Here is a 57,671-nt window from a genome sequence, read left to right on the forward strand (position 1 = left end):
CATCTGAATGCGTAGCGTAAGTTGGTTTTGCTGGCTCTGCTACTTTCATTGTGAAATTTAATGACTCTTCGATTGGCTCTTCCAACTTTGCCACTGGTTTAGAACTCAACAAATCGTTTTCAATTTCCATATATTCTTCAAGAGAATATTTGATTACTCCGTTTTGATTTACTTCAGTTACTGGAACAAATTCAACGTGCTCGTTAACTTTAATATCTTTAGTTTCTGCTGATAAATCGAATATAATTCTGTCTTCTTCAACTTTATTTTCAACAGGAGTTGCAATTGGCAAATCGAAAGAGAATGTAATTTGCTCTTCTTCTTTAGCTACAACTTGTGGCTCAACAACTTTAATTTGCTTCGCCAGTTCGCTAACGCTCGTGTCGTTTACAGCAGGTGTTGTAAAAGTAAAATCAATATCTTTTATAGGCGAAACGATTTCGAAAGTTACATCTAAATTACGGATGAAATCGTTCATCGCAATTAGTTCATTTTCGTTAACTTTTGCTACAACAGGTTCTGGTTTTACTTCGTCTTCAATTAATTCGAAGACAATTTTTTCTTCTTTAACTTCGGTAGTAACTTCAATTGGAGTTTCTACCTTCGGTTGAAAAAAATCAACTGGTTTTTGAGTTAAGTCATGAACTAACTTTTGCTCATCTTCTAGTGAGTGAATTATTTTTTTAACTTCTGTATTTACGATTTCGTTTTGTTGTTCTACGTTGAAACCTGTTGCAATAATCGTTACTGCAATAGCATCTCCATGAGATTCATCTTCACCAACTCCCATAATGATGTTAGCGTTGAAACCAGCTTCTGCTTGAATGTGGTCGTTGATTTCTCCGATTTCGTCAATAGTAATTTCATTAGTACCTGAAACGATAAGCAACAATACGTTTTTAGCACCTGAAATTTTATTGTCATTCAATAATGGAGAATCTAAAGCTGAAATGATTGCATCTTTAGCTCTGTTTTCACCACTTGCAATGGCAGAACCCATGATAGCTGTTCCGCTGTTTGCCAATACCGTTTTAGCATCTTTTAAATCGATATTTTGTGTGTAATGGTGTGTAATTACTTCAGCAATTCCGCGTGATGCAGTTGCTAAAACTTCGTCAGCTTTAGAGAAACCTGCTTTGAAACCAAGATTTCCGTAAACTTCTCTTAATTTATTATTATTGATAACAATTAATGAATCTACTTGTTTTCTTAATCTTTCAACACCTGCTAATGCTTGGTCTTGACGTACTTTTCCTTCAAATTGAAACGGAATTGTAACAATACCAACGGTTAGTATATCTCTTTCTTTAGCTAATTGAGCAATTACTGGAGCTGCACCAGTTCCTGTTCCTCCACCCATTCCTGCAGTGATGAAAACCATCTTGGTGTTACTGTCCAACATTTTTTCAATATCGTCAATACTTTCTATTGCTGATTGTTGACCAACATCTGGATTTGCTCCTGCTCCTAAACCTTCTGTTAAGTTTACACCTAACTGAATTTTATTTGGCACAGGACTGTTTTGTAATGCCTGAGAATCAGTATTACAAACGATGAAATCTACACCTTTGATTCCTTGTTTGAACATGTGGTTGATTGCGTTGCTTCCACCGCCACCAACTCCGATAACTTTAATAACATTTGATTGATTTTTAGGTAAATCAAATGAGATGCTTCCAAATTCTGAGTTGCTTATCATACTATTTTGGTTTTGTTTGATTTTATTCTGTATTCTTGTTTTGTTCTTAATGACTTGAATCTACTTGATTCATTTTTTTACACAAATTTCACTAATTAGCACAAATTCAAAACTGATATTTGATTTCACTAATTTTAAAATTTTAATTTTTTTGCTTCATCACTGCAAACTGAGCACTGAAAACTGCAAACTATTATTCAGCGTTGTCTAAGAAATCTTTGATTTTATCTACATACTTATCGAAAAATGATTTTCTGATTTTTCCTTCTGTAGTTTCCACTTCTTTTTCAACTTTATTTTCAATTGGCTCTTCCTGTTGTTGTACAACTTCTTGTACTTCTTCAATAACAGGTTTAACGATTGGTCTTGGTTGCGGAATAGCTTGACTAACTTCTAATTTATAAGCGCTTTGCGTATTGTTCGCTACACTATTCATAACTAATCCAACTGCTGTTGCAAATAATGGACTTGAAATATCTTCGCTAGAATTTCCTGCCAAATGTTCGTTTGGATAACCAATTCTAGTATCCATTCCTGTGATGTATTCCACCAATTGTTTGATGTGTTGCAATTGCGCTCCACCACCAGTAAGAACGATTCCTGCAATCAATTTTTTTCTTGGATCTTCGTGACCGTAGACTTTAATTTCTGTAAAAACTTGTTCTATAATTTCAACCACACGTGCATGAATAATTTTAGATAAGTTTTTCAAAGAAATTTCTTTTGGTTCTCTACCACGTAATCCAGGAATAGAAACAATTTCGTTGTCTTTATTTTCCCCTGGCCAAGCCGAACCGAATTTTACTTTCAGTAACTCTGCTTGTTTTTCGATAATAGAACAACCTTCTTTAATATCTTCTGTAATCACATTTCCTCCGAAAGGAATTACAGCAGTGTGGCGAATGATTCCGTCTTTAAAAATGGCTAAATCTGTTGTTCCACCACCAATATCGATTAAAGCAACACCTGCTTCTTTTTCTTCTTGACTTAAAACCGCATCTGCTGAAGCTAAAGGTTCCAATGTTAATCCTGACAATTCAATTCCGGAACTTTGTATACATCTTCCCACATTTCTGATAGAAGCTGCTTGTCCAACAACTACGTGAAAACTTGCTTCCAATCGTCCACCATACATTCCAATTGGTTCTTTGATTTCAGATTGTCCGTCGATTTTAAATTCTTGTGGCAACACGTGAATAATTTCTTCACCTGGCAACATCGCTAATTTGTTAACTTGATCAATCAGCAACTGAATATCTTTTCCGCTGATAACTTCTTCAGGATTACTTCTACTGATATAATCTGTGTGTTGAATACTGCGAATGTGTTGTCCTGCAATACCAACTACCACATCATTAATTTTGTATCCAGAGTTTTCTTCGGCTTCTAAAACTGCTTGTTGGATGGATTGAATGGTTTGTGTAATATTATTTACAACACCACGAGCCACACCTAAACTTTTGGCTTTTCCAAGACCTAAAATTTCAAGTTTGCCGTATTCATTTTTCTTACCAATCATCGCTACGATTTTCGTAGTTCCGATGTCTAAACCAACTGCAATGTTTTCTCTGTTCTCCATGTTGTCAACTAATTTGCCCCACACAATATTAATTTTATCTCCGTTTTTTGAAATTTTACTATTGTTATTTCGTACAAACAACTTGCTGCGTAAATCTCAAATTTATTTTCTTGTAATTATTTAGCATCGTATCTGAAACTGCTTTCTGAAAAAATGCTTTATAATTTTTAAATTTTTTTTCTTCATTCATCATTTTGCCAAACTCGATTTTAAAATCATAGTTCCTGTTGGTCATCATTAAGCTCGCATCAGGCAAAACTTGCACACCAATGATATTTTTTTTCAAAAATTCATCGTTGTAAATCATCTTCAAAACTTCGGATAATTTCTTCTTGTTTTTGTTGTCAATAACCCCCGAAATTAGCGGTACTCTAGCTGTACTTATATCAGAAAGCGGCATTCTATTTCCCTCATAATCAATATAGAACGAACCCTCATCACTAAACACTCTTGCTATGGGTGTTTTTTGTTTCACCACCGCTTTTAGAACACCATCAACACTCACAAAAACTTCTGATTTTTCAACCATAGGATGTTTGTTGATAGAATTTTCCAATTTGTTCAAATTTAAGTCCGATTTTTCAATGGTTTTTACATCTGAATTATTTTCTATTAACAATTTATTAACCGATTCTTGTTTAACAAAATTGTTGTTATCTCCAACAAAAATCACTTCTGATTTCTTTAATTTTCGATGTGAATTTCTATTTGACGTAAACGAATACAGAAAAACAACCAATGCAAACATTAGTATTAATCGGATATTGTTCCATTTTAGAAATTTCATCTTCTTTAATTTATTATTATCAAAATTTATTGAGCTAAAGCTTTTTTAATTGACGGTACTAATTCACCAATATCGCCTGCTCCAATCGTTACAATTATCTTCGCATCACTTTCTAAAATTGTGCCAATTAATGCCTCTTTTGAAACTAATTTTTTATTATCGTTTGTCATTTTAGACATTAACCAAGAAGTTTTAATTCCTTCCATTGGTAATTCTCTTGCTGGATAAATATCTAATAAAAGAACTTCGTCAAATTGCGATAGACTTTTAGCAAAATCGTCTGCAAAATCTTTTGTTCTACTAAACAAATGTGGTTGAAAAATTGCCAATACTTTTTGATTTGGATATAATTCTCTCACTGCTTGATGTACCGCATTAATTTCTGTTGGATGATGTGCGTAATCATCTATATAAACGCGATTTTCTGATTTTATTTGATACGAAAATCTGCGTTGTACTCCTTTAAATGTAGCTAAAGCATTAGCAATGGACTCGGTTGGGGTTCCATAAGTTTTGGCCATTGCTAAAGCCATTAGCGCATTCATTAAATTATGATGTCCAGGTAAACCAAAAGCAATATCTTTTATTATTTCTGTTGGTGTTTGAACATCAAAAACATACGCACTATTTTCTATTCGAATATTAAACGCTTTGAACGTTGCTTCTTCATTAATTGCTATGGTCAAACCTTCTAAATCCAATCCTTTTGGGACAAATATTTTGGATTTATCTTGAACTTTATTTGCAAATTCTCTAAAAGATTCTTCTATTGCAGAAGCATCACCATAAATATCTAAATGATCCGCATCCATTGAGGTTACGCAAGCAATATTGGGATGCAAATGCAAAAACGATCGGTCGAATTCATCGGCTTCAACCACGGTTATTGTTTTTCCGCTTCCGATTAAATTAGAATGATAATTTTCTACAATTCCGCCAAGGAACGCTGTAACATCGGCTCCACTTTCATACATGATATGACCAAGAATACTTGAAGTAGTTGTTTTTCCGTGTGTTCCTGCAACTGCAAAACAGAACGTATCCTTTGTAATCAAACCAAGAACTTCGGCTCTTTTTTTAATTACATAATCTCTTTCGATAAAATAATTCCATTCTGAATGTGATACTGGAACCGCTGGCGTAACAATTACCAAAGTATTTTCTACATAATAATCCGAAGGAATTGCAGCAATTGAATCATCAAAATGAATGTTCATTCCGCCAGCAATCAATTCGTCAGTTAACATCGTTGGTGTTTTATCATAACCCGAAACATTTTTTCCAATGTTCTGGAAATAGCGAGCCAAAGCACTCATTCCGATGCCTCCAATTCCGATGAAATAGACGTTATGTATTTGATTTAGATTCATTTTTCTTTTTTTTGACACGAATTTCACGAATTTTCACGAATGGTTTAGATTGCGAAAATTGCACGAATTTATTTTATCAATTTTACTATTTGTTCAACTATATCTTTTGTTGCGTTTGGCTTGGCTAATTTCTTCATGTTTTCGCTTAGACTTTTTTGCAAATTCTCATCGTGAATTAGTTTATTGAAAACTGATTCGAATTTTTCATCCAACTCACTTTCCTTTATTAGTAAAGCACCATTTTTATCTACAATTGCTTTCGCATTTTTGGTTTGATGATCTTCGGCTACATTTGGTGATGGAATAAAAATCGTTGGTTTTCCAACCAAACATAGTTCTGAAACTGATGAAGCTCCGGCGCGAGAAATCACGAAATCTGCAGCAGCATAAATCAAATCCATTCTATCAATAAACGAAACAACTTGCACATTCTCCGTCTCTGAAAAATGCTTGTAATCTGTCATATATAAATTACCACATTGCCAAAATATTTGCAAATTATTATTACGTAAAAAATCAATTTCTTTGGCAATTAATTGATTGATTCTTCTTGCACCTAAACTTCCGCCAATGATTAATAGTGTCTTTTTATTTTCATCCAAATTAAAATAAGACAACGCTTCACTTCTTTTAGAATCAATATCTAAAATATCTTGACGAACTGGATTTCCTGTAAATACAATTTTATCTTTTGGAAAAAATCGATCTAAATTTTCATAAGCAACACAAATGGCATTGGCCTTTTTACTCAATAATTTATTGGTAATTCCCGGATAGGAATTTTGCTCTTGTATTACTGTTGGAATATTCAAACTATTGGCAACTTGCAATAATGGACCGCTTGCAAAGCCGCCCGTTCCGATGACAACATCTGGTTTGAACTTCTTAATTATTTTTCGAGATTTCCATAAACTATTAACTAATTTTAATGGAAACATGGCATTCTGTAATGTCAACTTTCTTTGCAAACCAGCAATCCAAAGTCCTTCAATAGCATAACCTGATTGAGGTACTTTTTGCATTTCCATTTTATCTTGCGCGCCTACAAAAAGGAACTCAGCATCTGGAAAACGCGATTTTAATTCGTTGGCAATAGCAATTGCAGGATAGATATGTCCACCTGTTCCGCCACCACTTAAAATAAACTTTAATTTTTTCATATTTTAAACACGAATTGCACGAATTACACGAATTCTTCAAACTTACTATTTCACTAATCTATAAACTTAAAACTCCTCTGAAGTTCTTAACATTATTTTTTTCGCATTCCTTTTATGGCAAGCATTGGGTTTTCTTCAATTGAAAAATCTTCCTCCATTATTTTACCTTTAATGGATACTTTCATTTGGTTAACCTTTTCTTGATTTTCATCAACTTCATCTTCTACTCCATTCAATTCTCTATCGATGATTTTTTGTAAAACTTCGTCTCTTTTTTTCTTTTCTTCAAGTTCTCTTTCGGCTTCTTCAAGTTCTTTTGCGATTTCTTCTTCTTTTTTAGTAACGCTTAGAATAATTCCGAGAGCTATACATGTCATCCAAACAGAACTTCCTCCTGAACTAATTAATGGCAAAGTTTGTCCTGTAACTGGTAACAACTCGACTGCGACTGCCATATTAATTAATGCTTGAAATATTATTGGAAAACCGAGTCCGACGACGACTAATTTTCCGAAAAGTGAATTAGCTTTGTGTGATGCTACAACAAATCGAAACAACAATAACAGATAAATTGAGATTATTGTAAATGCTCCAAAAAGTCCAAACTCTTCAACAATTATGGCGAAAATAAAATCGGAAGATGATTGCGGTAAGAAATTCTTTTGAACACTTTTTCCTGGTCCTAATCCGTATATTTCACCTGATGCAATTGCGATTTTCGCTTTCTCAATTTGATAATCATCTTCATCTGGTTTGTCGCTTGTAAAATTATCTATACGACTAATCCAAGTATCCACACGATTAGGAAAAGCATCTGGGAATTTTTTAGCAATTAATATAAAAAACAATCCACAAAGCAATCCTGTTCCAAGAATAATTCCGATGTATTTTAATGGGTATTTCCCAATAAATGTGAGCATAATAACCATTGAAAAAATCAATGCTGCTGTAGAAAAGTTAGCAGGAAAAATCAATCCAACAGTAACAAATACTGGCAACCAAAGTTCAAGAAGCGATTGTTTAAAATCGGGTGCAACTTCTCTTTTTTTGGATAAATACCTTGCTACAAAAATATACAACACAATTGCTGCAAATGTTGATGTTTGAAAGGATATCCCAATAAACGGAATTTGAATCCAACGACTTGCATTTGCGCCATCAATTACGGTTCCTTTTACCAAAGTATAAACTAATAAAACCCAAACAATTGGTAGTGCAATTCGGGAAATTCCTCTAAAATAATGATAAGGAATTTTATGAACTTGATAAATTATAACGAAACCAATAGTAATGTGAATAGCATGTTTTAGCAAATACGTTAAGGCATTTCCTGAGCCATGTCGCATATAAGCCAAATTACTACTCGCACTAAAAACAGGCATAAAAGAGAACAGCGCCAAAAGAGCAACAAATGCCCATATGACTTTATCTCCGTGTAGTCTGCTTATTAGTTGTTTCATTTTTATTCTTGTGTTACTTTTGTTTCAAGTTTCAAGTTACTCAACCTGAAACTTGAAACCTCAAACTATATATTACAAATTCCTTACTTCTCTTTTGAATTGATTTCCTCTGTCTTCGTAGTTTTGAAATAAGTCAAAACTTGCACAAGCTGGAGATAGTAAAACGGTGTCGCCTTTTTCTGCAATGTGTTTTGCTGTATTTACTGCATCTCTCATATTATCAACTTCAACCATCATATCTACAACATTTCCAAAAGCATCAATTATTTTCTTGTTATCAACACCAAGACAGATAATTGCTTTTACTTTCTCGTGAACTAACGGCATTAATTCGGCATAATCGTTTCCTTTATCAACACCACCAACAATCCAAACCGTAGGTGTTGTCATACTATCTAAAGCGAAGAACGTTGCGTTAACATTTGTTGCTTTACTATCATTAATGTATTGCACATTGTGAATTTTCAACACTTTTTCTAAACGATGTTCAACACCTTGAAAATTTGACAAACTCTCACGAATGGTTTGTTTTCTGATGCGTAAAATATTAGCTACAGAAGTTGCTGCCATTGCATTTTTCATATTGTGCTTTCCTTCAAGTGCAATGTTTGCCGTTTCCATTAAAAACTCTTCTTGGTTGATGTTGATTTCCATAGTGTTGTTATTTAAAAATGCTCCGTTTTCAATTGATTTTGATATCGAAAATGGAATTAATTGTGCGTTTACTTTGTTATTTTTTAACCAATTTCCGATGGCTTCATCATCTGCATCATATATGAGATAATCATCTTCGGTTTGATTCATCGTTATTCTAAACTTCGATGCGATGTAATTTTCATATTTATAATCGTATCGATCTAAATGATCTGGACTTATGTTTGTAATTATGGCAATGTGTGGCTTATAATTTATGATTCCGTCTAACTGAAAACTGCTTAATTCTAACACATAAGAATCATAATGTTCTTCGGCTACTTGCCATGCAAAACTTTTTCCAATATTTCCACCTAATCCTACATTTAATCCTCCTTCTTTTAGTAAATGATACGTCAACATTGTTGTCGTTGTTTTACCATTACTTCCTGTGATTCCAATGGTCATTGCTTTTGTAAAATCATTGGCAAATTCAATTTCAGAAATCACTGGAACTCCTTTTTCGATGAGCCTTTTTACAATTGGAGCTTTTTCTGGAATTCCCGGACTTTTCATTACGACATCAGCATTTAGAATTTTATCTTCTGTATGCTGTTCGTCTTCCCATTGTATTTCATATTGATTAAGAACGTCTCTATAATTGTCTTTTATTTTTCCGAAATCGGATACAAAAACATCATATCCTTCTTTTTTTCCTAGAATTGCTGTTCCAACTCCACTTTCGCCTCCTCCAAGAATTACTAATCGTTTCATCTCATTAATTTTATTATTCATTTGTATTCGATGCAATTCGCTTTTTTTAAAGGAAAAAATTTTATGGTGCTCATTTCATTATCTCAGTTTCAAGGTTACAATTGCTACAATCGCCAATAAAATGGTTACAATCCAAAAACGCGTTACAATTTTACTTTCATGATATCCTTTTTTCTGATAATGATGGTGTAATGGCGACATTAAGAAAATTCTTCTTCCTTCGCCAAAACGTTTTTTCGTATATTTAAAATAGGTTACTTGAATAATTACTGAAGCGCTTTCAGCAAAGAAAATAGCACATAAAACCGGAAGCAACATTTCTTTTCTTACCGAAATTGCTAAAACCGCTATAATTCCACCAATCGTTAAACTTCCTGTATCACCCATAAATACTGACGCCGGATAAGAGTTATACCAAAGAAACCCGATTAAAGCTCCAACGAAGGAAGCAATAAAAATGGTCATCTCACCAGAATTCGGAATGTACATCACATTCAAATAATTGGACAAAATGATATTACCTGAAATAAAAGTGAAAATACCGAGCGCGAGAACAGATATAGCCGATGTTCCTGCGGCTAAACCATCAATTCCATCGGTTAAATTAGCACCATTTGAAACTGCTGTAATAATGAAGATTACAATTGGAATGAATACCAACCAAGCCCAATTTTGATAATCATCTGTAAATGGTTTTAGAATTTGAGCATAATCTAATTCGTTATTTTTTGTAAACGGAATGGTTGTCGTTGTTGCTTTAATTTCCTTTGCAGGTTGCGAAATTGTATTTCCAGTTTGGTTGAACGTAATTGGAGTAGATGACTTTTCACGAACTGTAACTGCTGGACTAAAATACAACACCGAACCCACAATAATTCCTAAACCAACTTGACCAATAACTTTAAAAATTCCTTTTAAACCTTGTTTGTCTTTTTTGAAAATTTTAATATAATCATCTATAAATCCAATAGTTCCCATCCAAAGTGTGGTAACAATTAAAAGTATGATATAAATATTATTTAATTTAGTCAGTAGCAAAACCGGAATCAACGTTGCAAAAATGATGATTAATCCACCCATTGTTGGCGTACCTGCTTTTTGCGTTTGCCCTTCTAAACCTAATTCACGAACTGTTTCACCTACTTGTTGATTTCTCAAAAAAGTGATGATTTTTTTTCCGTAAATGGTCGATAGAGTTAATGATAAAATTAACGCTATAGCAGAACGAAAGGTGATATATTGAAACACTCCTGTTCCAGGAATGTCAAGTGTTTTGTCTAAATATTCAAATAAGTAGTATAACATATTGGTTAGGTATATTGGGTTATTTGTTCATTTGTTCTAAAAATTCTTTAACTATTTTCATATCATCAAAATCATGGCGAACACCTTGGATTTCTTGATAGGCCTCGTGTCCTTTACCAGCAATTAGAATAATATCATTTGCATTTGCTAATTGGCAAGCGGTTTTTATTGCTTGTTTTCTATCTTCAATAGAAAGTGATTTTTTAAAATTTTGTGGTTCAACACCTGCTTCCATTTCGGCGATAATCGTTGACGGATTCTCTGTTCGTGGATTGTCAGAAGTGATGATTACCTTATCACTCATTTGTGTTGCGATGTTGGCCATTATTGGTCTTTTCGTTTTATCTCTATCACCGCCACAACCAACAACTGTTATTAATTGTTCGTTTTTTGTTCGGATATCGTTGATGGTTTTCAGGACATTTTCTAAAGCATCTGGCGTATGAGCATAATCTACAATAGCTGTAATTTTATCGTTTGAAACAATAAACTGAAAACGACCTGAAACACTTTCTAATTCGGATAGTAATCTCAAAACTTCAAGCGATTCTAATCCTAGTTCAACAGCTGTTCCATAAATTGCAAGTAAATTATAAGCATTAAAAGTTCCAATAAGTTTTACCCAAACCTCATTTTCATTAATCTTAAGCAGCAATCCTGAAAGTTGATTTTCAAGAATTTGTGCTTTATAATTGGCATATGATTTTAAGGCATATGTTAATTTTCTTGCATTGGTATTTTGAAGCATCACAGCTCCATTTTTATCATCAACATTGGTTAAAGCAAAAGATTGCTTTGGCAAATGATCAAAAAACGATTTTTTAACATCACGATATTCTGCAAATGTTGGATGATAATCTAAATGATCGTGCGACAAATTGGTAAAAACGCCACCTTCAAAGTGCAATCCTTCTGTACGTTTTTGATGAACACCATGTGAACTCACTTCCATAAAACAATAATCACAACCGATTTCAATCATTTCATTTAAAAAATAATTGATGGTTAAAGAATCTGGAGTTGTATGTGTTGCTTTATGTTCCACATCATTGACCATAATTTTTACCGTAGAAAGCAAACCAACTTTGTATCCTGCTTTTTCGAATAATTGGTATAAAAGAGACGCAATTGTTGTCTTACCATTAGTTCCTGTGATTCCAACTAAACGTAATTTAGACGATGGATTATCATAATAATTAGAAGCCATAAAAGCCAAAGCCGAATTAGTATCTTTAACTTGAATGTAAGTAATTCCAGAAATGATTACTTCTGGTAATGTATCACAAACAATTACAACGGCACCAAGATTAATCGCTTTTTCGATAAAGTCGTGACCGTCAGAAACTGTTCCGCGAATGGCTACAAAAACGTCATTCTCTTGAATTTTTCTCGAATCGAATTCGATTTTATTCACAGCGATTTCTGTTGAACCTTTTACAGCTTCAATAGCAACTTTATATAATATGTCTTTTAAAACGATCACGATAATTCTAGTGTTATAATTGTGTTTTTGATAATAGGTTGTCCGGCTTGAATCGATTGATTTTTAACCTTTCCAATTCCTTTTACTTTTACTTTAATTCCTAAATTTTCCAAAAGTGCTACTGCATCCATTCCTGGCATTCCTTTTAGATTAGGAATTTTACTTTTTACATTTTGTGCTTTTGTAAAATATTCTTGATATTTAGATTCTTGTTTGGCTACTTTTTTATCAAGATTTTTTATTTCGTTAGTTGACGGTGCATCTGTGAAAATCTTTTGAGCAATTCTCTTGAAAACTGGTCCGGCAACATCTGCACCATAATAGTTATTCATTGAAGTATTTGGCTTATGAACCACAACAATGCAAGAATATTTTGGATGCTCTGCAGGAAAATAACCCACAAATGATGAAATATAATATTTATCACTTCCGCCATTTGTTCCATAACCAGCCGCAGCAGTTCCTGTTTTTCCTGCCATTGAAAAATCTTTAGAATACAATTTTTCAGCTGTACCTCTTTTTACCACATTGGCTAAAAGAGCTTTTAATTTTTTTATTGTGACATCTGAACAAATCTTCGGATTGATAATTTGTTTATCATATTTCTTAATGGTTTTATTCCATTCTTTAATTTCAGAAACGAATTGTGGCTTTACCATTACTCCGTTATTTGCAACAGCATTATATAATGTCAAAGTCTGTAAAGGCGTCACTGCAACGTTGTATCCAAAAGCCATCCAAGGCAATGTATTAGGATTCCAACTATCATCTGATGGCTGATGAACTATTGGTTTACCTTCACCTTGAAATGGTAATCCAAGCGGTTTGTTTAATCCTAAATTATTGATTCTGTTTACAAATTGCTCTGGATTATTTTTATAATTCTCTACAACTGCTTGAACCAAAATGGTATTAGATGAAACTTCAAAACCTTTTCCAAGAGAAATTTTTCCATAACCACCTTCGTGAGAATCACGCACTTTTTTTCCTCTATAGGTAATGATTCCGCCGTTACTATCATAAACCTTAGATGTATCTACTTTATTATCGTCTAAAAGCGCAATCATATCAACCAATTTGAAAGTAGAACCAGGTTCGTGCGATTCTGCTACAGCATAATTTATAGTTTCATAATAATTGCCAGACTTCTCGTCTCTTCCTAAATTAGAAATCGCTTTTACTTGACCAGTTTTAGTTTCCATTACAACAACACAACCATGTTCTGCGCCATATTCTTCAAGTTGTTTTAACAAGGCATGATGCGCAATATCTTGAATGTATACATCAATAGTGGAAATTACATCGTATCCATCTTGTGGATCAACTTCGTTTTGGTCACGAATAGGTTTCCATTGTCCTTTTGCAATCTTTTGTTTTAAAACTTTTCCGTCTTTTCCGTTTAGATATTTACCAAAAGCACCTTCAATTCCAACTCTTTTTAGTTGACCATTTTCATCGATTCTTTCGTAACCAATGGTTCTTTCTGCGATTTTACCGATTGGATGTTCTCGTACTGTTTTTTGCTCCACAATAATTCCACCTTTGTAAGCACCTTTGTTGAAAAGTGGAAATTTTTTAATTTTTGAATATTCTGTGTAACTTAAATCCTCAGCAATTAGAGTGTATCTACTTTTATTAGCACGTGCTTTTCTCAATAATGATTGATAATGAGAAGTTGGTTTTCCTAATAATTTAGACAAACTCATTGCTAACGAATCGGCTTTGCTTTCGAAATCCTCAGATTTTGGCGCAACAGCATCAAAACGAATAGTATAATTAGGAATTGATGTTGCTAACAAACTACCATCTGATGAATAAATATTTCCTTTATTTGCTGGAATTACGAAAGTTTTAACCGTTCTATCTTTGGCTAATTTTCTATAATAGTCGCCTTCTACCCACTGTATGTTAGTAAGTTTTATGGTTATCGCTAACGCCATCAAAAAAATGATGAACGCCATCAGATAAATTCTGTAAGAGATATTTTTATCTTCTACTGCCATATTTTTTTAAAGAAACTTTTTTCTTCTGGTTGTTTAACTTTTATTTTTTGTGGCGGAACCTGAGATGGAAATATATTTCTGGCTTCCATCTTTTTTGAAACGGTAGATTCCATTTTTAACTTCATTAACTCCGAACGTCTGTCAACAAATTCAGAACGCAATTCTTTAACTTCGTTTGTTAAATCAGCGATTTTGAATATTTTTTGTTCAAATCGGTGTGTATTTGCAATCATGATTATGGCAAGTACAATTAAAAACACTATGAAACGCCAATTTTTAGTAGCGTCTTCATTGACAAGAAATCTTGCTTTTAGTATGTTGTAAATTCCAATTTTCATATTAGTTAGTGTTCAGTGCTCAGTATTCAGTGTTCAGTTATTTTCAATTTGAAAACTGCTAACTATTTCTTCTCTGCTATTCTTAACTTTGCGCTTCTTGCTCGATTGTTTATTTTTATTTCTCCTTCCGTTGGAACAATTAGTTTTCCTATTAATTTGAATGGAACTGAAAAATTTCCGAAGAAATCGCGTTCCGGTTCGCCCTCAAACATTCCGTTTTTCATGAATCTTTTTACTAATCTATCTTCTAGAGAATGATATGAAATCACACTTAATCTTCCTTCAGGTTTTAAAACATCTAAAGATTGTTCTAAGAATTCTTTCAAAACATCCATTTCTTGATTCACCTCAATTCTAATTGCTTGATAGATTTGAGCCAAAATTTTATTTTTAAATTGTTCTGGCAAAAAACGTTGCAAAACTAATTTCAATTCATCGGTTGTATCTATAGCTTTTATTGCTCGTGCATCAATAATTGTTCTTGCTAAAGCTGGAGCAATTTTCAACTCACCATAGTCTAAAAAAATTCTTTTCAAGTTAACATCATCATACTCATTGATTACTTTGTAAGCATCTAAATCGTTTTTCTTACTCATTCTCATATCCAAATCGGCATCAAATCGCGTTGAAAAACCTCTTTCTGGAACATCAAATTGATGTGATGAAACTCCTAAATCAGCTAAAATTCCATCTACTTGCTTGATTCCATGAAATCTTAAAAAACGTTTGATGTATCTAAAATTTTCTTGAATCAAAGTAAATCGTTCATCTGGTAACGCATTTCCCCAAGCATCTTCATCTTGATCAAAAGCAAATAATTTTCCGTTTGGACCAAGGCGACTCAAAATTTCTCTTGAATGTCCTCCACCACCAAAAGTGACATCTACATAAACACCATCTGGATTACAATTTAAACCGTCAACTGTTTCTTTTAATAATACTGGATTATGATATTCCATTGTCGTCATCATTTACATTTCCCATTACATCTTCTGCCAAATCAGCAAAATCTCCAACAGTATCATCTATAGCTTTTTCGTATAAATCTTTATCCCAAATCTCAACAATATTTACTGTTGAAGACAAGACAATATCTTTAGTAATTTGAGCAAAATTGGTCAAATCTTTAGGAACAAGAAGACGTCCTAACGCATCAATTTCAACCACTTTTACACCAGCTTGAAAACGACGAATGAAGTCGTTATTTTTCTTTACAAATCGGTTGAGCTTGTTCACTTTTTGCATCATTAAATTCCACTCTGCCATTGGATAAAGTTCCAAACATGGCTGAAAAACAGAACGTTTCAAAACAAATCCGTCTTGTAGCGAAGTAGCAAGTTGTTTCTTCAAAGGCGCAGGCAAAAGCAGCCTTCCTTTGATATCAACTTTACATTCGTATGTTCCGATTAATGAGTTCAACTAATTAGTTTTTAATGATAATGAGCAAAAATATAAAATAATTCTCCACATTCTACCACTTAACTCCACTTTGTTAATAAGTTTTACCACTTTTAGAATTTTGTTAATTACTTTAAAACTCGACCAACTTTAAATAATAATTAACAAAACATTTAGAATCGTTGATTTAACGCAATAAATTGACAGTCAAACACATTTAGTTACGAAATATTTAATAAAAAAATGATTCTATAAATTTTTAAAAAAGAAAAAAAAGTAATTATTGAGATGTTGATAAATGGATAAATATTAAACTGTATTGGAAATAAGTTTGTGTAAAATTTGAATTCATATTGGTTTGATATTGGTAAAATTTGTGTAGGTTTGTAACAATTGAAAAAATGAGCCAAAGAATATGGATTTGACTACAGTAAAAGACAAAAAATACAATTATATTGAGGTTGGAGAAGGAACTCCAATAGTTATTTTGCATGGCTTAATGGGTGGATTGAGTAACTTTGAAGGAGTTGCTAAACATTTCTCACAAAAAGGATATAAAATTGTTATTCCTGAGTTGCCACTTTATACACAAAATATTTTAAAAACAAATGTAAAAGCTTTCGCCAAATACGTGAAAGACTTCATTACTTATAAAGGTTTCGACCGCGTAATTCTTTTAGGAAATTCACTTGGCGGACATATTGCATTGTATCATACAAAAATGTATCCTGAGAAAGTTGCGGGATTAGTAATTACAGGAAGTTCAGGACTTTATGAAAGTGCCATGGGCGATAGTTATCCAAAAAGAGGTGATTATGAATACATTAAAAACAAAGCAGAAGCCGTTTTTTATAATCCAAAAATAGCTACAAAAGAAATTGTAGATGAAGTTTTTGCGGTTGTAAATGATCGAATTAAAGTTATAAAAACACTTACCATTGCTAAAAGTGCCATCCGTCATAATATGGCTAAAGATTTACCAAAAATGCATGTAAAAACGTGTTTGATTTGGGGTAAAAATGATGCAGTAACTCCACCAGAAGTTGCAGAAGAATTCCATAAGTTAATGCCAAATTCAGATTTATACTGGATTGATAAATGTGGTCATGCCGCTATGATGGAACATCCAGATGAATTCAATCGTTTACTTGAAATATGGTTAACAAAAGAGCATTTGTAAGATTAAAATGATTCTGAGTGAATCAAAAAAATATCATGAAAATTAATACTGCCGAATTTATTATTAGCAATTCTGATGTAAGTAAATGTCCTTTAGAACGTTTGCCTGAATATGCTTTTATAGGTCGTTCCAATGTTGGAAAATCATCCTTGATTAACATGTTGACCAATCATAAAAATTTGGCAAAAACATCAGGAAAACCAGGAAAAACTCAATTGATAAATCACTTTAAAATTAATTCCAATTGGTTTTTAGTCGATTTACCAGGTTATGGTTATGCACGAGTTTCTAAAAAAACCAAAGATGTTTTTCAAGAATTCATTACTGATTATTTCGAAAAAAGGGAACAACTTGTTTGTGCTTTTGTATTAATAGATATTCGATTAGAAGCACAAAAAATTGATTTAGAATTTATAGAATATTTAGGCGAAAGTGAAATACCCTTTTGTATCATTTTTACCAAAGCCGACAAGATTAGTAAAACTAAAATTGATTCTCACATTGCCGCTTACAAGAAACAACTTTTAGCTAATAACTGGGAAGAAATGCCACAATATTTTGTTACCTCATCAACAGAAGGAACAGGCAAAGACAAGCTTTTAGAATTTATTGATGGCGTAAATCAAGATGTTTTTAAAGAAATGAATGAGTTTTAGATATTCTCATATTACATACAACAATACAAAAATGAGAAACATATTACTGTTTATATTTTTTTTATCACTTTGCTCTTGTAATACAACTCAATATTTTACAGAAAATTTAAGTCAAACATCTGGAATTGATTTTTCGAAAGGAAAATGGTTGTTAGGAAACGTTGAAGCAGATGCTGAAATCAAAGATGAGATCACCAAGACATCTTTAAATGATTTTTCTGAACATCTCAAAAACCGCATTACATATTATTTGGATAATAAATCATTATTGATACCACAAAAAATAAATTTAAAACCAAACAGAACAACAATTTTAGATTTAAAAAAAGGAACTAATTATGATTTTTATATTAATGTAAAATGTGAAGATGAAAGGAATGATTTGACAAATTTTAATGTAATAGATCATGCATACTATAAAAAACAAATGACTTTTGCTAGAGTTACAATTGAGATTTATGATTTAAATAAAGGTGAAATAGTTTATAATCAAAGTATTATTGGTTCAATTGATGAAAACTCAGGTTTAACTTATAATCCAAAACATAAAGTAATTATGGGATGTTATAAAAAACTAATGAATCAAATCAATAAAAAATCAATAAAGTTTACTAATTAAAAAAGTGGTTCGCAATTGCGAACCACTTTTTTATCCTTTCAATTCTAATTTCTCAGCAAAATAATCGGTGAAATCTCTCATGGTTGAAGCCATTTTTTCATCTTGTGTAGCTCTTTCAAAAGTATCGGCCATGGCAACTAGTGTTTGGTGAAAAAAGATTTTCATTTCGTCAACTGGCATGTCTTTTGTCCATAAATCTATACGCAACGTTTCTTTAGCTTTGCTATCCCAAATGGATAATAACATCGCTTTAGCTTCTTCAAGTTCAACGCCACCATCTTGTGCCGTCCATGTCAATTTTTCTGGAACACGATTCTCATCAAGTTCTACTACAAATTTTATTTCGGAAGTTATATTTTTACTCATTTTTACTTGGTTTATATTTTGATGCTTCAAAAATTACTTTTGCATCCATTTTTAATAATTGTTGTACGGTTGTTTTTGGATTATTCTCCATGTAGGAACGAACAATTTGCCATCCAATCCATTGTCCAATTCTACCTGGTGATTCGTTATCAATTTCTAAATAGAATTTAGAAAAAGGCGCTAAATTTATAAACTGACTCAGCAACTTAGGACTTGTATTGAATAAATATTGATTTTCTATGAAATTCATCCAAATAAAATATTCATTTTCTTTACTCCAAGTGATTTGCTGTGGTGTGTAGCCAATTTTTTCAGCATCAGTATAATCTTCAGACAATAAAATATCTTTTAAATACAATTCCTTTCCATAATAAATCATCTGAGCTAACAATGTTTTATCATTTACAAGCGGTGCTGGAACTACTCCATTAGCAAAACTTGTAACAACATCGGGCAACATTTGTCTTTCTTCAAAATTTTGAGAAATATATTCAGGAAAGTCGGAATAGAATTTATGTTTTCCGCCAAGATACAATTCGAGAGCAATTAACAATTTGTCATTTGCATAAATTACTTTACTATTATAATCCATTTCTCCAATAACTGTATAAATTTTTGGCACTTTAATTGTTGGAAAATAATATTTAATATGTTTGAAAAGCTCCTCAATTTCTGTTTGTTTTCCTGAAAAGTTTTTATATTTTCTTTCAACCTCAGCATAAAGTTCACGCCATTGAGGATGTTGTAGTTTCTCTAACCAAACTTCATCTGGTGTTCCTTCGGGGAAAAATTCAGGATATTCTGCCTTTACAGTAGCTAAATCTTCTGGCTTTGATTCAAAAAAAGCTTGTTCAAAACGAACAACTTTCATTTCAACTGGAATTTCCTCAACAGCTTTTTCAACTTTTGATTTTTTATCACACGAAAAAACTACAAAAGCGATTATCAGTAAAAAATATTTTCTCATATCATTTTTATTATTCTATAAAATACGTATTTCGTCGTATTTATTAATTAACGATTAATTGTGTACTTAGCACTACAAACTTTTAATCTTTATTTTATTACTTTTGCAAATATACATTACGGATTTTTAAATCTTAAAATAAAATGTCAAAAGCGAGTACAATTCAAGTAGAAAAAGTTAATGAACATATTGTAAGCTGGTTGAAAACTTATGCTAATAACGCAAAAGTAAATGGTTTTGTTGTAGGAATTTCTGGAGGCGTTGATTCAGCAGTAACTTCTACACTGTGTGCCCAAACAGGTTTACAAACTTTATGTGTCGAAATGCCAATTCATCAATCTCAAAATCAAGTTAATAGAGGAAAAGAACACATTGAACAATTAATGAAGCGATTTCCTAATGTTAGTTGTGCAGAAGCAAATTTAACTCCAGTTTATGATAATTTTAAAGCTGAAATGCCTGTGAGTGATAGTGAAGCAAAATACAATTTATCATTAGCCAACACACGAGCGCGATTGCGAATGACAACTTTGTACTATTTTGCAGGAATTCATGGACTGTTAGTTGCTGGAACAGGAAATAAAGTTGAAGATTTTGGCGTAGGATTTTACACTAAATATGGTGATGGCGGTGTTGATTTGAGTCCGATTGCTGATTTAATGAAAAGTGATGTTTATGCTCTTGGTAAATTTTTAGAAATTCCTCAATCCATACAAAGCGCAGCCCCAACTGATGGTTTATTTGGAGATAACAGAACTGATGAAGATCAACTTGGCGCAAGTTATGACGAATTAGAATGGGCAATGCTTGAAGATGAGAAAGGCAGTATAGTAAATGATTTTTCAGATAGAAAAAAAGAGGTTTTTGAAATCTACAAACGATTAAATTTCGTTAATCAACATAAGATGCAACCTATTCCAGTTTGTGAAATACCAAAAAGTTACAAATAATTAATTAACATTGATTTTCAATTATTTGCATTTTTTTATTAACTTTGTAAATAATTCTGAATTATAGATTCTAAAAAATTAAAATTATGATAAATGTATGTCTTGCCGATAATTATCCTGTTGTACATTATGGCGTAAAATCATATTTTAAAGACCATCCTGAAATTAGCGTGGTTTCAAATGTAGGTAGCTTTTACATGGTTCCAGATGCTTTGCGCAACAAAGAAATCAATGTTTTAGTAATTGATTTAGAACTTGACGGATTGAAAAGTATCTATGAATTAAAAGCTGTTATAAAGAATTTCCCAAATACAAAAGTTCTTGTTTTTACAAGTTTGAACGAGCAAATTTATGCTCCAAATGCTATCAAAGCTGGAGTTTCGGGTTATGTTCATAAATCTGCTAAGTTAGAAACCCTTGGAACTACTATAATTCGTGTTCATCAAGGAATTATTATGCTTAGTGATAGTATGAAAAAGAGTTTAGCTTTGATTGCTAAACAAAATAAAAACGAACGTCTTTATAGAAAATTATCTAACAGAGAAATTGAAGTGCTTCGTTATTTATGTGATGGAAAGAAAAACAAAGAAATTTCATCAACTCTTGGATTGAACGAGAAAACAATTTCGACCTACAAACTTAGACTTTTACAAAAACTGAATGTTACTAATTTAGTTGATTTAGTAAATAAAGCGAAGACATTGGATATTGTTTAAATATTAGAATAAAGCTCAAATTTCGTGATGAAATTTGAGCTTTTTAGTTGTATATTTGAACAACAGTTCCTAGCTTTTTTGAAAAAATCTTTGCTAGCTCATCATAATCCATAATTTCTGACAAAATTGAATTATTATCTACTTGAAAATCATTAGAAACTGAATTTTGTAAATTTTTAATTATTTTACTTACCAACAACCACCTTAATCTAATAATAGTATCAAAAACATCTTGACTAACTGAATCTTCTTTTTTCTTAACAAATATATTTTTTCTATCCCAATTTGCTAAAGTATATTTTTCAGAATCCATTACAATAGATGTAACTACTTGAGAAATTTCAGGAGTTAAATTCATTAAAAACTTTTCAACATCAAATGACTCAAAAAGATTGAAATAATCTATTAAATAATTATAAATACTCTTTAATGTTGGATTACTAAATTCAGTTTCATCTTCTTGCATACTCAAAAAAATGAATTCATAAACTTTACGTTTTTTTATTTCCGGTTTATTTTCTACATCTCCTTTTTCATTAACATCTTGGACTAAATCTTCATACTCCATTTCTAACATTCCGTAATTCAAAAGATTATCAATAATCTTTAATTCAAGTACATATTGAACATCAACATTAGCAGCAACAACAGGATTTTCATTTTTTACAACTTCAAAAGCGGTTTGCTCTTCTTTTAGTTTTTTACCTAAATCAGAAATGTCTTTTTTGACTAATTGCGCTAATGTATTGAATAAAACATCTTCGGAAATATCCATAATTCTGGAGGTTTCTTTGATGTAAACTTCTCTTTTAATTCTATCCGGAATTTTAGAAATACTAGCCACCATATCGCGAATTAAATCGGCTTTCTTGATTGGATCATTCTTAGCATCTTTCATTAAAAGTGACGCTTTGAATTGAATAAAATCCATAGAATTATCTTCAAAATATTGAATCAAATCTTGCAAAGGCGTTTTTTTTGCAAAACTATCTGGATCTTCTCCATCAGGAAAAGTACAAACTCTTACGTTCATTCCTTCTTCCAAAATTAAATCGATACCTCGAATAGAAGCGCGCAAACCTGCAGCATCACCATCAAAAAGAACGGTTACGTTTTTGGTTAATCGATTTATTAAACGGATTTGGTCAGGTGTTAAAGCTGTTCCAGAAGAGGAAACTACATTCTCAATTCCGGCTTGATGCATTTGAATTACATCGGTATAACCTTCAACCAAATAGCAATTATCTTGCTTTGCAATAGCTTGTTTTGCATGAAAAATTCCGTACAAAACTTTACTCTTGTGGTACAAATCACTTTCTGGTGAATTGAGATATTTTGCTGCTTTTTTATCGTTAGTTAAAATTCGACCTCCAAAACCCAAAACTCTTCCACTCATGGACTGAATTGGAAACATCACACGACCTTTAAATCGGTCAAACTGTTTGTCTTCTCCAACAATTGTTAATCCTGTTTTTTCCAGAAATTCTAATTTGTATCCTTTACCGAGAGCTTCTTTTGTAAGCGCATCCCATTGATTTGGAGAATATCCAAGACTGAATTTTTTTATAGTATCATTAGTAAATCCTCGTTCTTTGAAATAAGAAAGCGCAATTGCTTTTCCTTCTTCGGAATTGAGTAACATGTCTTGAAAATATTTGGAAGCAAATTCTGAAACTAAGAACAAGCTTTCTTTTTCATTTGCCACAACTTTATCTTCTTCAGAAAGTTCGGTTTCTTCTACTTCAATATTGTATTTTTTTGCTAAAAACCGAATTGCTTCAGGATAAGTAAACTGCGAATGTTCCATCAAAAAAGCAATGGCATTTCCTCCTTTTCCAGATGAAAAATCTTTCCAAATTCCTTTGGCAGGCGAAACCATGAACGAAGGCGAACGCTCATCAGAAAAAGGACTCAATCCTTTAAAGTTACTTCCAGCGCGCTTTAATTGTACAAAATCGCCAATAACTTCCTCTACTCGAGCCGCTTCGTAAACTTTATCTATGGTTTCTTTGGTTATCAATTTTAGATTTTTAGATTTTTAGATTTTTAGAAAATCATAAAAATTGTATTGTGTAAAAATACATATTTTTTTAAACAAAAGAGACGCGATAAATCGCGCCTCTACAAATAATAAATAACCCAACAAATTTTTAATTGAAATCGAAACGCAATCCTAATGAAACGTTATTTTGTTTGATGGCATTATTTTGAAACAAAGGATTCAAATCGTATTTTAAATACAAACTTGTTTCTCCATAACCTAAATATGTACTCAATCCGTAGATGAAATTACTTGCGTTGAAATCGCCTTTTGCTTTTACATCATAGTCAATATCGTCGATTTTGTATTCTGTTTTTTGTTTTGATTTAATTCTAACACCAGCGTAACCTCCAATTCCGAAACGAAGACTTTCATGAGTTCTAAAAATATTTTTTCCGTCTTTTACTTTTTTCTCTGTTAAATCAAATTCTAAATGCAATGGAGCAACAAGATATACATTTCTGAATCTAGAGCTTTTTAAGTTTATTGGACTATATTCTAAATTAGTTTGATCACCATTTACTACAAAAACTCTATTATCTGTTGGGCGTAAATCGTTATACATTAATGATGCACCATATTTTAAATGCAATAAATTATCATTTTTAAAAATTCTAGTATTATAACTCAATCCCCATTCGTAGAAACGAGAACCTGCAAATTTGAAATCAGAATTTTCTACAGAACCATCAGTAACAACATTATTTAAACCAAGTGCAAAAACAAATTGTGAAGTTGTTCTTCTTTCTCTATATTCATAATGCTTTTTTCTTCTAGTAGAATCATTTTCAAAGGTTAGAACCAATCTTTTTCCAATTCTAACCGTTGACGAATCATTTGTTTTTGATTCTGCGATTTTCCCATTAACTTTTTGTTGCACTAAATCTTTTAATTCTTCTTGAACAACAGCAACACGATTTTCAATAATTGTTGCTCTAGCTTGCGCTAAATCTTTCTTTTTTGTATCGGCTTCTTCTTTTGTAATTGAGCCATTTTCTAGTTGAACATTTACAGCTTCGACTTCAGTTTTTAAAGTCGCTTTTTCTTCTTTTGTAATGTTTTCTATTTTGTCAGCAATAGCTTTAGCTTTGCTTTCAAAAGTTGTTTGTGCTGTCATTTTGCTTGCAAAAAGACATAGTAATAGCGCTAAGTAAATTGTAAAATTTCTCATAATGATTTGATTTAATTGATGATTGAACTTAATTTTTTGAACCTTAGATTTAAGAAATGTGAAAATCTTAAAAATTGACTTTTGAAATTGATATTGAATTTTATTCTTGATTTCTGTTGGCAAGAGCCACTTTTACTTCTTGGTAATTTTTACCTATTTTATTAATTACTTTTTGTCTGAATGTTTGTTCTAATTCTCCGTCGACTTGAGATAACAAACTATTTGCGTTTACTTTAACTTTTACATTAGCTTCTTTTTTTGTAGTTTTTTCTACTGACGCTAATAACTCATCTACATTGACAACAACTTTTTTAGGTTGTACAATTTTTTCTTGAGAACTAATTTTTGGCATATCTTTCTGAGCGATGACTTCAGTAACTTGATATTCAATTTGTTTGTCTTTGTTGATGATTGAATTTTGATTTGTTCTTTGATTGATTGAATTGAAACTCTCTTTTGATGGTTGAGGATTATGTCCTGTGGTTTGTGAGTTTTGAGCAACTTGTTCTTCTTGCTGATTTATAATGTCATTTGTGAAATTTTGTTTTGTAATTACTGAATCTTTTTGTTCTTTATTATTTTCAATATCTTTTGTAACAATTTGGTTATCAGTTCCAGAAATTTCTTCTTTTTGATTTATAAAAAACAAACCAACAGACAGAAAAACCAAAATGCTTGCAGCAATTCCAATAAACTGGAAAGACAAAAAACGAGAACGCTTTGTTTTTTTTTCTTCTGCAACAGAAAGCATTGCGTCTAATCTATCCCAAGCCATTTCGGTGGGTTTGATTTCGCGAGAATTTAATTTTTCTCTTATTTGATTTTCTATATTATTCGGTTCCATTTGTGTAATTTTTTAATTTGCTGATGTTGTTTTGCAACATTTTTCTAGCATGTGATAATTGCGATTTTGATGTTCCTTCATTTATTCCGAGCATTTCTGCAATTTCTTGATGCTTGTAACCTTCAATCGCATAGAGGTTGAACACCATTTTGTAACCGTCAGGTAAATTGTCAATTAAATATTGAATATCTTCAACAGAAAACTGACTTTCTATATTATTGAAGCTTTCTTCAAAATAATTCTCATCCTCAATGAACTTTACTTTCTTTTGAACTCTGATATAAGAAATACATTCGTTTATCATAATTCTTCTTATCCAACCTTCAAAACTTCCTTCGTGTTTGAAATTTTTCAAATTGGTAAAGACTTTCATAAAAGCTGTAATCATGATATCTTCAGCTTGATGCAAATCTTTTATATATTGTCTACAAACACTTAACATTTTTGGAGAAAATTTAGAGTAAATCTTTTGTTGCGCATGACGATTATTCTCGACAGCTAACTCGATTAATTCTCTTTCTTCTTGATGTAAGTTAATTACTTTCATTTTTTTAATAGCAAAATTCAATTTCAAAATTCAATATTTATCATTGCTATTGCAATTGTTTTTTGATATTGAATAAGACATCTATTAGCATAGACGAATGTAGTTGCAAAATGGTTGCATGGAATGATAAAAATAAATAAAAATATTTTTATTTTATTGAAATACAATAGTTTAAATTATAATTTTTTTTTACAAGATTCCTACGGAATGACAAACTGTGTGGATAAACTAGGTAAAACTGAACACTGAAAAACTACTTCTTCCTTTCAATAACGTAGTTCACCATTAAAATTAAACTGTCTTTATAAATAGAATTTGGGAAGTTTTGAATTAAAGCAAGTGCTTCTTGTTGGAATTGCGCCATTTTTTGTTCAGCGTAAGTAAGTCCGTTTTTGTCTTTTACAAATTGGATGACTTCTTTAACTCGTTTTTTATCTTTATTGTGGTTTTTAATTGAATTGATGCACCAACTTTTTTCTTTATCAGAACAATTGTTCAAAGCATAAATCAGTGGCAAAGTCATTTTTTGTTCTTTGATGTCAATTCCCGTTGGTTTTCCAATAGCTTCGTCGGTATAATCAAACAGGTCATCTTTGATTTGAAAAGCCATTCCGATAAGTTCACCAAATTTACGCATGGTTTCCACTTGAACTTCATCTTCCGAAACCGAACGCGCTCCAAGCGCACAACAAGCAGCAATAAGTGTCGCTGTTTTTTGACGTATAATTTCGTAATAAATATCTTCTGTAATATCTAAACGTCTTGCTTTTTCAATTTGAAGTAATTCACCTTCACTCATTTCTCGAACAGCAACAGAAATTATTCTAAGCAAATCGAAATCGCCATGATCGATGGAAAGTAACAACCCTTTTGAAAGCAAATAATCGCCAACAAGAACCGCAATTTTATTTTTCCAAAGTGCATTTATTGAAAAAAAACCTCTTCTTCTATTACTATCATCAACAACATCATCGTGAACTAAAGTTGCCGTATGAATTAATTCAATTACACATGCACCTCTATAAGTTCGTTCTTCAACCGTTCCACCCGAAATCATTTTTGCGGTTAAAAAAACAAACATTGGTCGCATTTGTTTTCCTTTTCTGTTTACAATGTAATAGGTAATCCTGTTGAGCAACGCTACTTTAGAAGACATCGATTCATAGAACTTTTTCTCAAAAAGTTCCATTTCTTGCTGAATGGGTTGCTTTATTTGTGAAGTAATATTCATTGGTTTCAAAGATACAATAATGATTATTTTGAAAAAAAATAATTTCGATTAAACCTTTTTAATTTAAGATAGTCTTAACATAAAACCAAAAAAATAGAATGAATATGAAAATCACAAAATTTATTTTAGCCATTACAATAATTGTATTTTCAATTAGTTGTAACAAAGAAGAAGAAAAAGCTTCAACATCTGAAGAATTAAAAGCTAATGCTCAAATGGATATTATCTCAGATGATGTGTCAAAAATTGTTGAGGATCAGTATGATGCTCAATTTGCAGAATCAGGAAGAACATCAGCAATTATTGCTCCTTTTTTACCGAGTTGCGCTAGTGTTACTGTTTCACTTACAGAAACTACTTGGACTAGAACAGTAACTTTTGACGAATGTACTTTACCAAATGGAAATGTATTAAATGGTCAAATCATTGCTACAGGAAGCTTAAATTTTGACACTCCATCTTATGTAATCAATTATAGTTTTGTAGATTTTTATCATAATGACATTTTAATTGAAGGCAATAGAACAGTAACACGAACTATGGCCTCAACGACCGCTCTAACTACTGTTCATCCTGTTGCTACTATGGACATTAACATGTCAGCTACTTTTCCAAGTGGACTTGAAGTAACAAGAGTTGGAACAAGAATTAGAGAAATGATTGAAGGATTTGACACTCCATTAAATTGGATAGATAATATTTTTTCAATCACAGGAAATTGGGTTACCACTTTTCCGAGTGGTACAAGAACATCAACAATTTCTACACCTTTAAGAGTTCGTATGAATTGTGGGAATATTGTTCGTGGCGTAATTGATGTTGTTGGTCCATTTGGAACTGCAAGTATCAACTTTGGAGATGGAACTTGCGATAATTTAGCAGTTTTAACAATCAATGGTACTGCAACGACCATAACTTTAGGAAATTAAAGTAAAATTTATTTAAAAAAACGCTTCTAAAACAAATATTTAGAAGCGTTTTTTTTATGATTTGTTGGCTAATTGACCACAAGCTGCATCAATATCTTTACCGCGACTTCTTCTTACTTTTGCTACTATATCATATTTTGATAATTCTTTGATGTAAAGATTTATAGCTTCATCTGATGCTTGTTGAAATTCACCATCATCAATTGGATTGTATTCGATAAGATTTACTTTACACGGAACATATTTACAAAATTTAACCAAAGCATCAACTGCTTCTTTATTGTCGTTAATTCCTTTCCAAACTACATATTCATATGTAATTTTACTTTTGGTTTTTCTATACCAATATTCTAAAGATTCACGTAAATCAGCTAACGGAAAATTTTTACTAAAAGGCATAATTCGAGCACGAACATCATCAATTGCTGAATGTAACGAAACTGCCAATTTGAATTTCACTTCATCATCAGCCATTTTTTTAATCATTTTTGGAATTCCAGATGTTGAAACCGTGATTCTTTTGGGTGACATTCCTAAACCTTCATCAGAAGTAATCATGTCGATAGCTTTAATAACATTGTTGTAATTCATCAACGGTTCACCCATTCCCATAAAAACAATATTAGAAAGTGGTCGATTGTGATACATTTTACTCTCGTTATCAATAGCGACAACTTGATCGTAGATTTCACCTGGTTCAAGATTTCGCATTCTTTTTAATCGAGCAGTGGCGCAAAAATTACAATCTAAACTGCAACCCACTTGCGATGAAACACAAGCCGTAGTTCTGGTATTTGTTGGAATCAAAACCGATTCTACAATTAAACCGTCATGAAGTCGGACAGCATTTTTTACTGTTCCATCTTCACTTCGTTGCATGGTGTCCACTTTGATATGATTGATTACAAAATTTGCTTCAAGCATGGCACGCGTTTCTTTGGAAACATTTGTCATGTCTTCAAAAGTGTGTGCACCTTTACTCCAAAGCCATTCATAAACTTGATTTCCACGAAAAGCTTTATCACCATTGGCAACAAAAAAATCGCGAAGTTGTTCTTTAGAAAGTGTTCGGATGTCTTTTTTCTCAATCATGGTGCAAAGGTAGTTATTTTTTGGAAGATGGAAGATGGAAGATGGAAGATGGGAAAACTTCTCAAAATATTGAACAAAACTAGTTTTAAGATTTGTCTTATTGTTATTTGTTCTTTGTATTTTTGTTTTTTAAATTTATTTTATGCATTTCCTATCTGAAGAATTAGAAAACTATGTTGAGCAACATTCGCAAAACGAACCTTTATTATTAGCTCAATTAAATAAAGAAACGTATCAAAAAGTATTACTTCCTAGAATGTTGAGCGGACATTTTCAAGGTAGAGTTTTAAGTATGCTTTCTAAATTGATTCGTCCAACAAACATTTTAGAAATTGGCACTTACACTGGTTATTCTGCTTTGTGTTTGTGCGAAGGCATTCAAGAAAACGGAATTTTACATACTATTGATATTAAGGAAGAATTAGTAGATTTTCAAAGAAAATATTTTGATAAATCACCATGGGGAAACCAAATTTTTCAACATTTGGGTGAAGCTTTGGAAATCATTCCTACTATTGATTTAAAATTTGATTTGGTTTTTATTGATGCTGACAAAGAAAACTATATCAATTATTTCAACATGATTGTTCCTAAAATGAATAGAGGTGGAATAATTTTATCTGATAATGTACTTTGGAGCGGAAAAGTTTTAGAAGAGGTTCATCCAAACGATGTTTCAACAAAAGTCCTTTTAGAATTCAATAAATTGGTAAACGAAGATGAACGTGTTGAAACGGTTTTGTTACCTATTCGTGATGGTTTGACGGTTTCAAGAGTTTTGTAGATTTGTATTATTCAAAACATATTTTTGATACAATTTAAAAGCAAAAACACCGCAAATTCCACCAAAGATATATCCCGAAAGCACATCTAAAGGAAAATGCAACCCAAGATAAATTCGGCTATAAGCAAAGATTAATGGAAATAAAAAGAGGAGAAAAGCATACTTGTAATGTCTCCTTAGAATTAAAAATCCAAAAACGGTTGAAGCCATGGAGTTTGCAGCATGTCCTGAAAAATAACTAAATGATTTACTTTTTTTCCAATAAATTCTGAGCAAATCTTGAACATCAGGATCGTTACATGGTCGCAAACGTTCAAAAGTATATTTAAAAAGATTTGTGGTTTGGTCGCAAATTAGAATAAGAATTGCTGTAAATAGCACATAATATCCAAAGTTTTTCCAGCCTATTTTTTTTTGCAAAAGATAAAATACAAAGAGAAATAAAGGAATCCAATTGTATTGTTTCGTGATAATTAACCACAAGCCATCAAAAGTAGGCGCACCTAAATTATTCAGAAAAACAAGTAACTCCTTGTCAAAATCTATCAGTTTTTCGAGCATTACATTTGACGTTTTATTGGACCAGTTAAATCGTCAATACTTGTTGTAACCTCTTCTTTAATTTTATCCAAAGGGTTTGATAAATTAGTATCTAAACTTCCTTTAACGCTTTCAACTTCTGAATTGAAAACATTAGTCAAATCTTTAAATGAAGAATCAATTCCGTTAGCTTCGGCACTTTTATTTATTTCAGATTTAATTTCGTTTGTAGCGTTTTTTAATTGCGCCATCCCTTTTCCAAGACTACGAGCAATCACTGGAATTTTATCTGAACCAAAAAGCATTAAGGCAATGAATATTATAAAAATTAATTCGCCTCCACCAATTCCAAACATAATTTTAAATTTTATTGTGCAAAGTTACGAAGTTAATTAATCAAATTTAGATTTTACTTCTTGTTTTGGCCAAGTATTATTTGTTGTATCAACATCGGCAGTTTCCTCTCTTGGATCAACGACAATTTTTGTAACTGCTTTGTCTGTTGCAAAAGTTCTGTTGGCTTCCTTATCATTCATTTTCCAGATTTGTGCAGGAAAATGATGTTCTTCTGTCGTTCCATCTTCAAATGTTAATTGAACTAAAATTGGCATCACTAATTCACCCGGTTTATCAAAAGTAACTTGATAAAAATATTTAGGCGATTTCAATTTTGCTTGCTCTTCTTTAGAAAACGTAGCTTGAATATACTCGTCAAGAGCTTTGCAATCTTTAATTTCAAAAGGCTTGTTCATTGCCGGTTTGTAACTTTCGCTTCCATCAGCAATCATATAAACCATTGGACCTTCAATTCTATTTCTTCTTCTACGTGTTTTCAAGAAATCTTTTACTTCTTTTGAAGGTTCATTGCTTACAAAATATTTTTTAACTTCTTTTATACCAATATCATTATAATCTGTTGTGTAAAACCAACCTCTCCAATACCAATCTAAATCGAATGCTGATGCATCTTCCATAGTTCTGAAGAAATCTTCTGGCGTTGGATGTTTAAATTTCCATCTATTTGCATACACTTTAAATGCATAATCAAACAGTTCTCTACCCATAACAGTTTCACGAAGAATGTTTAAGGCAGCAGCAGGTTTTCCGTAAGCATTATTTCCAAATTGACGAATGCTTTCTGAATTTGACATTATTGGTTCTAAACCTCTTTGATCTCCACTCATATATGGAACAATATTTTTTGCTGGACCACGATCTGCGGGAAAATTTTTATCCCATTCAATCAATGCCATATATTCCATAAAAGAGTTCAATCCTTCATCCATCCAAGTCCATTGACGCTCATCTGAATTAACTATCATTGGAAAATAATTATGCCCAACTTCATGAACAATAACGCTCATCATTCCGTGTTTTACTCTGTCAGAATATTTTCCGTCAGCATCAGGTCTTCCCCAATTCCAGCAAATCATTGGGTATTCCATTCCTTGATCTTCGGCATTTATAGAAATTGCTTTTGGATAAGGATAATCAAAAGTGTGACTTGAATAGCTTTTTAAAGTATGTGCAACAATTCGGGTAGAATATTCTTCCCATAATGGATTTCCTTCTTTTGGATAGAGTGAAATTGCCATGGTATTTCTAGACTCCAATTTAACAGCCATAGCGTCATAAATAAATTTTCTAGAAGTTGAAATTCCAAAATCACGAACATTTATTGCTTTAAATTTCCAAGTTTTTTTCTTGTCAGAAAATCCTTTTTCAGCAGCTTCCGCTTCGGCTTGAGTTACAACTACAACTGGTTTATCAAATGTTTTTTCAGCTAATTGATAACGAGCTAATTGCGCCGCAGTAAAAACCTCACTTCTATTCAACAAATCTCCTGTTGCTTCTAGAACGTGATCCGCTGGAACTGTAATATTTACTTCAAAATCTCCAAAAGGGAGAGCAAATTCGCCTGAACCCCAAAATTGTTGATTTTGCCAACCTTCAACATCGTTGTAAACTGCCATTCTTGGATAAAATTGTGCAATTACATATAATCTATTCCCATCAGGAAATTGTTCATAACCAGAACGTCCACCATCTAAACGATAGTTATTAATATTGTACCACCATTTTATAGAGAACGTAATTTTTTCGTTGTGTTTTAAATTAGCAGGCAACTCAATACGCATCATTGTTTGATTAATGGTATATTTCATTGGATTACCTGAAGCATCTTTTACATATTCAATGTTAAATCCGCCATCAAAATCTTCTTCTAAATATTTTCTTGAAAAACCTTTTGGAGATGAAGCTGGATCAGTAACATTGCTCTCCACCAAAGGCGAAAGTGATTTTCTTGACTGCTGATTTTGATCCAATTGCATCCAAAGATAATCAAGAGATTCTTTAGCGTTGTTAGTATAAGTTACTGTTTCTTGTCCGTATAATTTTGCGTTTTTGTCGTCAAGTTCAATATCAATTTTATAATCTGCTTTTTGCTGATAATATTCTGGACCTGGTGCACCCGAAGCTGTTCGATACATGTTAGGAGTTGCTAACAAATCGTACATTTGTTTGAACTTATCAGGATTTTTTTCTTGTTTTGGATTTGGTTTTTCTGCTTCTTGAGCGAAAAGAATACAAGGAAAAATCAATAAAAAACTTACTAATTGCTTCATAACATAAAAATTATTAGACGCTAAAAGTACTTATTTTTATTGAAAATTAATAACTTGAAATTATTTTAACATTCCTTTAATGGTTTCGGAAGTGAGTAATAAATTCTTTTTCTCACCGTTAAAATTAGCTTGAATTATATTTTGTTGCTCATCATAAATTTCAGTTATGATAGAGTTTTCAACTTCCAATGTTTTAATTTTAGAGATTTCCCTGATGTTCAAATAACATATTAAAACATTGTTTTCCATTTCTTTACTTAAAAAAGTCAATGGTTTTTTTTCACCATTTACTTTTAATTGAAATTTTTCGGAAAGGTATTTCTTTAATAAATTTTCGTCTTCTGTAGATTCATTTTTCTCACCAAGAAATGTTTTTTTATGGAATTTCTTTTCTAATGCATCATTGATGTCGTCAACAAAAATTCGAGCAGTTACTTGAATCATTTTCTTTTTTGCATCATGATTTATTTGATAAATACCAACATAAAATTTATGTGCGGTCATTGCTGTTAATGACACAAAAAGTGAAATAAAAAAAATATTTTTAAAAATTTTATTCATTTTCCAAAAGTAGTACTAATCTTTTATTTCTGATTGATTATTTTTAAATATTCAACAGCAATTTCACCCATCAAAAAAGTAGCCAAATTTTTGTTTTCATTCATTATGGCATCAGAAAACTTTTCATTTTCAACTAAATAATATTTAAAACCATTCACATATTCAGTTGGAATTTTTAAAGTTTCTGTAAAATATTTATCATCAAAATCGTAAGCTATTTTCTTAAAAAGTAACTCTTTCTTTTCAATGCTAATTTCTTTTTTAAGCATTTTTGTTCTTCCATTGATAGCATTCAAAATTGGATCAAAGGGTAATGTCCCACCAAGAATTGCAAGTAAATGAATAGGTTTAAAATCGCCCGCTGTTCTTAATCTTCTTTCGGCAACTGTATATTTTTTTTGGTCTTTAGAAACAATCCCAAGTGAAACCGAATTAATTTTATTGTATTGATTTACAACAACTTCATCAATATTTCTTACAAGCAATTCAAGTTTTATCTGAAAATTTTCATTTTGAAAATCCTCTTTCTTTAAAACAATAGTTTTCCCAATGAATTGAATTCCTGAAAAAATTAAAGTATCACCTTTAGAAGCATTAATTTCAAAAAATCCTCGCTCTTTTGATATTGTGGAGTTTTTATTGCTTTCGTTATAAATATTAATTCCAACTAAATCTTTAGTTTCTGCAATTATTTTACCTCTCAATTTCAAGGTATCTTGACCATTACAATCTTGAACTTGAAACATCAAATTGAATACTATTAAAAGTAAAAAAGTAATTTTATTTTTCATTCAATAATTTTAAATAATCTGTTGCAATTTCGCCAATTAAAAAAGAAGCAAGTGTTTTGTTTTTATTGTTGACTGATGCAACAAATTTATCATTCTCAACTAAATAATATTTGAAACCATTAATATAATCTGATGGAATTTTTAAAGTATCTGTAAAATAAATGTCCTCAAACCACTCTGTAACTTTTTTGATTACTATTTCTTTTTTCTCAATAATCAATTCTTTTTTTAGCATGGTTGTTCTTCCTGAAATTGCATTTAAAATTGCATCTAAAGAAATTTTTGTACTTGTTCCATAAGTATTTGAACTGCCAGTTGCTGCATATAATCGTCTTTCGGCAACGGTATATTTCTTTTGATTTTTAGAGACAATTCCAAGTGTAACTGCATTGATTTTATTTCCAACAGAAACTTCTTCAATCTGTCTAATCGCAATCTTTAAAGTAACAAAAAACCACTCAGCGTCATAATTATCTTTATCAACAACAATTGCTTTTCTTTCAAATTGAACTCCCGAAAAAACTAATGTATCACCAACAGACGCATTGATTTCAAAATAACCATCTTCACTTGATTCTGTTGCATAATCAGTATTAATGTTAATGATGTTAATTCGTTCTAAATCTTCAGTTTTTGCATTTATTTTTCCTTTCAATAATTTAGATTCTGATTGAGCATTAATCCAATTTACCGATAATAGTAAGAAAAAAATAATTTTGTAATACTTTGTCATTGAAATGATTTAGATGGTAAAAGTATTTTGATTTCTTCCAAAAAATTAGCCAATGTAATTGTAAAATTATGTTAATTATTAATGAAGTCATTTAAATTTTTCGCTTCAATCAAAAATTTTAAACGACTTCATTTGTAAATTTGTGGAAAATCAAAAACTATCAATGAAAAACCTAATTATCGCAAGCACATCAACTTTACATGGCGGAGAATATTTAGAATATTTACTTCCTGAAATTGAAAACCATTTTGCTAATTGTAGTTCAATAATTTTTATTCCTTATGCACGTCCCGGAGGAATGAGTCATGATGATTATACATCAAGAGTAAAAACTGCTTTTGCAAAAATCAATAAAACGGTAAAAGGATTACATGAATTTGAGAATCCAATTGAGGGAATTGAAAATGCTGAAGGGATTTTTACCGGTGGCGGAAATACTTTTTTGTTGGTTAATCAATTATATAAAAACAATGTAATGGAAACCTTAAAAAAAGTAATTGAAAATGGTGTTCCTTATCTTGGTTCGAGCGCTGGAAGTAATATTACAGGTATTTCTATGCAAACCACAAATGACATGCCTATAATTTATCCACCAAAATTTGAAACGCTTGGAGCAATTCCATTTAACTTAAATCCACATTATTTAGATGCCGATTTACAGAGCAAACATATGGGAGAAACTCGTGAAACAAGAATTAAAGAGTTTCATGCTTTCAATTCAACTCCTGTTTTAGGTTTGCGAGAAGGAAGTTGGCTTGATGTAAAAGGCAAAAAAATAATTTTAAAAGGAACTTTAACAGCAAGATTATTTTTGCAATATCAAACTCCTGAAGAAATCAATCCCGAAACTGATTTAAGTTTTTTAGGAAATTAAAAAAACTTATCTGTTTAAAGAGCGGAAGACGAGGCTTCTCGTCAATTATGACGAGACGACAACCAATAAAAAAACCTCTAACGTTAATTAGAGGTTTCATTTAGAGCGGAAGACGAGGCTCGAACTCGCGACAACCAGCTTGGAAGGCTGGAGCTCTACCAACTGAGCTACTTCCGCATACATTACTTGAACAAACGTCCTTGTTTTGTGAGTGCAAATATATAGTATTTGTTTTATTCAATGCAAATTTTTTTTCAAAAAAATTATGGTAGAAATAATTTTACAAAATCCTTTTGCCATAATGCTTTTATTATTAAATTGTTATCGTTTCTTTGTGCCAATATTTTTTTATGACAATCTTATCAGAAATAACATTTAAAGACACTTTCCCTGTTCGACATGCGATATTGAGAGCAGGAAAACCTATTGAAACTTGTTTTTTTGGTGGAGATGATTTGCCTACAACAAAACATTTTGGGATTTTTGTTAATAAAAAAATAATGGGAGTTGTATCTGTTTTTCAAAATAAAAACAATACTTTTAACACTGATAATCAGTATCAAATTAGAGGTATGGCAGTTTTAAATGAAGCTCAAAAATTGGGTTTTGGAAAACAACTAGTTATGCATTGTGAAACTTATGTTAGTGAACAAAAAGGTTCTTTAATTTGGTTTAACGCAAGAGAAAAGGCAACCCTATTTTACGAGAAACAAGGTTATGAAAAAGTTGGAAATCCATTTTTAATAGCGGATATTGGTTTGCACTATTTAATGTTTAAAAAAGTTGGCTAAATTGCCTATGAATAAATTTTACTTAATTTTAATTCTTATCGTTTTTTCAAATTGCAAAGGAAAAAGTTCTGCTGATTCTTCTGCGAATGCTTCTTTTATTGACTTTTCTTTTTTTGGAAATGATAAAATTAAAATTGATTCAACCTTAATTAATTCTTCTGTTGATGAAAATTTTAAAGCTTTTTATAAAAAATATAATTATGAAACAGCTTGGACAACAAAGGAACATCGAGATTTTATAATTAACGAATTCTCAAATGCCGAAAATGAAGGTTTACAACCAAAAGATTATGAAATAAATAAATTAAAATCATTTGAAGAAAAATTTGATGATCTACCTGATTCATTAATTGTGAAATATGATTTTCTATTAACAACAACCTCTCAATTATACATTAAACACATTACATCAGGAAAATTAAATCCAAATGAATTATACAAAGATTGGGATTTAACAGAAAAAAAAGTTGATGTAAACAAAATCCTTTTTGATTGTATTGATAACAACGATTTTTCTGATATAATTGAAGAAGCCAAACCACAACATTTAGTTTATAAAAAATTAAAAACATCGCTAAAAATTCTGAATCAAATGCCTAATGAATTTGCTGGTTGGATTGATGTTAAAGAAAAAATTCTCCCAAATAAAAAAAACAACTTTGTTCCAATTGTAAAAAAACAATTGATGTTTTGGGGTGATTTAAAAGAAAAAGACACCATTTTATCAACAATGTATGATAAAAAAACTCAGGAAGCTGTGAAAATTTTTCAAGCAAGACATGGTTTAAACCCTGATGGAATTATTGGCAAAAGTACAATCGAAGCTTTAAATTTTTCTAGAAATCAAAGAATTGAGCAAGTAGTGGTAAATATGGAACGCTGGAGATGGTTTGCTAAAGACTTTGGCAACCACTATTTATTGATAAACATTCCTGATTACACTATTGTAGCAATTAAAGATAACGATACCATGCAATTTCAAAAAGTTGTTGTTGGAAAAGATACTCGAAAAACTCCTGTATTAGAATCGAAGATTTCTAATATTAATTTAAACCCAAATTGGACTGTACCACCAACCATTTTGAAAGAGGACATTTTTCCTGAAGCCGAAAAAAACAAAGGCGTTTTCAGAAAAAAAGGCTTGGTCATTATGAACAATAAAAACCAAGAAATCAATCCTTATTCTTGGAAAAAAGCAGATGCAAATAAATACAAATATGTTCAAAAACCTAGCAGAAATAACTCCTTAGGTTCAATGAAAATAAATTTCCCAAACAATCATTCTGTTTATCTTCATGACACTAATCATCGTGATTATTTTGCTTTTACTTATCGTTCTTTAAGTTCAGGTTGTGTCCGACTTGAAAAACCACTTGAAATGGCTGCTTATATATTGAATGATACTACAAAATGGTCTTTAAAAAGAATTCAAGATACCACTGACATCAAACATTACTTTAAAATTCAGAAGGAAAAACAAATTGCAATTGACAAGAAAAACGCCAAACTTTTGGCAAAAAATCCAACACTTGTTATTGAAAAGAAAAAGTTTCCAAAACCTGAATTAAAAACTATCGTCATCAAAGTTCCCGAAGATATTTACGTACACCAACTCTATTGGACAGCTTGGGAAAACAACGGAATACTCCAATTTAGAGAAGATATTTATTGTTTAGATGCAGATTTATATTCTAAATTACGATATTAATCTTGATGATTTTGAATAATTATTTGAAGGATAATAAATAAATAAACACGATTTGTTTTTTATTGTTTGAATAATTTTTTTACTCATTTCAATAGGTAATGCTGGACAACCTTGACTTCTACCTAAACGATTGTGTTGCTTAATAAAGTCTTTCGAAACATAATCTGCTCCATGAATAACAATTGCTCGTTGACGTGCTTTATCATTAATACCTGTCTCCAAACCATCGAGTTTTAAAGACAAACCATGTTGACCAATATAAGTTTCACCTGTTGCAAAAAAGCCCAAACTACTTTGATTAGAATCTGTGATATTTGAGAATTTAGTTGCATAATCTTCACCTGAATTTTTTCCGTGAGCAACAAGTGTGTTGAAAATAATTTTGTTTTCACTCATATCAATAACCCAAAGACGATTTGATTTTGAACTTAAAGAATAATCAACAATTGTCAAATAATCACTTTGAATTTTTCCTTTTGCTTTTAGATTTTCATACCCTTCAAAAGCAATTTCAAAACTCTCTATTGAAGGCAGCTTATAATTGTTTGCATCCAAAGAATTATAAATCATCTCCACCTTTTTTGTGGGTGAAACAGATACTAAATTCTTTGGATTTTTATCTTTTGATAGATTTGGAGCAAAAGACGACAATACAAACAATATAGCGAATAAATACTTAATGTGTTTCATTCGTTTTAATAGGTTAATTATGGTAAATTTGGGATGACAAACATATAAAAGCATTTTTTGTCTGACAAACTATTTCTACAAAAATCATCGATTAAATGCAATTTATTACGATATAAGCACAATTTTAATATATTATATACGTTTATTCTTACGTAAATACACTTGCTTTATTATTCAAGATTTAGAATTAAAGAATAATATTACATTTAGATTGTCGTTATTTAATAATTACTTTATATTTGCTCAACAAACCAATAACTTATGCCTTTAAAACATTATTTTATATATTGTTTAGCATTTGCATTTTATCTAAACGCATTTTCTCAAACCTCGAAAAAAACATTAGTAACAAAATTTACAAATGAAAAAATCGTAGTTGATGGAAAATTTGACGAAGATGTATGGAAAACGACAGCAATTGCTACAGGATTTGAAATGTCGGCACCAGATAATGGTAAGCATGAACCAAATGAAAGACGTTCAGAAGTAAAAATAGTTTATGATAATGAAGCGATTTATGTTTCGGCAATACTCTATGACAATGAACCATCAAAAATTCAAAAAGAATTAACTACAAGAGATAATTTTGCTTCTGCCGATCATTTTGGTGTTTTCTTGAATGGTTACAATGATGGCCAGCAAGAATTTAGATTTTTTGTAAGCGCTTCAGGAGTTCAACAAGATGTATTATTTACTGATGCTAATGGCGAAGATTATACATGGAATGCTATTTGGGATAGTAATGTATTGATTACCGATATTGGTTGGAATGTCGAAATGAAAATTCCTTATGCTGCTCTGCGATTTTCATCAGAAAAAAAACAAACTTGGGGTTTAAATTTTTATAGAGAAGTGTTTCGTGACAGACACCAATTTACCTGGAATTTGTTAGACAATAAAATTGGTTCAGAAGCAAATCAGGCAGGAATCCTTGAAGGAATAGAAAACATTGAAACACCAACTCGTTTATTTTTAATTCCTTACTCTTCATTTTACTTGAATGGAAATGAAAATCAAAAAACAAAAGGCGAATTCAAAGGTGGAATTGATGTTAAATATGGTATTAATGATGCTTTTACCCTAGATGCAATTCTTATTCCTGATTTTGGACAAACTGCTTTTGATAAAGTCGAATTAAACCTTGGTCCATTTGAACAACAATTTGCAGAAAACCGACCTTTTTTTACAGAAGGAACAGACTTATTCAACAAAGGTGATTTATTTTATTCAAGAAGAATTGGTGGAGAACCGACAATTTCACCTGAAATTTCAGATGACGAAGAATTTACAGAATATCCTTCTAAAGTTAATCTTTTAAATGCATTAAAAATTTCTGGTAGAACAAAAGATGGATTAGGAATTGGCGTATTAAATGCTGTAACAGAAAAAACGGAAGCAAGAATAAAAAACACAACAACTGGAGCAACAAGAAATGAATTAATCGAACCACTGGCAAACTATAATATTTTTGTACTTGACCAAAGATTCCGTAAAAACTCATCCATTTCATTAATAAATACAAATGTTATGCGAGATGGAGAATATAGAGATGCCAATGTTTCAGCCTTAGTATTTGATTTGAATACAAAAAAGAACACTTATAATTTATCAGGTGATTATAAATTTAGTCATGTTAATGAATTTCAAGCAAAAAATAGAAATGGATATAACACCTCATTAAATTTGGGGAAAACAAGTGGAAAAATTAGATATGGAATTGGCGGACAATATATTTCTGATGATTGGGATAATAATGATTTAGGAATAAATTTTCAGAATCATTTTCACGCAATTTATAGCAATACAAGTTATAGAATCTTAAAACCAAACAAAACTTTCAATTCCTTCAGTGTATTTTTAAATTTATATTCCGAATTTGATAACAGAACAGGAAAAGTTCAAGAATCTTCTGTAAATATAAATGTAAACTCAACAAGTAAAAAGAATAATTATCACGGATTTGGAATAAATTCAAGAGTAACTGACGTTTACGATTTCTACGAACCTCGATCTATCGATGAAGTTAAATTTTTAGAAATACCAAGAAACATTGGAGGTTACTATTTTTATTCCTCAAATTATGCTAAGAAATTTGCATTAGATTTCAATCCATCGTTTACATTCATAAACGAAAAAAATAGAACTAATTTAAATTTAGTAATAAGTCCGCGCTATAGATTTTCTGATAAAATATCAATGATTTATAGCTTTCAATTCAATAGACAAGTAAACAATATTGGTTGGATTGACTTTGATGATTTTGACAATCCTATTTTTGCAAAAAGAAACAGAAATACTTTTGTAAATAGTTTAACAGGAAAATATTCTGTAAACAATATCATGACTTTCAATTTATCCGTAAGACATTATTGGAGCTATGCCATAAATCACGAAATTTTAGACTTATTAGATGATGGTTCTTTAACACCTAATTATACCTATACAACTAACAAGAACTCCAACTTAAACACTTGGAATATGGATTTATCCTATTCTTGGTGGTTTGCTCCTGGAAGTCAACTATCTGTATTATACAGAAACAATTCTTCTGTCTTTGAAAGAGAATTCGATAAAGAAATAGGAAAAAATTTCAGAAATTCACTCAACCATGAAAATCTCGATCATACATTCTCTGTAAGCGTTCGTTATTTCATCGATTATAATTCGGCTAAACATTGGTTTTCTAAAAAATAATTAATTACAAAACACTAAATCGTTTTCGTTATTTTTTGTTAACTTTTACTTCAATCTTTTCATTTGAGGTTTTGCAAATGCTTATCTTTGTGTAAAATACTATCACAATGAATAAAAAAGTAATCCTGATGATTCTTGACGGATGGGGAAAATCTCCAGATCCAAAAGTTTCTGCAATAGATAATGCCAACATACCTTTTATAAATAGTTTATACACAAAATATCCTAACGCACAACTAAGAACCGATGGTTTAAACGTTGGTTTACCCGAAGGTCAAATGGGGAATTCTGAAGTTGGCCACATGAATCTTGGCGCAGGACGAATTGTGTATCAAGATTTAGCTAAAATAAATTTAGCTGTTGAAAATAAAACTATGAATCAAGAAAAACCACTTCTTGATGCTTTCAAATATGCATTAGAAAACAATAAAAAAGTACATTTTTTAGGTCTAGTTTCTAATGGTGGTGTACATTCACATACATCTCACTTATACGGACTTTTAGACGCAGCAGAAGATTATGGTTTAGAAAAAGTGTTTATTCATGCTTTTACCGATGGTCGTGATGTTGACCCAAAATCAGCTTTATTGGATATTGCTAATTTAGAAGATTATGTAAAAGATTCCCATGCTAAAATAGCAACAATTATTGGAAGATATTACGCAATGGATAGAGATAAACGTTGGGAAAGAGTAAAATTAGCTTACGATTTAGTTGTGAATTCTGAAGGAGAAAAATCTACAAATGCAGTTGATAGCATCAAACAAAGTTATGCTAATGATGTTACTGATGAATTCATCCAACCTATTGTGATGACAGATGAAAATGGAAATCCACTAGCAAAAATTGAAGATGATGATGTTGTAATTTTCTTCAACTTCAGAACTGATAGAGGACGCGAATTGACCGAAGCTTTATCGCAAAAAGATTTCCACGAATTCAATATGCATAAAATGAATTTGTATTATGTTACTATGACAAATTATGACGATACGTATAAAAATGTTCATGTAATTTACGACAAAGACAACATCACAGAAACTCTTGGAGAGGTTTTAGAAAAAGCAGGGAAAACCCAAATTCGTATTGCCGAAACCGAGAAATATCCTCACGTAACATTCTTCTTTTCTGGTGGAAGAGAAGTACCATTTGACGGCGAAACTAGAATTTTAAGAAATTCACCTAAAGTAGCTACTTACGATTTACAACCCGAAATGAGTGCTTTCGAATTAAAGGATGCTTTAGTTCCAGAACTTAAAAAAGGCGAAGTTGATTTTGTGTGTTTGAATTTTGCCAATGGCGATATGGTTGGACATACTGGTGTAATGGAAGCAGCAATTAAAGCTTGTGAAGCGGTTGATGCTTGCGTAAAAGAAGTCGTTGAAACTGCTTTAGAAAACAACTACACTACAATAATTATCGCTGATCATGGGAATTGCGAGACCATGATTAATCCTGATGGTTCACCAAATACAGCACACACAACGAATCCAGTACCAATTATTTTAGTTGATAAAGATTTAAAAACTATTCACGACGGAGTTCTTGGCGACATCGCTCCTACTATTCTAGAATTAATGGGGATTGAAAAACCTAAAGTAATGACTTGCAAATCATTACTATAAAACAATATTTTTATTTTTTTTACAAGTAAGAGATTCTTTTTGAATCTCTTTTTTTTTACTCAATAAGTGATAAATAAAAGTTAAAATTTCATAATTAATAGTATTACTATTATATTTGCACTTAATTTTGTTATTTTAAAACTAAACAATATTAATCATGAAAAAAATATTTTCCACAATAGCGTTATTAATCGTATTACTAAATTCTTCATTTGCTCAAAATATTGAAACAGAAAAAGAATTTACAACTCTAAACGATGCCTTAAAAAATCCTGAAAAAGTTTTTCGATTAAATCTTAGTAACCAAGATATTTCAATATCAAGCGAACAATGGTTACGATTTGTGAATTTAGAGTATTTGAAATTAAAAAATGATCATTTAAAGGAAATTCCTATTGCGATAACAAAAATAAAGTCACTAAAAACAATCGACTTGAGTGGAAATGATTTTACAAATTTACCTGAAGAATTTTCAAATTTAACCAATCTGGAAGAAATCTATTTGAATGATGAAAACAATATGAATCTTCCTAAAACGCTATCAATTTTAGCAAAACTTCCTAAGTTAAAATCATTACACCTTGAAAATGATAACATATCTAAATTACCAAATGAGATATTATCGTTTAAAAACTTAGAAAACCTATACTTAAATCAAAATAATTTTAAAAAAATTCCTGAAATTCAAACCTTAGATCATTTGAAATACCTTGATTTGAAAGACAATAATATCAAACCTGAATTACAGGATATGAAAAACCTAAACTTCGGATTTAAAATTAATTTTTAAAATTCAACTTTATGATAGACGCTTTAATACCTTTAATTTCACTAATTGCTCTCGAGGTAATTCTCGGAATAGACAACATCATTTTCATTTCCATCCTTGCAGATAAACTTCCAGAAAGTCAAAGAAATAAATTGCGCTTTTGGGGAATTGGTCTAGCTATGGTAATGCGATTGGCCTTACTAGCATTTATTTCTTGGATATTAAAACTTGATAAAACATTATTTTCACTTTTTGAAATTGACTTTACAGGAAAAGGAATTATTCTGATTTTAGGAGGTTTGTTTTTAATCTATAAGAGTACTAAAGAGATTTATCATAAAACAGAAATCGCTGATTCGCACGAAAGTGAGCTACCAAAAAAAGGTAGTTTCGGCAAGCTTTTGGGCGAAGTAATTCTGTTAGATTTGGTTTTTTCTATTGATTCAATTATCACTGCTGTTGGAATGGTTGATGAACTTTGGGTAATGTATACTGCTGTTATTGTAACCGTTGTCATTATGTTGTTTGCCTCAAAACCAATTAGCGAATTTATCTCTAAACATCCATCTTTTAAAATTTTAGCACTTTGTTTTCTTATGATGATTGGAGTGTCACTTATTGCAGAAGGCTTTCACTTCGAAATTCCAAAAGGTTACATTTATTTTTCAATGGCGTTTGCTTTTATTGTAGATGTAATTCAAATGAAAACAATTCCAAATAATACTAAACAAAATTAATATCATGCAAAATATACTTTCAAATATCATCATTTCAGTTAACGATAAATTGTATGTAAAAAATCCTGAAACTTCTGATTTAGGCAAAAAAATTATAGAACAAAGTATTTTACTAATTGATGATATTGGTTTTGAAAACTTTACGTTTAAAAAATTAGGTGAAAAAATAAACTCAAATGAAAGTTCCATTTACCGCTATTTTGAAAGCAAACATAAACTAATGTTATATCTTTCATCATGGTATTGGAGTTGGATTGAATACAAACTAGCTTTCGCAACAACAAATATTTCCAATCCAATGGAACGATTAAAAAAAGGCATCACCATTGTTACAGAAAAAATTGAAGACGATTCAACGACTTTACACATCAACGAATCGATTTTAAATAAAATAATCATTCAAGAATTTACTAAAACGCTGCTTACAAAAGAAGTGGATGAAGAAAATAAAGAAGGCTTTTTTCTAGTTTATAAAAGAGTAATTAATAGAATTATAGAAATGATAAATGAGGTAAATCCAAATTATCCTTATGCAAAAAGCTTGGCCTCATCCATTGTAGAAGGCGCATTGCACCAACATTTTCTTAAAGATCATTTAAAAACCATTACGAATTGTAATGAGACAATTTCACCAACAGATTTTTACATTAATTTAACCGAAAATATATTAGGATAATCATGAGTCAAACACCTTTACAACGGTTTTATAACTTATTAAAATTAGACAAAAGAGATATTTCTCAAATTGTTTTTTACGCCATTTTTGCAGGACTAGTCAGCCTTTCGCTTCCTCTTGGAATTCAAGCCATTATCAACTTAATTCAAGCGGGACAAGTAAGTGTGTCTTGGGTTGTACTTGTAGTCATTGTGGTAATTGGTGTAGGATTAGTTGGAATTTTGTCATTAATGCAACTCCGAATTACTGAAAATCTACAACAAAAAATATTTGTGCGTTCTTCTTTTGAGTTCAGTTATCGTTTGCCAAAAATTAAATTTGAAGAACTATACAATCAATATCCGCCAGAATTAGCCAATCGGTTTTTTGATACAATTTCAATTCAAAAAGGTACTTCAAAATTATTAATTGACTTTTCTACAGCGCTTTTACAAATTTTATTTGGTATCATTTTATTGTCCTTGTATCATCCATTTTTTATTTTCTTCGGAATATTATTACTTGGATTACTCTATTCTATTATTAAATTTTCCTTTAATTCTGGACTCGCTTCTAGTTTGAAAGAATCTAAATACAAATACAAAGTTGCGAGTTGGTTACAAGAAATAGCCAGAAACAGTTTCAGTTTTAGAAAACAAGACAACTTCGATTTTGCTTTAAATAAAAACAATATTTTAGTAGATGAATATTTAAATTATCGTGAAAAACATTTTAAAATAATTAAAAGACAATTCTCACAACTAATTGTTTTTAAGATAATTATTACAGCAGGCTTACTTCTTATTGGAGGTTATTTAGTTTTAAATCAAGAGATGAATATTGGTCGATTCGTTGCTGCCGAGATCATTATTTTATTAGTAATTAACTCGGTTGAAAAAATAATTGTGGGATTAGAAAGTCTTTATGATGTTTTAACTTCGGTTGAAAAAATTGGTCAAATTGTAGATTTAAATATTGAAGAACCACAATCTAAAAATCAAGATTATTGCTTTACCAATATAACTTTAGAAGCAGAAAATCTAAGATTCAAGTTTCCAGATTCTACTGATGATGTTTTGGATAAAATAAATTTGAAAATTGATCAAACAGAAAAAATTTACCTTGAAGGTGACAATGGTTCAGGAAAAACAACACTTTTGCGCATACTTTCAGGAGCAATGCAACCCACTTCAGGTTCCTTTTTCATCAATGACGACACGTATCGTAAAATTGATTTGTCACAATATCGTTCACAAATTGGAACTATTACGCAAGGTGAAACACCTTTTGAAGGAACCATTTTAGAAAACATTACTTTCAATAATCCTTTAGTTTCACATGAAGATATAAAATGGGCGATTGAAAGTGTAAAATTAGGCTCATTCATCAAAACATTATCTAACGGATTGGAAACCAAAATTTTTCCAGACGGAAGACAATTATCTTCTTCCAATGCTCAAAAAATTCTTTTGGCAAGAAGTATAGTAAATAAACCAAAAATATTATTTTATGAAGATCCTTTAGACAAAATGGATGAAGAAGCTACAAAAGAAATCATCGATTTCATTACAGATTCCAAAAACAAATGGACGGTGATTGTTTCCTCTAAAAATGAGTATTGGAAACAAAAATGCGCTAGAAAAATAAAAATGAAAGAAGGAAAAATAATTGCTGACACAAAACAATAATTGCCATGCTAAATATTTCTAAAAAAAATCCAATAACCGAAAATATCGATCAATACAGTACGGTAAAAAGTCTTGCTAATAGACCTCATTACAAGATATTGAACAAAATAATTGTTTATGTTTCCTTAATTGGAGTTATAATTTTATTCCTTCCTTGGACGCAAAACATCTCAGGTTCAGGAGCAGTTACTACTTTAAAACCGAACCAAAGACCACAAACAATTCAGTCAGCAATTGCAGGTAGAATAGAAAAATGGTACGTTCAAGAAGGTGACTATGTAAAAAAAGGTGATACCATTTTATTCATCTCCGAAATTAAAGAAGATTACTTCGATCCTAATTTAGTTCAAAATACTAAAAGCCAAGTAGATGCTAAAAAAATGGCAGGACAATCTTATGGAGGAAAAGTAACTTCTCTCGAAGCACAAATCAATGCCATTGAAAATGAAAGAGTTTTAAAACTGCAACAAGCTCAGAACAAAATTCGTCAATCCTTACTTAAAGTTAAAAGTGATAGTATGGATTTAGAAGCAGTAAAAACACAAATAAAAATTGCCAATACACAATTCAATCGTTCGGTAACTTTAAATAAAGAAGGTTTAAAACCACTTACTGATGTTGAAGAAAAAAGATTGAAATTGCAAGAAGTAGAAGCTAAAATCATTACACAAGAAAATAAACTGTTAGCTAGCAAAAACGAGTTAATAAATGCTAAAGTTGAGATTAATAGAATTAGTGCCGAATATGCAGAAAAAGCATCGAAAGCTAGAAGTGATCAATTCACCGCTTTGAGTAGCCAATATGATACTGAAGCTCAAGTCAATAAATTGCAAAACCAATACGTGAATTATCAAATTCGTAACGGAATGTATTACATAAAAGCGCCACAAGATGGTTATGTAAACCGCGCTATTCAATCGGGAATTGGTGAAACTATCAAAGAAGGAACTCAAATTGTAAGCATCATGCCAGCAAAATATGATATTGCGGTAGAAACCTATGTTTCTCCAACCGATTTACCACTAATTCACAAAGGCGAAAAAGTCAGAATTTGGTTTGATGGTTGGCCTACAATAGTATTTTCTGGTTGGCCTAATATGAGTTACGGAACTTTTGGTGGCAAAATAGTAGCCATAGAAAATTTCATTTCACCCAATGGAAAATTCAGAGTATTAATTGCTCCAGACGAAAAAGAAGATGCTTGGCCAAAACAAATAAGTATTGGTTCTGGTGCACAAACATTAGCATTGTTAGACAATGTTCCTATTTGGTTTGAATTATGGCGAACTCTAAACGGATTTCCGCCAAATTATTACCAACCAAAAGGTGAAACAACTAAAGAGAAAAAATAATTTTTAAGGAACGAATGGCTTGCGCATTTTTGCAATCCATTTTCCTGCTCTCGTCAGTCGCTTTAACTTATTTATACAATAAGTTAAGAGCTCCAACAATGACGAGATCAGGGTTAGATAATAAGCTAAAGGTTACTAAATATGAATTTCAAAACACTACTATTTTTACTATTCACGACTTGGGTTGCTGCACAAGAAAGAAACCTTCAAGAACTTACTTATAATGAGTATTTGGGCTATGTGAAAAAATACCATCCTATGGTAAAAAGCGCCAACCTTGAGGTGAACAGCGCTCAAGCTAATTTAATGATGGCACGTGGAGGATTTGACCCGAAAATTGAAGTAGATTTTGATAAAAAACAATTTAAAGACAGCCAATATTATTCACTTTTAAACAGTAGTTTTAAAATTCCAACTTGGTATGGCATTGAAGTTAAAGCAGGTTTTGACAACAGTGAAGGCGTTTATTTAAATCCACAAAACACACTGCCGAATCAAGGATTGACTTCGCTTGGAATCAACATTCCGCTTGGTCAAGGATTATTGATAAACCAACGAATGGCCGATTTGCGAAAAGCCAAAATCCAAATTCAATTAAGTCAAGCCGAGCGAAAATTACAAGCTATTGAAGTTTTATACAATGCTTCGGTTGCCTATTTTAATTGGAAACGAAATTATAGCGAAGTACAATTGTATTCTACTTATTTAAAAAATGCAGAAATACGTTTTAATGGCGTAGCAAGTTTGATAAAAAACGGAGACAAACCAGCAATAGACAGTGTTGAAGCAGGAATTATTGTTAGAAATAGAAAACTAAATTTAGAAGATTCGCAGTTAAAACTAGCCAAAGCCAAACTAGAATTATCGAATTTTTTATGGTTAGAAAATAATGTGCCGCTTGAATTACAAGACACGATTATTCCTGAAGAGAAACTTGAATACACAATAAAAGAAACATTAAAAACAAACGAACTTTTAGCAGAAACTATTTCGATAGAAAATCATCCTAAAATTAATTCATTACAAAGTAAATTGGGAATTCTTGAAGTTGAACGTCAATTAAAATCGAATAGTTTATTACCTAAAATAGATATAGGTTACAGCTATTTATCGGAACCAAGTTACTGGAATGATACTAATTTTGACAATTATAAAGTAGGTGTAAATTTTAGTTTCCCATTATTTTTAAGAAAAGAACGTGGCGGATTACAATTGGCTAAATTCAAAATTCAAGACACAAAATATTCGTTAGATTTAGAACGCGTTCAACTAAAAAATAAAATTAGTGCTCAACAAACCGAAATCAATTCGCTAGAAAGACAGCGCAAACTAATTTCAGATTTGGTAAAAGATTACAATGTTATGCTAAGTTCTGAAGAACGCTTGTTTTCGTTTGGTGAAAGTTCTATTTTCTTAATCAACTCAAGAGAAAATAACTTGGTTAGCTCACAATTATCGGAATTGAGTTTGGAGAATCGTTATTTAATTTCGAATGCCGAATTGTTTAAAATAATGGCCAATCCAGATTGATGATTTTACAAAAAGACATAACCTATCTAGCCCTGATAGCAATGGAAATATTTTTCTTTTTTGTTGCCTGAGGTTACTCGAAGGCAACAAAAAAGAAAAGATTGTAATGGATAGCGGGAAAATAATCCCGAATTTTCGGGACAAAAACTTCCCAAGCCATTTGCTCCTACTACATTTTATTAAATAATTCGTAGTATTCTCTTTCGATACTTTCTTGGTGATTTGGATGTGCGATTCTTACCAATTCAACAGCTCGTTGTTTTAGTGTTTTTCCATATAAATCGGCGATTCCGTTTTCTGTAATTACATAATGAATGTGTGCTCTTGTGGTTACAACTCCTGCGCCTTGCTTTAAAAATGGAACGATTCTACTCAATCCTTTTTTAGTAGTTGATGGCAATGCGATTATAGCTTTTCCACCAGAACTTAATGATGCGCCACGAATAAAATCCATTTGTCCGCCAACGCCAGAATACATTTGTGGACCAATAGAATCGGCACAAACTTGACCAGTCAAATCTACTTCAATGGCAGAATTAATAGCAATCATATTTGGATTTTTTCTAATTCGAGCCGTGTCATTTACCATAGAAGATTCTTTCATTTCGATGAACGGATTGTCGTTTACAAAATCGTATAATCTTTTAGAACCAATAAGAAATGTTGCCAAAGCACGACCTCTCAAAGTACCTTTATAATTACAGTTGATGACATCATTTTCTATCAAATCGATTACGCCATCAGAGAACATTTCGGTATGCAAACCTAAATCTTTATGATTTTTTAACTTACTCAAAGCTGCATTTGGAATCGAACCAATTCCCATTTGCAGTGTGCTTCTATCGTCAATTAATGAAGCAATATGGCTGCCAATTTTTTCTTCTTCATTGGTAAACGGAACTGGCACATGTCCATAAATGGGAACATCAACCTCAACTAAATAATCAATTTCAGAAACGTGAAGAATTCCGTCGCCAAAAGTTCTTGGCATTTGCGGATTGACTTGCGCGATTACAATTTTAGCATTTTCTATAGCGGCAACCGTTGCTTCTACAGAAACACCTAGCGAACAATAACCATGTCTATCTGGCGGTGAAACATGGATAAAAGCGACATCTAATGGCAAGACATTTTTACGAAATAAATGTGGTAATTCGCTCAAAAAAACTGGTGTATATGAACCATTTCCTGCTCTTAATGTGTGACGAACATTTGCTCCAATAAAAAAGGAATTTACATGAAAACTATCTCTCAATTCTGGATTGGCATAGCGTGCTTCACCTTCAGTGTGAAGATGACAAATTTCTACATTTCTTAATTCTGATGCTCTTTCCGTTAATGCATTTGCTAATATTGTTGGAGCTGCCGCTGCGGCTTGAAGATAAACTCTATCTCCAGATTTTACGACTTTTACAGCTTCTGCTGCGGTAACATATTTACTCATACCTAATAAATTTTATGCAAAGTTAAAATTGGAATTATTGAAAAAATATGATAAAACTCATAAATAATCTAAGTCAGACTAAAACTGTAAATAAATTTAAGACACGAATTGCACAAATTTACACGAATTACGATTTAAAAAAAAAATTTCACGAATTTGAATCTGATTTATCAGATTCTATTGGTGTAATTTACCGTCATGAATTTGTGCGAATTCGTGTAATTCGTGTAAAAAATGAATAGTTGTTTGCATTATATATTGGACTTACGTGTAATAGATAAATTCAAATACTTACTGAATGAAATACTAAACACTTTTCACTACTTTTGCATTCACAAAATTTGAAAAATGATTATTCCAAAAACAAGAGAAGAAATTGAGTTAATGCGTCAAAGTGCATTGCTAGTTTCTAAAACATTGGGCGAAATTGCAAAAGTGATTAAACCAGGTGTAACTACTTTACAATTAGATAAATTAGCTGAAGAATTCATAAGAGATAATGGCGGAGTTCCTGGATTTTTAGGACTTTATGGTTTCCCAAATTCATTGTGTATGAGTCCAAATGCACAAGTAGTTCATGGAATTCCGAATGCAAAACCTTTAGAAGAAGGCGATGTGATTTCTGTAGATTGTGGCGTTTTGATGAATGAATTTTATGGTGATCACGCTTATAGTTTTGAAATTGGTGAAGTGGCACCTGAAGTAAAAAAACTACTTGAGGTAACTAAAGAAAGTTTGTATGTTGGAATAAGAGAATTTCGTTCAGGAAATAGAGTTGAAGATGTTGGAAATGCAATTCAGAAATATTGTGAAGGTCATGGTTATGGTGTTGTTCGTGAGCTTGTTGGTCACGGATTAGGGAAAAAAATGCACGAAGATCCAGAAATGCCAAATTATGGAAAAAAAGGTCGAGGAAAACTATTTGTAGAAGGCATGGTTGTTGCTATTGAACCAATGATCAACATGGGAACAAAAAACATCAAACAATTGAAAGACGGTTGGACTATTCTAACTGCCGACGGAAAACCAAGTGCACATTTTGAACACGATGTTGCCTTAATCGACGGAAAACCAGAAATTTTATCGACTTTCAAATATATTTATGATGCTTTAGGAATTGTTAGTGATGAGGAAAAAGAATTTAGAAATCATTATACTTTATAAGTGAAACCAACACAGATTTCATAGATTTTCACAGATTAAATTTATTTATGGAAGATTTTTACTTAAAAGAAGAAACTTATAAAATTATTGGACTTTGCATGGAAGTTCATAAAATTCTTGGGAAAGGTCATAGTGAAAATGTGTATGCTGACGCTTTAGAGTATGAATTTAAACTAAATCATATTCCATAAGAAAGGGAAAAAAAATACAATATTGAGTATAAAGAAATTATATTACCTAGGTACTATTTTTCAGATTTCACGGTTTTTGATGAGATCATTTTAGAATTAAAAGCTATTCAACAATTGTCTAGCAGCGAAATTAAACAAACATTAAATTATTTGGCAGCTTCAAAAAATAAAATTGGCCTGTTAGTCAATTTTGGTGAAGATAGCCTCAAATACAAAAGAGTTATTTTATAATTAAATCTGTGAAAATCTGTGAAATCTGTGTTTAAATTTATACTGAATACAATCCCAAGGCCAATTCTGATTCGTTTGAGTATTGTGGTGCGTCCTATTTTAGCTTTTTTATTAAAAGGAAGTCGTTTTACTGATCCAATTGATGGGAAAAGTTTTCGAATGTTTTTACCTTATGGATATGGAAATCAGAGAAATAACGTACTTTCTCCGAGTACATTATCACTAGAAAGACATCGTTTGCTTTGGCTTTATTTGCAAAATGAAACTGATTTTTTTACTGCTACAGAAAAGAAAAAAGTATTACACTTTGCACCAGAACAAGAGTTTTACAAACGTTTCAAAAAGCAAACTAACATCGATTACACCACAACTGATTTACTTTCGCCCTTAGCAGATGTAAAAGCAGATATTTGCAATTTACCTTTTGAAGATAATGCATATGATATTATTTTTTGCAACCACGTTTTAGAACACATTCCAGATGATACTAAAGCGATGCAAGAATTGTTCAGAGTTTTAAAACCTGGCGGAATGGGAATATTTCAAATACCTCAAGATTTATCTCGTGCTACAACTTTCTCAGACGATTCTATTGTTGACCAAAAAGAAAGAGCTAAAATCTTTGGACAATACGATCACGTTCGAGTTTACGGAAGAGATTATTTTGACAAATTAAGGAGCATCGGTTTCAAAGTAATTGAAGAAGATTACACTTCAAAACTTTCACCAGAATTAGTCGAAAAATATTGTTTAGCAAAAGGCGAAATTATTCCGATTTGCTTTAAATAATATATTGGCATCATTGTAGATAATAATATTTCGTATATTTACGTTTGATAATAAAATCATTATGTTGAAAAAATATTTATCTATCGCTTTATTTTTATTTGCAATTTCAATTTCTTATTCACAAGAGAAAGAAATTAATCCTCCATTTCATATTAAAACAATTTCATTTGTCCAAAGTGGTCAAAATGCAATTCCAATATTTAGACTTGGAGACTCGTTTCAACTTCAGTTTGATGACTTACATGGAACTGAAGACAATTATTATTACACCATCAAACATTGTGATTATGATTGGAAACCATCTCAATTGTCAAAAAACGAATACCTTGGTGGATTTGACGATCAATTAATAATTGACTATGTTAACTCATTCAATTCATTACAACTTTATTCACATTACAGAGTTTCTTTTCCAAACAAACAAACGCAGTTGAAAGTAAGTGGAAATTATATGATATCCATTTTAGATGAAAATCGTGATGTTGTTTTTTCTAGAAAAATAATATTGTATGAAGATATTGTTTCTGTTCCAATGCAAGTTAAAAGAGCAAGAGATGTGAGATTTATTGAACAAAAACACAATATTGAATTTACTGTTAGAACAAGTGTTTTCAATTTTCAAAGTCCTTTACAAAATGTAAAAGTTCTTTTAATGCAAAATGGTCAGTTTAATAATGCAATAACTAACATAAAACCAATGTTCACAATTGGAAATGATTTGGTTTACAAATACGACAAAGAAACTCAATTTTGGGCTGGAAATGAATACCTTTTCTTTGAAAATAAAAATATTCAAGGCGCAAATAATAGCATTGCTTATGTAAGTTCTGAAGGAGGTTTATACAATTCTCATCTTTATACAAATGACGCTAGAAAAAACAAACCTTACACTTTTTGGCCCGATATTAATGGTAATTTCTTAATAAACGCATTAAACCGAGAAAATCCCGAAATAGAATCGGATTATGCTTGGGTTTACTTTTCACTTTCTGCATCATCTTTCATTGACAAAAAAAATATTTATGTTTCTGGAATGTTTAATAATTATGCAATGAATGATGAAAGTAAGATGGAATTCAATGAAAAGAAAGGTATTTATGAAAAAGCCATGATGATTAAGCAAGGTTTTACAAATTATAAGTACATACTTGCCGATTCAAACGGAAAAACTGATGAAGAAAACGCAATTGATGGAAATTTCTATCAAACAGAAAATAATTATTTTGCCATAATTTACTACCGAGAAAACAATCAAAGGTATGACAGAGTTATAGGAAAAGGAGTTGCAACTTCAACAGACATAATCAATTAAAAAATCTTTAACATAAAAATCACATTGGATTTTTATTATTTTTGTAACTTTACAAAAAGTTTTATTATGGTTTCTCAAATTACAAGAGGCATAAAAATATCAGTAGTTACTAGTTTTGAAGGCACTTACTTCAAAAACTATAAGATTCATTTTGCTTTTTCTTACGAGATTACTATAGAAAATCACAGTAAAGACTCTGTTCAACTTACATCACGTCATTGGGAAATTTTCGATTCATTAAATGAAGTTGAAATTGTTGATGGCGAAGGAGTTATAGGTAAAAAACCTGTTTTAAAACCAGGTGAATTATATACTTATAGTTCAGGTTGCTTACTTTCTTCTCCTCATGGTGCAATGCGTGGTTTTTTTAACATGATAAACTTCACAACGACAAAAAACTTTAGAGTTATTGTGCCTACATTTCGTTTAAGCGCACCATATGCCTTAAACTAAAATTCTATTTCAATTAAATTATTATCGAAATTTTGTTAAAAAAGTTTCGTGACAATAGTTATCAAAAATTCAAATTTTCCTTTGTACTTTTGTTAAAAATTAAATTATTCTCAGATATTGAATAATGAAGTTACACAAAGTCTAACAAACTAATACAACATATTATGCCAAAAGGTTTTTTTAATGTACCAAAAGCGGTAAACGAACCCGTAAAATCATATGCTCCAAATTCTCCTGAAAAGGCAGCCGTTTTAGCAGCTTACAAGAAAATGTGGAACGAAACAATTGATGTTCCAATGTATATTGGTTCTGAAGAAATTAGAACTGGAAACACTAGAACAATGTCTGCGCCACACGATCATCAACACATCGTTGGAACTTACCATTTAGCAGAAAAATCTCATGTTGAAAAAGCTATTTCATCAGCATTAGAGGCAAGAAAAAAATGGGCAAACATGCCTTGGGAACACAGAGCAGCTATTTTTCTAAAAGCGGCTGAATTAATTGCTGGACCATATCGAGCAAGAATTAATGCTGCAACTATGATTGCACAATCAAAAACCATTTTTCAGGCAGAAATTGATGCATCTTGCGAATTGATTGACTTTTTACGTTACAACGTAGAATTCATGACACAAATTTATCAAGACCAACCAAAATCTAATTCAGATGTTTGGAATAAAGTAGAATATCGTCCATTAGAAGGATTTATTTATGCTATTACTCCATTTAATTTTACAGCTATTGCGGCTAATCTTCCTGCAAGTGCAGCATTAATGGGAAATACCGTAGTTTGGAAACCAAGTGACAGTCAAGTTTTTTCTGCTAAAATTATTATCGACATTTTCAAAGAAGCAGGTGTTCCTGATGGCGTTATAAACGTAGTTTTTGGTGATCCAGTGATGATTACAGACACTGTTTTAGCTTCACCAGATTTTGCAGGAGTTCACTATACTGGTTCAACATTTATTTTCAAAGAAATTTGGAAAAAAATTGGAACACAAATTCATACTTATAAAACGTATCCAAGAATTGTTGGTGAAACAGGAGGAAAAGATTTTATTGTTGCTCATCCATCTGCAAATGTCAAGCAAGTTGTAACAGGAATTACTCGTGGTGCCTTTGAATTTCAAGGTCAAAAATGTTCTGCTGCTTCAAGAGCATATATTCCACAAAGTTTATGGCCAGCTGTAAAAGAACAATTAATTATTGATGTAAATTCAATGAAAATGGGAAGTCCAGAAGATTTTTCAAATTTCATTACAGCTGTAATTCACGAAGGTTCATTTGATAAATTAGCAAGTTATATTGACCAAGCTAAAAAAGATACTGATGCGGAAATTATCCTTGGTGGAAATTATGACAAATCAAAAGGATATTTTATTGAACCAACAGTTATTGTTACTACAAATCCAAAATACACAACAATGGAAACAGAACTTTTTGGTCCTGTTATTACTATTTATGTTTATGAGGATTCTAAATGGAACGAAACTTTAAAATTAGTAGATGAAACTTCTGAATATGCTTTAACTGGAGCGATTTTCAGTCAAGATAGATACGCAATTGTTGAAGCTACACAAGCTTTACAAAACGCTGCAGGAAATTTCTACATCAATGATAAGCCAACTGGAGCTGTT

The 57,671-nt window shown here is 31.2% G+C and carries 53 protein-coding genes, 1 tRNA gene and 1 pseudogene (2 of these 55 only partly in view); 25 read left to right on the plus strand and 30 right to left on the minus strand.

Annotated features, from left to right (window positions below; translation table 11 throughout):
• From ftsZ to mraZ, 13 genes are all read right to left on the minus strand, one after another.
• A protein-coding gene (gene ftsZ, locus Q0049_RS13235) for a cell division protein FtsZ (RefSeq protein WP_298120611.1) crosses the window boundary here: on the minus strand, positions 1-1,699 show its 5' portion. Its footprint begins 272 nt before the window's first position; 1,699 of the gene's 1,971 nt are visible here — the first part of the coding sequence; it begins with the start codon at positions 1,697-1,699; its stop codon lies beyond the left edge, outside the window.
• A 193-nt stretch (positions 1,700-1,892) separates the two neighbouring features.
• Complete coding sequence (gene ftsA, locus Q0049_RS13240; protein ID WP_298120613.1) at positions 1,893-3,278, minus strand: cell division protein FtsA; 1,386 nt, start codon at positions 3,276-3,278, stop codon at positions 1,893-1,895.
• Between the two features lie 64 nt (positions 3,279-3,342).
• Complete coding sequence (locus tag Q0049_RS13245) at positions 3,343-4,065, minus strand: cell division protein FtsQ (protein ID WP_298120615.1); 723 nt, start codon at positions 4,063-4,065, stop codon at positions 3,343-3,345.
• Between the two features lie 26 nt (positions 4,066-4,091).
• The gene (murC, locus tag Q0049_RS13250; protein WP_298120617.1) at positions 4,092-5,435 is read right to left on the minus strand and encodes a UDP-N-acetylmuramate--L-alanine ligase; all 1,344 of its coding nucleotides are present in this window, start codon (positions 5,433-5,435) and stop codon (positions 4,092-4,094) included.
• A 68-nt stretch (positions 5,436-5,503) separates the two neighbouring features.
• Positions 5,504-6,595: an undecaprenyldiphospho-muramoylpentapeptide beta-N-acetylglucosaminyltransferase gene (gene murG, locus Q0049_RS13255; RefSeq protein WP_298120619.1), complete on the minus strand. Its 1,092-nt coding sequence runs from the start codon at positions 6,593-6,595 to the stop codon at positions 5,504-5,506.
• 92 nt (positions 6,596-6,687) lie between these two features.
• The gene (locus tag Q0049_RS13260) at positions 6,688-8,055 is read right to left on the minus strand and encodes an FtsW/RodA/SpoVE family cell cycle protein (protein ID WP_298120622.1); all 1,368 of its coding nucleotides are present in this window, start codon (positions 8,053-8,055) and stop codon (positions 6,688-6,690) included.
• A 72-nt stretch (positions 8,056-8,127) separates the two neighbouring features.
• Positions 8,128-9,483: a UDP-N-acetylmuramoyl-L-alanine--D-glutamate ligase gene (murD, locus tag Q0049_RS13265; RefSeq protein WP_298120624.1), complete on the minus strand. Its 1,356-nt coding sequence runs from the start codon at positions 9,481-9,483 to the stop codon at positions 8,128-8,130.
• Positions 9,484-9,540: 57 nt separating this feature from the next.
• Positions 9,541-10,767 (minus strand): phospho-N-acetylmuramoyl-pentapeptide-transferase, encoded by a 1,227-nt coding sequence (gene mraY, locus Q0049_RS13270; RefSeq protein ID WP_298120627.1) that lies wholly within the window; start codon positions 10,765-10,767, stop codon positions 9,541-9,543.
• 19 nt (positions 10,768-10,786) lie between these two features.
• A complete protein-coding gene (locus Q0049_RS13275) occupies positions 10,787-12,250 on the minus strand; it encodes a UDP-N-acetylmuramoyl-L-alanyl-D-glutamate--2,6-diaminopimelate ligase (RefSeq protein ID WP_298120630.1) in 1,464 nt (487 codons plus the stop codon).
• Positions 12,247-14,253 (minus strand): penicillin-binding protein, encoded by a 2,007-nt coding sequence (locus Q0049_RS13280; protein ID WP_298120633.1) that lies wholly within the window; start codon positions 14,251-14,253, stop codon positions 12,247-12,249. The genes Q0049_RS13275 and Q0049_RS13280 overlap by 4 nt, the downstream gene beginning before the upstream one ends.
• A complete protein-coding gene (locus Q0049_RS13285) occupies positions 14,244-14,591 on the minus strand; it encodes an FtsL-like putative cell division protein (protein WP_298120636.1) in 348 nt (115 codons plus the stop codon). The genes Q0049_RS13280 and Q0049_RS13285 overlap by 10 nt, the downstream gene beginning before the upstream one ends.
• A gap of 62 nt (positions 14,592-14,653) precedes the next feature.
• Entirely contained in the window at positions 14,654-15,562 is a 909-nt protein-coding gene (gene rsmH / locus Q0049_RS13290) for a 16S rRNA (cytosine(1402)-N(4))-methyltransferase RsmH (RefSeq protein ID WP_298120639.1), read from the minus strand.
• On the minus strand, positions 15,537-16,010 hold the full coding sequence (gene mraZ, locus Q0049_RS13295) for a division/cell wall cluster transcriptional repressor MraZ (RefSeq protein WP_298120642.1): 474 nt from the start codon (positions 16,008-16,010) through the stop codon (positions 15,537-15,539). Before mraZ ends, rsmH begins: the two co-directional genes overlap by 26 nt.
• Before the next feature lie 394 nt (positions 16,011-16,404).
• Between mraZ and Q0049_RS13300 the strand changes: the two genes are divergently transcribed.
• The 3 genes from Q0049_RS13300 to Q0049_RS13310 are packed head-to-tail and all read left to right on the plus strand — an operon-like array spanning position 16,405 to position 18,444.
• On the plus strand, positions 16,405-17,169 hold the full coding sequence (locus tag Q0049_RS13300) for an alpha/beta hydrolase (RefSeq protein WP_298120645.1): 765 nt from the start codon (positions 16,405-16,407) through the stop codon (positions 17,167-17,169).
• A gap of 35 nt (positions 17,170-17,204) precedes the next feature.
• Entirely contained in the window at positions 17,205-17,825 is a 621-nt protein-coding gene (gene yihA, locus Q0049_RS13305) for a ribosome biogenesis GTP-binding protein YihA/YsxC (protein WP_298120647.1), read from the plus strand.
• A 31-nt stretch (positions 17,826-17,856) separates the two neighbouring features.
• The gene (locus Q0049_RS13310; RefSeq protein ID WP_298120650.1) at positions 17,857-18,444 is read left to right on the plus strand and encodes a hypothetical protein; all 588 of its coding nucleotides are present in this window, start codon (positions 17,857-17,859) and stop codon (positions 18,442-18,444) included.
• A gap of 30 nt (positions 18,445-18,474) precedes the next feature.
• Here Q0049_RS13310 and gldC read toward each other — a convergent pair whose 3' ends face one another.
• Together gldC and gldB are read right to left on the minus strand one after the other, a co-directional pair.
• The gene (gldC, locus tag Q0049_RS13315) at positions 18,475-18,810 is read right to left on the minus strand and encodes a gliding motility protein GldC (RefSeq protein WP_298120653.1); all 336 of its coding nucleotides are present in this window, start codon (positions 18,808-18,810) and stop codon (positions 18,475-18,477) included.
• Positions 18,803-19,777, minus strand: a complete 975-nt coding sequence (gene gldB / locus Q0049_RS13320) for a gliding motility lipoprotein GldB (protein ID WP_298120655.1) — start codon at positions 19,775-19,777, stop codon at positions 18,803-18,805. The genes gldC and gldB overlap by 8 nt, the downstream gene beginning before the upstream one ends.
• 143 nt (positions 19,778-19,920) lie before the next feature.
• Between gldB and nadE the strand changes: the two genes are divergently transcribed.
• Both nadE and Q0049_RS13330 read left to right on the plus strand, forming a co-directional pair.
• Complete coding sequence (nadE, locus tag Q0049_RS13325; RefSeq protein WP_298120657.1) at positions 19,921-20,727, plus strand: NAD(+) synthase; 807 nt, start codon at positions 19,921-19,923, stop codon at positions 20,725-20,727.
• Positions 20,728-20,813: 86 nt separating this feature from the next.
• On the plus strand, positions 20,814-21,443 hold the full coding sequence (locus tag Q0049_RS13330; RefSeq protein WP_298120659.1) for a response regulator transcription factor: 630 nt from the start codon (positions 20,814-20,816) through the stop codon (positions 21,441-21,443).
• 43 nt (positions 21,444-21,486) lie between these two features.
• On the opposite strand, the gene dnaG is transcribed toward Q0049_RS13330, so the two are convergent.
• The 5 genes from dnaG to Q0049_RS13355 form a co-directional block, all read right to left on the minus strand.
• Entirely contained in the window at positions 21,487-23,463 is a 1,977-nt protein-coding gene (gene dnaG / locus Q0049_RS13335; protein ID WP_298120663.1) for a DNA primase, read from the minus strand.
• Positions 23,464-23,593: 130 nt separating this feature from the next.
• Positions 23,594-24,655, minus strand: a complete 1,062-nt coding sequence (locus Q0049_RS13340) for a hypothetical protein (protein WP_298120665.1) — start codon at positions 24,653-24,655, stop codon at positions 23,594-23,596.
• 100 nt (positions 24,656-24,755) lie between these two features.
• Positions 24,756-25,499, minus strand: a complete 744-nt coding sequence (locus Q0049_RS13345) for a hypothetical protein (protein ID WP_298120666.1) — start codon at positions 25,497-25,499, stop codon at positions 24,756-24,758.
• Positions 25,486-26,046, minus strand: a complete 561-nt coding sequence (locus Q0049_RS13350; protein WP_298120668.1) for an RNA polymerase sigma factor — start codon at positions 26,044-26,046, stop codon at positions 25,486-25,488. The genes Q0049_RS13345 and Q0049_RS13350 overlap by 14 nt, the downstream gene beginning before the upstream one ends.
• A gap of 253 nt (positions 26,047-26,299) precedes the next feature.
• On the minus strand, positions 26,300-27,277 hold the full coding sequence (locus Q0049_RS13355) for a polyprenyl synthetase family protein (RefSeq protein WP_298120670.1): 978 nt from the start codon (positions 27,275-27,277) through the stop codon (positions 26,300-26,302).
• Between the two features lie 104 nt (positions 27,278-27,381).
• On the opposite strand from Q0049_RS13355, the gene Q0049_RS13360 reads away from it, so the two are divergent.
• Complete coding sequence (locus Q0049_RS13360) at positions 27,382-28,206, plus strand: hypothetical protein (RefSeq protein WP_298120673.1); 825 nt, start codon at positions 27,382-27,384, stop codon at positions 28,204-28,206.
• 54 nt (positions 28,207-28,260) lie between these two features.
• Here the strand turns inward: Q0049_RS13360 and rlmN are convergent, their stop codons facing one another.
• The gene (gene rlmN / locus Q0049_RS13365; RefSeq protein ID WP_298120675.1) at positions 28,261-29,298 is read right to left on the minus strand and encodes a 23S rRNA (adenine(2503)-C(2))-methyltransferase RlmN; all 1,038 of its coding nucleotides are present in this window, start codon (positions 29,296-29,298) and stop codon (positions 28,261-28,263) included.
• A 142-nt stretch (positions 29,299-29,440) separates the two neighbouring features.
• Between rlmN and Q0049_RS13370 the strand changes: the two genes are divergently transcribed.
• Positions 29,441-30,082, plus strand: coding sequence for an O-methyltransferase (locus tag Q0049_RS13370; protein ID WP_298120677.1), 642 nt, complete (start codon positions 29,441-29,443; stop codon positions 30,080-30,082).
• On the opposite strand, the gene Q0049_RS13375 is transcribed toward Q0049_RS13370, so the two are convergent.
• Genes Q0049_RS13375 through Q0049_RS13400 form a run of 6 tightly spaced genes read right to left on the minus strand, consistent with a single transcriptional unit; the run spans position 30,068 to position 35,334 of the window.
• Positions 30,068-30,643, minus strand: a complete 576-nt coding sequence (locus tag Q0049_RS13375; RefSeq protein ID WP_298120678.1) for a phosphatase PAP2 family protein — start codon at positions 30,641-30,643, stop codon at positions 30,068-30,070. The genes Q0049_RS13370 and Q0049_RS13375 overlap by 15 nt on opposite strands.
• Positions 30,643-30,978 carry a twin-arginine translocase TatA/TatE family subunit gene (locus Q0049_RS13380; RefSeq protein ID WP_298120680.1) on the minus strand — a complete coding sequence of 112 codons (336 nt, stop codon included), beginning with the start codon at positions 30,976-30,978 and terminating at the stop codon, positions 30,643-30,645. The genes Q0049_RS13375 and Q0049_RS13380 overlap by 1 nt, the downstream gene beginning before the upstream one ends.
• Before the next feature lie 36 nt (positions 30,979-31,014).
• On the minus strand, positions 31,015-33,249 hold the full coding sequence (locus Q0049_RS13385; RefSeq protein WP_298120682.1) for a M1 family metallopeptidase: 2,235 nt from the start codon (positions 33,247-33,249) through the stop codon (positions 31,015-31,017).
• Between the two features lie 60 nt (positions 33,250-33,309).
• The gene (locus Q0049_RS13390) at positions 33,310-33,810 is read right to left on the minus strand and encodes a DUF6702 family protein (RefSeq protein WP_298120685.1); all 501 of its coding nucleotides are present in this window, start codon (positions 33,808-33,810) and stop codon (positions 33,310-33,312) included.
• Positions 33,811-33,833: 23 nt separating this feature from the next.
• Complete coding sequence (locus Q0049_RS13395) at positions 33,834-34,601, minus strand: carboxypeptidase-like regulatory domain-containing protein (protein WP_298120687.1); 768 nt, start codon at positions 34,599-34,601, stop codon at positions 33,834-33,836.
• Entirely contained in the window at positions 34,591-35,334 is a 744-nt protein-coding gene (locus Q0049_RS13400; protein WP_298120690.1) for a hypothetical protein, read from the minus strand. Before Q0049_RS13400 ends, Q0049_RS13395 begins: the two co-directional genes overlap by 11 nt.
• A gap of 163 nt (positions 35,335-35,497) precedes the next feature.
• Between Q0049_RS13400 and pepE the strand changes: the two genes are divergently transcribed.
• The gene (gene pepE / locus Q0049_RS13405) at positions 35,498-36,208 is read left to right on the plus strand and encodes a dipeptidase PepE (protein WP_298120692.1); all 711 of its coding nucleotides are present in this window, start codon (positions 35,498-35,500) and stop codon (positions 36,206-36,208) included.
• Between the two features lie 104 nt (positions 36,209-36,312).
• Here the strand turns inward: pepE and Q0049_RS13410 are convergent.
• A tRNA-Gly gene (locus tag Q0049_RS13410) sits at positions 36,313-36,385 on the minus strand.
• 173 nt (positions 36,386-36,558) lie between these two features.
• On the opposite strand from Q0049_RS13410, the gene Q0049_RS13415 reads away from it, so the two are divergent.
• Positions 36,559-36,999: a GNAT family N-acetyltransferase gene (locus tag Q0049_RS13415; RefSeq protein ID WP_298120695.1), complete on the plus strand. Its 441-nt coding sequence runs from the start codon at positions 36,559-36,561 to the stop codon at positions 36,997-36,999.
• Between the two features lie 7 nt (positions 37,000-37,006).
• A complete protein-coding gene (locus tag Q0049_RS13420; protein WP_298120697.1) occupies positions 37,007-38,707 on the plus strand; it encodes a L,D-transpeptidase family protein in 1,701 nt (566 codons plus the stop codon).
• On the opposite strand, the gene Q0049_RS13425 is transcribed toward Q0049_RS13420, so the two are convergent.
• Complete coding sequence (locus tag Q0049_RS13425) at positions 38,696-39,397, minus strand: murein L,D-transpeptidase catalytic domain family protein (RefSeq protein ID WP_298120700.1); 702 nt, start codon at positions 39,395-39,397, stop codon at positions 38,696-38,698. The genes Q0049_RS13420 and Q0049_RS13425 overlap by 12 nt on opposite strands.
• Before the next feature lie 261 nt (positions 39,398-39,658).
• Here Q0049_RS13425 and Q0049_RS13430 point away from each other — a divergent pair, with 261 nt between their 5' ends.
• The 8 genes from Q0049_RS13430 to Q0049_RS13465 all read left to right on the plus strand — a co-directional run bounded on the left by Q0049_RS13430 (position 39,659) and on the right by Q0049_RS13465 (position 50,447).
• Positions 39,659-42,091, plus strand: coding sequence for a DUF5916 domain-containing protein (locus tag Q0049_RS13430; protein ID WP_298120702.1), 2,433 nt, complete (start codon positions 39,659-39,661; stop codon positions 42,089-42,091).
• A 107-nt stretch (positions 42,092-42,198) separates the two neighbouring features.
• A complete protein-coding gene (gene gpmI / locus Q0049_RS13435; protein WP_298120705.1) occupies positions 42,199-43,716 on the plus strand; it encodes a 2,3-bisphosphoglycerate-independent phosphoglycerate mutase in 1,518 nt (505 codons plus the stop codon).
• A 157-nt stretch (positions 43,717-43,873) separates the two neighbouring features.
• The gene (locus tag Q0049_RS13440; RefSeq protein ID WP_298120708.1) at positions 43,874-44,506 is read left to right on the plus strand and encodes a leucine-rich repeat domain-containing protein; all 633 of its coding nucleotides are present in this window, start codon (positions 43,874-43,876) and stop codon (positions 44,504-44,506) included.
• Positions 44,507-44,517: 11 nt separating this feature from the next.
• A complete protein-coding gene (locus Q0049_RS13445) occupies positions 44,518-45,222 on the plus strand; it encodes a TerC family protein (protein ID WP_298120710.1) in 705 nt (234 codons plus the stop codon).
• A gap of 4 nt (positions 45,223-45,226) precedes the next feature.
• The gene (locus Q0049_RS13450) at positions 45,227-45,898 is read left to right on the plus strand and encodes a TetR/AcrR family transcriptional regulator (RefSeq protein ID WP_298120713.1); all 672 of its coding nucleotides are present in this window, start codon (positions 45,227-45,229) and stop codon (positions 45,896-45,898) included.
• A 2-nt stretch (positions 45,899-45,900) separates the two neighbouring features.
• Entirely contained in the window at positions 45,901-47,565 is a 1,665-nt protein-coding gene (locus tag Q0049_RS13455) for a peptidase domain-containing ABC transporter (protein WP_298120715.1), read from the plus strand.
• A 5-nt stretch (positions 47,566-47,570) separates the two neighbouring features.
• The gene (locus Q0049_RS13460) at positions 47,571-48,917 is read left to right on the plus strand and encodes an HlyD family efflux transporter periplasmic adaptor subunit (protein WP_298120718.1); all 1,347 of its coding nucleotides are present in this window, start codon (positions 47,571-47,573) and stop codon (positions 48,915-48,917) included.
• 141 nt (positions 48,918-49,058) lie between these two features.
• Complete coding sequence (locus Q0049_RS13465; RefSeq protein WP_298120720.1) at positions 49,059-50,447, plus strand: TolC family protein; 1,389 nt, start codon at positions 49,059-49,061, stop codon at positions 50,445-50,447.
• A gap of 169 nt (positions 50,448-50,616) precedes the next feature.
• Here the strand turns inward: Q0049_RS13465 and Q0049_RS13470 are convergent, their stop codons facing one another.
• Positions 50,617-51,891 (minus strand): acetyl-CoA hydrolase/transferase C-terminal domain-containing protein, encoded by a 1,275-nt coding sequence (locus tag Q0049_RS13470; protein ID WP_298120724.1) that lies wholly within the window; start codon positions 51,889-51,891, stop codon positions 50,617-50,619.
• 47 nt (positions 51,892-51,938) lie between these two features.
• Between Q0049_RS13470 and Q0049_RS13475 the strand changes: the two genes are divergently transcribed.
• The 7 genes and pseudogenes from Q0049_RS13475 to pruA form a co-directional block, all read left to right on the plus strand.
• Positions 51,939-52,133, plus strand: a complete 195-nt coding sequence (locus tag Q0049_RS13475) for a hypothetical protein (RefSeq protein ID WP_298120727.1) — start codon at positions 51,939-51,941, stop codon at positions 52,131-52,133.
• A gap of 106 nt (positions 52,134-52,239) precedes the next feature.
• Positions 52,240-53,055: a type I methionyl aminopeptidase gene (gene map, locus Q0049_RS13480; protein WP_298120730.1), complete on the plus strand. Its 816-nt coding sequence runs from the start codon at positions 52,240-52,242 to the stop codon at positions 53,053-53,055.
• Positions 53,056-53,102: 47 nt separating this feature from the next.
• Positions 53,103-53,477 (plus strand): annotated as a pseudogene (locus Q0049_RS13485) (GxxExxY protein).
• Between the two features lie 18 nt (positions 53,478-53,495).
• On the plus strand, positions 53,496-54,266 hold the full coding sequence (locus Q0049_RS13490; protein ID WP_298120733.1) for a class I SAM-dependent methyltransferase: 771 nt from the start codon (positions 53,496-53,498) through the stop codon (positions 54,264-54,266).
• Positions 54,267-54,327: 61 nt separating this feature from the next.
• Positions 54,328-55,578, plus strand: a complete 1,251-nt coding sequence (locus Q0049_RS13495) for a DUF5103 domain-containing protein (RefSeq protein ID WP_298120736.1) — start codon at positions 54,328-54,330, stop codon at positions 55,576-55,578.
• Between the two features lie 66 nt (positions 55,579-55,644).
• Positions 55,645-56,031 carry a Co2+/Mg2+ efflux protein ApaG gene (gene apaG, locus Q0049_RS13500; protein ID WP_298120739.1) on the plus strand — a complete coding sequence of 129 codons (387 nt, stop codon included), beginning with the start codon at positions 55,645-55,647 and terminating at the stop codon, positions 56,029-56,031.
• Between the two features lie 164 nt (positions 56,032-56,195).
• On the plus strand, positions 56,196-57,671 hold the 5' portion of the coding sequence (gene pruA / locus Q0049_RS13505) for an L-glutamate gamma-semialdehyde dehydrogenase (RefSeq protein ID WP_298120741.1). 153 nt of this gene lie beyond the right edge of the window; 1,476 of the gene's 1,629 nt are visible here — the first part of the coding sequence; it begins with the start codon at positions 56,196-56,198; the stop codon falls past the right edge of the window.

It is taken from the genome of Flavobacterium sp., assembly GCF_027484205.1.
Lineage (GTDB): Bacteria > Bacteroidota > Bacteroidia > Flavobacteriales > Flavobacteriaceae > Flavobacterium.

What these genes read in the sequence shown, in the direction of transcription:
- Q0049_RS13310 (WP_298120650.1), top strand. Translation starts at nt 17,857, where the DNA reads ATGAGAAACATATTACTGTTTATATTTTTTTTATCACTTTGCTCTTGT.
- Q0049_RS13375 (WP_298120678.1), bottom strand. Translation starts at nt 30,643, where the DNA reads ATGCTCGAAAAACTGATAGATTTTGACAAGGAGTTACTTGTTTTTCTG.
- Q0049_RS13260 (WP_298120622.1), bottom strand. Translation starts at nt 8,055, where the DNA reads ATGAAACAACTAATAAGCAGACTACACGGAGATAAAGTCATATGGGCA.
- Q0049_RS13370 (WP_298120677.1), top strand. Translation starts at nt 29,441, where the DNA reads ATGCATTTCCTATCTGAAGAATTAGAAAACTATGTTGAGCAACATTCG.
- nadE (WP_298120657.1), top strand. Translation starts at nt 19,921, where the DNA reads ATGTCAAAAGCGAGTACAATTCAAGTAGAAAAAGTTAATGAACATATT.
- Q0049_RS13285 (WP_298120636.1), bottom strand. Translation starts at nt 14,591, where the DNA reads ATGAAAATTGGAATTTACAACATACTAAAAGCAAGATTTCTTGTCAAT.
- Q0049_RS13395 (WP_298120687.1), bottom strand. Translation starts at nt 34,601, where the DNA reads ATGAAAAATAAAATTACTTTTTTACTTTTAATAGTATTCAATTTGATG.
- Q0049_RS13445 (WP_298120710.1), top strand. Translation starts at nt 44,518, where the DNA reads ATGATAGACGCTTTAATACCTTTAATTTCACTAATTGCTCTCGAGGTA.
- ftsA (WP_298120613.1), bottom strand. Translation starts at nt 3,278, where the DNA reads ATGGAGAACAGAGAAAACATTGCAGTTGGTTTAGACATCGGAACTACG.
- gldB (WP_298120655.1), bottom strand. Translation starts at nt 19,777, where the DNA reads ATGAGAAAATATTTTTTACTGATAATCGCTTTTGTAGTTTTTTCGTGT.
- Q0049_RS13465 (WP_298120720.1), top strand. Translation starts at nt 49,059, where the DNA reads ATGAATTTCAAAACACTACTATTTTTACTATTCACGACTTGGGTTGCT.
- Q0049_RS13355 (WP_298120670.1), bottom strand. Translation starts at nt 27,277, where the DNA reads ATGAATATTACTTCACAAATAAAGCAACCCATTCAGCAAGAAATGGAA.
- Q0049_RS13245 (WP_298120615.1), bottom strand. Translation starts at nt 4,065, where the DNA reads ATGAAATTTCTAAAATGGAACAATATCCGATTAATACTAATGTTTGCA.
- gldC (WP_298120653.1), bottom strand. Translation starts at nt 18,810, where the DNA reads ATGAGTAAAAATATAACTTCCGAAATAAAATTTGTAGTAGAACTTGAT.
- Q0049_RS13385 (WP_298120682.1), bottom strand. Translation starts at nt 33,249, where the DNA reads ATGAAGCAATTAGTAAGTTTTTTATTGATTTTTCCTTGTATTCTTTTC.
- Q0049_RS13380 (WP_298120680.1), bottom strand. Translation starts at nt 30,978, where the DNA reads ATGTTTGGAATTGGTGGAGGCGAATTAATTTTTATAATATTCATTGCC.
- rlmN (WP_298120675.1), bottom strand. Translation starts at nt 29,298, where the DNA reads ATGATTGAGAAAAAAGACATCCGAACACTTTCTAAAGAACAACTTCGC.
- Q0049_RS13460 (WP_298120718.1), top strand. Translation starts at nt 47,571, where the DNA reads ATGCTAAATATTTCTAAAAAAAATCCAATAACCGAAAATATCGATCAA.
- Q0049_RS13495 (WP_298120736.1), top strand. Translation starts at nt 54,328, where the DNA reads ATGTTGAAAAAATATTTATCTATCGCTTTATTTTTATTTGCAATTTCA.
- rsmH (WP_298120639.1), bottom strand. Translation starts at nt 15,562, where the DNA reads ATGATGACGACAATGGAATATCATAATCCAGTATTATTAAAAGAAACA.
- Q0049_RS13455 (WP_298120715.1), top strand. Translation starts at nt 45,901, where the DNA reads ATGAGTCAAACACCTTTACAACGGTTTTATAACTTATTAAAATTAGAC.
- Q0049_RS13280 (WP_298120633.1), bottom strand. Translation starts at nt 14,253, where the DNA reads ATGGCAGTAGAAGATAAAAATATCTCTTACAGAATTTATCTGATGGCG.
- Q0049_RS13400 (WP_298120690.1), bottom strand. Translation starts at nt 35,334, where the DNA reads ATGACAAAGTATTACAAAATTATTTTTTTCTTACTATTATCGGTAAAT.
- Q0049_RS13350 (WP_298120668.1), bottom strand. Translation starts at nt 26,046, where the DNA reads ATGAAAGTAATTAACTTACATCAAGAAGAAAGAGAATTAATCGAGTTA.
- Q0049_RS13300 (WP_298120645.1), top strand. Translation starts at nt 16,405, where the DNA reads ATGGATTTGACTACAGTAAAAGACAAAAAATACAATTATATTGAGGTT.
- Q0049_RS13390 (WP_298120685.1), bottom strand. Translation starts at nt 33,810, where the DNA reads ATGAATAAAATTTTTAAAAATATTTTTTTTATTTCACTTTTTGTGTCA.
- apaG (WP_298120739.1), top strand. Translation starts at nt 55,645, where the DNA reads ATGGTTTCTCAAATTACAAGAGGCATAAAAATATCAGTAGTTACTAGT.
- murG (WP_298120619.1), bottom strand. Translation starts at nt 6,595, where the DNA reads ATGAAAAAATTAAAGTTTATTTTAAGTGGTGGCGGAACAGGTGGACAT.
- Q0049_RS13340 (WP_298120665.1), bottom strand. Translation starts at nt 24,655, where the DNA reads ATGAGAAATTTTACAATTTACTTAGCGCTATTACTATGTCTTTTTGCA.
- Q0049_RS13475 (WP_298120727.1), top strand. Translation starts at nt 51,939, where the DNA reads ATGATAAAACTCATAAATAATCTAAGTCAGACTAAAACTGTAAATAAA.
- map (WP_298120730.1), top strand. Translation starts at nt 52,240, where the DNA reads ATGATTATTCCAAAAACAAGAGAAGAAATTGAGTTAATGCGTCAAAGT.
- Q0049_RS13470 (WP_298120724.1), bottom strand. Translation starts at nt 51,891, where the DNA reads ATGAGTAAATATGTTACCGCAGCAGAAGCTGTAAAAGTCGTAAAATCT.
- mraY (WP_298120627.1), bottom strand. Translation starts at nt 10,767, where the DNA reads ATGTTATACTACTTATTTGAATATTTAGACAAAACACTTGACATTCCT.
- murD (WP_298120624.1), bottom strand. Translation starts at nt 9,483, where the DNA reads ATGAATAATAAAATTAATGAGATGAAACGATTAGTAATTCTTGGAGGA.
- Q0049_RS13420 (WP_298120697.1), top strand. Translation starts at nt 37,007, where the DNA reads ATGAATAAATTTTACTTAATTTTAATTCTTATCGTTTTTTCAAATTGC.
- Q0049_RS13450 (WP_298120713.1), top strand. Translation starts at nt 45,227, where the DNA reads ATGCAAAATATACTTTCAAATATCATCATTTCAGTTAACGATAAATTG.
- yihA (WP_298120647.1), top strand. Translation starts at nt 17,205, where the DNA reads ATGAAAATTAATACTGCCGAATTTATTATTAGCAATTCTGATGTAAGT.
- gpmI (WP_298120705.1), top strand. Translation starts at nt 42,199, where the DNA reads ATGAATAAAAAAGTAATCCTGATGATTCTTGACGGATGGGGAAAATCT.
- Q0049_RS13425 (WP_298120700.1), bottom strand. Translation starts at nt 39,397, where the DNA reads ATGAAACACATTAAGTATTTATTCGCTATATTGTTTGTATTGTCGTCT.
- Q0049_RS13430 (WP_298120702.1), top strand. Translation starts at nt 39,659, where the DNA reads ATGCCTTTAAAACATTATTTTATATATTGTTTAGCATTTGCATTTTAT.
- Q0049_RS13345 (WP_298120666.1), bottom strand. Translation starts at nt 25,499, where the DNA reads ATGGAACCGAATAATATAGAAAATCAAATAAGAGAAAAATTAAATTCT.
- Q0049_RS13440 (WP_298120708.1), top strand. Translation starts at nt 43,874, where the DNA reads ATGAAAAAAATATTTTCCACAATAGCGTTATTAATCGTATTACTAAAT.
- pepE (WP_298120692.1), top strand. Translation starts at nt 35,498, where the DNA reads ATGAAAAACCTAATTATCGCAAGCACATCAACTTTACATGGCGGAGAA.
- Q0049_RS13360 (WP_298120673.1), top strand. Translation starts at nt 27,382, where the DNA reads ATGAAAATCACAAAATTTATTTTAGCCATTACAATAATTGTATTTTCA.
- Q0049_RS13415 (WP_298120695.1), top strand. Translation starts at nt 36,559, where the DNA reads ATGACAATCTTATCAGAAATAACATTTAAAGACACTTTCCCTGTTCGA.
- murC (WP_298120617.1), bottom strand. Translation starts at nt 5,435, where the DNA reads ATGAATCTAAATCAAATACATAACGTCTATTTCATCGGAATTGGAGGC.
- Q0049_RS13330 (WP_298120659.1), top strand. Translation starts at nt 20,814, where the DNA reads ATGATAAATGTATGTCTTGCCGATAATTATCCTGTTGTACATTATGGC.